Below are 57,671 nucleotides of genomic sequence, written 5' to 3'. Positions count from 1 at the left end.
GGAACAGGAAGCCATCACGGGCGAAGGGTTTGGCCTGTTCAATGACGGCCAGCGCCTCGCGCGAGAGGGGCACCCGGAAATCTGGCGTGGCGTCCCTGCGTCCCTTCATGGCCTCGCCCGGTATCGTCCAGACGTCGCCGTCGATCTGGTCAAGGCGCAGGTGGCGCAGCGGGTGCGACCGCACCGCTGTCAGGATAAGCAGGCGCAGCGCCAGTTCTGTTCCCGTGCCGCCATTCAGCGATTGGTAGAACGCCGGAACCTCGCGCCAGTTCATCGCCGGAATGTTGGTCGGCTTGTGCCGGGTTTTGCCCAGCAGTGCCTTAGCCTTGTCCGTCGCTTGCAAATCGACGTCCAGCCCGAGTGCTGCCGCGTGCCTTAGGCAGATGCCGAGTCGGTTTATTGCCTTGCGGGCGGTGTCGGCTTTCGTGTGCCAGATGGGGGCGAGGGTGTCGCGGATATCGCGTTGGTCAATATCGGCCACCGGAACCTTGCCCAGCTTGGGCAGGATGTGGAGTTCCAGCGGTGAGAACCACCGGCCCGCCGTGCCGTCACCCTTTAGTTCGGCCTTGCGACTCTCGAAGGCGTCCAGCGCGATATCCTTCAATAGGTGGATATTGCGCTCTGCCTCGCGGCGCTGGCGCTCGCGTTCCTTGATGGGGTCCAAGCCTTGCCTGACCATGCCGCGCCACTTGTCCGCCGCTTCGCGCGCCTCCCTTAAAGAAACGGTCGGATAACCCCCCAAGCCCATTTCACGCCGCCGCCCGTGAACCACGACGCGCAGCACCCATTGGGAACCGCCATCGTCGCGCTTGTGCAGCCAAAGCCCGCCGCCATCGGAAATCTTGCCGGGTGCGGCAGCTTTCGCGGCCTGGGCGGTCAGCTTGTTCAGCGCACGGGTCATTTCCTGTCCCCCTTCGTATCCACCCCCAGCATATAGTATGCCGTGGGGCAGAATGGAACAGGTTGAAACAGGAAGACCGTTGTTTTACGGGCGATGGGTCGAGGGGCGGTGTTCCGGGGAACCCCAAGATATAGGGATTGGATGCCTCTCCTGGGCACCATAAAACCAGAAAATTCCCCTATAATTCAGCGGTATGACGGAGTGGGCTCTGGTCTTCGTCCCACCTCTGGTGTTGTTGGCCGCATGACGTCCGCACCGACAACTTTCGCTCTGCAACCCGAGAATCATCGCGAATTTTGGGCAGGCAGATTCAGGCCTCGGTGCAACCGGCCCCTTCAGCTGCCCCAAACCAAATCGGGACGCGTGCGGATACCTTCGCTATCGCAGGGATACAGCCTGCGAACCGGCGTCTCCAGCGCGGGCGCCCCGCCGGGCGCGAGCGCGCTGGGCGGGGAAGCCTCCATATATCAGCGGAGACGGGCCAGCGCGGTGATTTCGATGCGCATGTCGTCATGCGCCATCCGCACCTCACCGCAGCAGCGGGTCGGCGGATTCGCCGGATCAATCCAGGCGTCATAAACCGCGTTCATCGCGTCGAAGTCGCCCATATCGCGCAGCCAGATCGTAACCGACACGAGGTGCGACCGGTCGCTGCAGCATTCTGCCAGCAGGGCGTCCAGCTTGGCCAGCGTCTCGCCGGTCTGGGCCGCAATGTCGCCTGCGTAATTGTCGGCGAACTGGCCGCCGACATGCACCATGTTGCCCACCACGACAGCGCGGCTTCGACGGTGATTGGGCTGAATTCGGGTGATGGTCTCCGGCACCGGCCTATTCCTCATGCCCAAATCTGAGCGGGTCGACCGGATGCGCGGCCATGGGGTGAACCGTCAGTTGCATGTAAGGCCAGAAGGGCAGACCGGTGATGATCTGATGCAGGTGGGTGGCGTCGCGGGCGCGCCACAGGCCCCAGTTCTCGCGCCGGGCCGGCACCCGCCACATCCGCACCAGATAGCCTTCCTTGGCCAGTTCGGCCGCATGGGCGCGCTCCTTGGCGACAAGGGCATCGACATCGGCCTTGTCCCAGCCGACCGGACCGACAAACGAAATGTTGACGAGGAATTCTACGAGTTTTTCCGATGACATTGCTTGTTCCATGTTCAGAAGGTCGTGGCGACCCGGCCCTCGGCCAGATCGTGAAGCACGGCCTGCGCCGTGTTGTGCCCGGGTATCCCCGAGAAATAGCCGCCCGGCCACGTGCCCACCCCCGACAGGTAAAGCCCCCTGGTGGGCGTACGATAGCGGTGCAGCCCCGGAACCGGCCGCATCCAGAACTGGTTGATCGGCATCATGTCGAGATGCGCGATATTGGCGCCGAACAACCCGTGGTCGGCTTCGAATTCGCTGGCTCCGATCACCGCCTGATGTTCAACGATGTCCGGCAGGTTCGGAATCCATTCCGACAGGATGGCCACCACCCGGCGCACAACGGCCTCGCGGTCCACGTCCACCGGCGCGCGGCCGCCCCGATGCGGAGCGCCGCCCAGGTTGATCGACAGCACGTGCTTGCCCTCCGGCGCCATCTGCGGCGAGGTCATCGAATGGCACAGGCCCCAGATCAGCGGGCTCTCGGGCATCCGGCCCCGGGCCAGATCGGCGTGGCAGTCCTCAAGGTAGTCCAGCGTCGGCGCGATGCGCAGCTGGGCCGAGGCAAGCGCCTGCGCTTCGGCGGCATCCTTTGCCGCGGCATAGCGGGGCATGTCGCCCAGACCGAGGACGATCTTGAAGGCGCTGCCAGCCGGCGGAACCCGCCCGGCCTTGTCGATCAGCGGCGCCCAGTCGGAATTGGCGGAACGCACCTTGCTCAGGGTCAGATGCGGGTGCATCGCGCTGACCACGATGGGGGCCTGAAAACTGCGTCCGTCCGTCAGGGTTGCGACCGGGCCGCCGGCTTCGTCGGCGATGGTCTCCACCTCGGCGTCGCGCAGGATGGTCACGCCCAGCGCCTCCACCGACCGTGTCATGGCCTCGACGATCGCGCCCATTCCCCCGACCGCAAGTCCGGTCGATCCACGCAGCGGCATCCGGCGCGGGTCGTCCTCGCTGTCGGATTTCTGCGAGGCCAGCGACAGCGGCCGCATCATGAGGTTGAAGGGCGTGCCCGGTGTAGATGGCCCGGCCAGCCCGCTGACCACGGACAGCGGGCCCATGACCGCCTGCGTCTCGGGCGCCAGATCGAAGTATTCGAACAGCTGCCGCACACTGCCGAACATGATGCGCGAGAACATCTCCTGGTCCTCGGTCGTGGTCAGATTGGCGACGAGCTCCTGCAGCGACGGGGGCTCGCGGTAGATCGAGATCCCCAACCGTTCGGCAAAGCGGTTGAGATAGGCGAAGACCTCCTTGAACCGCTCGGCCTCGCCCGGCCGCCAGGCGTTCATCTGGGCGTCGTTCCGCGCCGGATCCCGCCAGCCGATGTAAAGCCGACCGTCGGTCAGGGGATGTACCAGAGTGGGATCGGGCCGGCGGAACACGAGTCCATGACGCTCGAGCGCGAAATCCGCCACGACCCGCGGTTCAAGCGAGCCCGGAGAGTTGGAGATCGCCGAGAAGTATCCGGGAAAGAACTCCCGCGTCGCTGCCGGACCGCCTATCAGGGCGGTCCGTTCGAGCAGCGTTACCTTCAATCCGGCCTTGGCGAGATAGCCGGCGCACAGCAGGCCATTATGACCTCCGCCGATGACGATTGCATCCGTCTTGCCCAAGGCTCTGTCCTTTCGCTGGGTCGCGCTGGCGTCAGTTCGGCAGCAGCGCATTGGTGTAATAGGTGTCGGGCGCGCCAGGGGACTGGATCTCGCCCACCTCGGCCAGGGTGCTGATCAGCGCGGCCCATTCCTCATCGGAACGCGCGCCCCAGCTTGGCGAGGAAGGATCGTCAGAGATCGCCATCAACCCCTTGAGATAGTCGACACAGGCCGCCTGCTTGTGGGTCAGTTCAAGCTTGGCGCGACCCTGCTCGCAGGTGCCTTCGGGGTCGGCGAATGCGTCCTGCCACGACCGTTTGACGGCACGCAGAAAGGCGGTGATCACCTCGGGGTTGGACTCGAGGAACTCGGTATTCGCGGAATAGCCGAAACCCATCAGGGGCACGCCGGCATCCGCCAGCGAGAATACTTCGGCTTCCTGTCCCGTCCCGCGGATGATGGCGCCATAGGCGAAACCGTCGCCGCTGATTACCTCGACATTGCCCGACATCAGGCCCGCCTGCTTGGCGTTGGCATCCAGCGACACCACGTCCAGGTCCATTTCGCCCAGATCGTTGACCGCGCGGAAGATGCGCAGGCTCAGCTGGTCCGAACCGCCGGGGGTGCTGCCGATGCGATAGCCCTTGATGGCCTCGACGCTGTCGAGTGTCACCTTGCCCTTGATGCCGATGAAGGATGCGGCCGTGCGGGTCTGATAGACCGCCACGGTCTTGATCGGCACGCCTTTGGAGATTGCGACAGCGGCGTTCGAGGTGTTGATATGGGCGATATCGTAGTTGTCCTCGCCCAACATGATCGCGGTGCTGGCCGAACCGCGGCCAGGCTCCATGAACAGGTCGATCCCCTCGTCCTTGAAATACCCCTTTTCGATCCCGAGCGCGATTGGCGCGTGATAGGGCAGATAGCCCCAGTCCAGCCCGAGCCGCACTTTCGTTTCCGCGTGGGCAGGCATGGCAAGCAGGGTGACTGCGGCGGCAAGTAGTGGATAACGCATGGCAATTCCTCTGTTGGCGGCGCCGCGCTGCGGCCCCGTGTGGATGGTTGGAGTTGGCGGTTGGTCCCGCCCTTCGTTGCAGCCATAGGCGGCTGGTTTTGGCCTGCGCCTCTGGGCAGGAGGCGCAGGAATGGTTTCAGTGCTGACCGCGCTGGCTCGCGTGCCAGGGCAGGATGCGCTTTTCGATGAGTTCGGCCAGATACCAGACGATGACGCCAAAGCCCGAGACGAGGAACACCGCCGCGAAGGCCAGGTCGATCGACATGCTCCCGACCGCCTGGATCAGCACATAGCCAAGCCCGCGGTTCGAGGCGACGAACTCGCCGATCACCGCGCCGACAGGGGCGAGCGTCGCGGCGATCTTGATCCCGGTAAAGATGTTGGGCAGGGCATTGGGCAGTTTGATCTTCCACAGCACCTTCATCGGGCTGGCACCCATCGACCGCACCATGTGCAGCAGGTCGGGATCCGCGGATTTCAGCCCCATGACCGTGTTCACCACAATCGTGAAGAAGGTGAAGAACACGACGAAGATCACCCCGCTCTTGACCCCGAAACCGATCCAGACCAACAGAAGCGGCGCCACCACGACCTTGGGGACGGCATGCGAGATCACCAGCCAGGGGTAGACGACCCGGTCGACGATCGGCGACGAGGCGATGGCGATTCCCAGCCCCACACCCAACAGGACCGCCAGCGCAAATCCCAGCAGCGCCGAGAACATCGTGTAGCCGAGGTTGGTCATCAGATAGCCAAATCGATTGAACAGCACCTCGACCACTTCGGTGGGCGCGGGCAGCAGATAGGCCGGAATGTCGAAGGCACGGACCACGACCTCCCAGACGATCAGTCCGACGATGGCGCTCAGTACCGGCAGGGCAGCGTTGCGCAGAATCCGGCGACGCCGGCGCTGGATCACTTTGGAGGACGGCCCGGACGTGGTGGCAGTGACGGTGTTGGACGCGGCACTCATGCGGCAAGAACCCCTTCTTTTTCGAACAGCAGGCGAATGCGGCGGGCAATGGCGGCAAAGGCTGGCTCTTCGCGGATCGACAACGGTCGCGGCGTGGGAAGGTCGATGTCGATCACGTCCAGCACCCGGCCCGGTCGCGCCGACATCACCACCACCCGGTCCGACAGGAACACGGCTTCGGCGATGGAATGCGTGATCAGCAGGGTGGTCACGCGCTCATGCTGCTGCAACCGCTGCAGGATCACGTTCATCTGGTCCCGCGTCATGGCATCCAGCGCGCTGAAGGGTTCGTCCAGCAACAGCAGCGAGGGACGCATCAGCAGGGCGCGGGCAATCGCCGCGCGCTGCCGCATCCCGCCCGACAGCTCGAAGGGAAGACGGTTCAGGAAATCCCCGACCCCCAGTTCGCTCAGCAATGCGACGGCGCGGCTGCGGGTCTCGTCCATATTGGCGCGGGCCAGCTCGGCCGGCAGCATCACGTTGTCCAGCACGTTGCGCCAGTCCAGCAGCAGATCGCGCTGGAACACGATGCCCATGTTCGGCACCGGGCCAGAGATCTCCTGTCCGTCGATCACCACCTGACCTCCCGTTGCAGGGTCGATCCCGGCCAGAATGCGCAGCAGCGTGGACTTCCCGCAGCCCGAAGGCCCCACCACGCTGACGATATGACCCCGATCTATGCCAAAGCTGACAGGGTCCAGCGCGCGGACATTGCCGGTTTCCGCTTCGTAGGTCTTGTGGACCCCCGAAAGCTTGACGAAAGGTGTCTCGTCCAGATGATCTGGTCTCATCTTCATTCCCTGTCGTTCGCGGCCCGATCTCTGCCAGGCCAGTGTCATCTCGCGGGTCAGGCGTAGCCAACCATCCCCTTGACCTCCAGGAACTCCTCAAAGCCAAAGAGCCCGTATTCGCGACCGTTTCCGGATTGTTTGAAGCCGCCAAAGGGCCCATTCGGGTCAACTGGCGCATAATTGAGCAGGACGCTGCCGGCGCGCAGACGGCGTGCCATGTCGCGGGCCCGTTCGACATTCGGGGACTGCACGTAGGCAGTCAACCCGAAGACGGTGCCGTTGGCGATGGCGACAGCCGCGTCGTCGCCGTCATAGCCGATCAGGCACAGCACCGGCCCGAAGATCTCTTCCTGCGCGATCCGCATGGCGGGGGTGACGTCGGCAAAGACGGTCGGGTTCAGGAAATGACCGTCGGCCAGCCCCTCGGGCCGCTCGCTGCCCCCGGCCACCAGCCGGGCGCCCTCAGCGATGCCACTGTCGATATAGGCTTGCACCCGTTCCAGCTGGCGCGCACTGATGAGCGGCCCCATGTCGACACCCTCGGCATCCGGCGGACCCACCCGCAGCCCCCTGGCGACGCGCGCCGCGATGTCGGCGGCCTCCGCCATCATCGCGTGCGGCACCAGCATCCGGGTCGGGGCCGAGCAGGATTGCCCGGCGTTTCGCATGCAGTTCTGCACTCCGCGCGTCACCGCCGGTTCCAGATCGACATCGTCCAGCAGGATGTTGGCGGCCTTGCCTCCCAGTTCCAGGCTGACGCGCTTCACCGTGGGCGCAGCCGCAATCGTCACGGCCGCGCCGGCGCGGGCGGACCCCGTCAGCGATATCATGTCGACGTCGGGATGACGGGCCAAAGCTTCCCCGACTTCGGGGCCTTCGCCCTGCACCAGGTTGAAGACGCCCGGCGCAACCCCGGCCTCGTGGAACAGTTCGGTCAGGGCAATCGCCGACAGGGGCGAAAGCTCCGAGGGTTTCAGCACCATCGAACATCCGGCCGCCAGCGCCGGGAAGACCTTGCAGGCGACCTGGTTGATCGGCCAGTTCCAGGGCGTAATCAACCCGGCGACGCCAATCGGTTCACGCCGCACCATCGTGGTGCCGCGCAGCTCTTCGAAGTCATAGCTCTCCAGCACCTCGATTGCCTTGCGCAGATGGTTCAGCGCGGAGCCGGCCTGCACGTTTCGGGCAAAGGCTCGTGGCGCGCCAATCTCTTCCGCGATCAGATCGCCGATACGCTGCTGATGGTCGCCATAGGCCTCGAGAATGCGCCGAAGAACCTGCAACCGGAACTCCCGGTCACCGCAGGCCCCGCTGTCGAACGCCTGTCGCGCCGCCGCCACCGCCGCGTCGACATCCGCCGCCGTACCGCGCGCGATATGGGCGATCACGTCGCCCGTTGCCGGGTTCTCCACCGCGATCTTGTCTGCTCCGGCGGCCGCAACCCAGGCGCCACCTATGTAGAATTGATCGAGATGGTCCATGGCTTCGGTCCTTTCGGGCAGTGTCGTCGGGCACCCGGCGCGGCAAGGGCACCCAAGGGGGCCGGGCGTCCGCATCGGATGTTCGGATCCGGGCGTCGGTGGCCCGTCGTTGAACCAAGGTTTACAAACCGGAACTGTCCAGTCAAATTCATTAACCTGAAGCTTTGTTCAAGAAAATTGAACTGCCGTGGAGTCGTGGAATGCTGACATTGATGAACTTTCGCGTGCTTGTCGCCGTTGCCGAAACGGGCAGCATCAAGGTCGCGGCGCAAAAGCTCGGGCGCACCCCGTCGGCCGTCTCGATGTCGCTCAAGCAACTGGAAGAGGCCATCGGCGCGCCTCTTTTCGATGGCGAGCGCAAGGCGCATCCCAACCGCTTCGGCTGGACCTGTGTCGGAACCGCCCGCGATCTGCTGGCGCATTACGACACCGCCTGCGCCAGCATCACCGCCAACGCACTGACCGAAAGCAGCCATTGCACCGTGGCGGCGGTGGTCTCCTTCGCCGCAGAAATCCTGCCGGCGGCGGTGCGCAGGGCGCGGCAGAAGTTGCCTGAATTCCGCATCAGCTTGCGGGAATCGCTGTCGATCCGGCTCGGAGATCTGGTGGCCGACGGTCTGGTGGATGTCGCCTTCGGGCGCGGCCCATCGCTGCGCGACGACGTCCACTACGAACCGCTCTTCGTGGACCACTACAGTTTGGTGTGCGAGGACAGCCATCCCTTGGCCATCGCAGGGGCACCGGTCGGCTGGGACACGGTGCTCGCGCAACCCCTGGTCGCCTTCGAGAACTACGAAGGCTATCTGCGCGAAATCCTGGAAACCAACCCGGTCACCCTGCGCGTGTCCAGCGCAAGTTCCGCATTCGCCATGGTTCGGGCGGGGATGGGCAGCTGCGTCATGCCCAACCTGTCGCGCTCGCTGTCGCCGACGGGAGTACGCTTTCTGCCGATCCTCGACCCATCGGCGCACCGCACCATCGGTATCCTCAAACGGCGCGGTCGCCGGTTGTCACCGGCCACCGTTTTGCTGATCGACCGCGTGCGCCGGACCGTGGCCGACCAGGCGGAACGATTGGGACTGGAACCCGTGACCGCTCAGCCGAAGACTTCCTCGTAAAGGCGCAACCAGTTGCCCCCCATGATCTTTGCGATTTCTGGTTCCGAAAAGCCGACTTCGCCCAGGGCCGGCACCAGGTCACTCAGACGGTCGGCCGAGGGCAGCCAGTCCGGCTTGCTGACCGCACCCGGCGCGGATGCCGACCCCGCGCCGTAATTCAGCTGGCGCGACCAGCGGCCCATCCTCATCCAGGCCCGGAATGCGTCGTCGCCCTTATAGCTGAAATCGGTGCCGACACCGACATGGTCGACCCCGGCTATGTCGACCGTTCGGGCAATCAGGTCGGCAAACCCGCGCGCGGTGGCGCAGGCCCAGTCCGGAGTGATGTTCCGATAGGCCGCGCAGCCGATCACGCCGCCTCGCTCGGCCAGCGCCTTGATCACCCGATCGGACCGATTCCGCGCGTGCGGAAAGATCGACGCCGGATTGGCATGGGTGATCGCAATCGGCCCCGGGCTATGCTCGATCGTATCCAGCGCCGTGCGATCCCCGGTGTGCGAGCAATCGGCCAGGATCCCGCAACGCGCCATCTCCTCGACCACTTCACGGCCGAACCGGGTCAGGCCGCTGTCTTCCTTCTCGTAACACGAGCCACCAAGTTCGTTCTGGTTGTTGTACGTCAGTTGCAGCACCCGCACGCCCAGGTCAGCAAACAACTCAACATAGCGGATGCGGTCCTCAAGCAGGTTGGTGTTCTGATAGCCCAGAAGGATGCCAAGCTTGCCGTCCGCGATGCAGGCCCGGATGTCATCGGCGCGCCGCACGATGCGGATCAATTCGGCGTTCTCGCGCTCCATGTCCCGCCAGCGCGCCAGGGAATCGAGCGATTCCAGCGTGCCTTCCCAGAACCCGAGCGTCGGCGTCACGCAACGATATCCCCCGTCCCGAAGCATCTTGAGGACCTCGCGGTCAAAGGTGCCGCATTGAAGGGCGTCGATAATGGCCGGAAGCGTCATGGCAAATCCTCTTGTGCGCGTCAGGGCGGGATGGAACCGGCGGCACGGCAAAGAAGCATGCCACCCGACCCAATCATCGGATACCGCGTGCATCAGTCAAATTCATTGGTCTTAATTGAAGATCAAAATCTTTGAACTGCGGTCCGCGGCCTCGCACCGGAAATGCACAGGCGGTCATCGCAGATTGCGGGCACTTCAGCGCGTTGTGGCGCCTCATCGCGTCGTTGCAGGTCGGCCGGTTCCTCGTCCTTCAGTCGCCTTCGGCCTTGTGGGCCTGACCGCGAGGCTCTTGCCCGGGGTCGTTCGAGAACCAGGCGATCCCCGGCATCGAGTCGCAGAGCTGCCGGGTATAGGCGTGGCGCGGCGTGGCAAGCACTTCGCCGGCCTCTCCCAGCTCCACGATCTCGCCGCGCCGCATCACCGCGATTCGGTCGCAGACCTGCGCGGCTACGCGCAGATCGTGGGTGATGAAAAGCATCGACAGGTTCAGCCGGTTGCGGATATCGGCCAGCAGCGCCAGCACCTGCGTCTGGATCGACACGTCCAGCGCCGAGACGGCCTCGTCGGCGACGATCAGGTCCGGCTGCATCACCAGCGCACGAGCGATGCCGATCCGCTGCCGCTGTCCGCCCGAGAACTCGTGCGGAAACCGATCGAGCGCGCTCCGGTCCAGCCCGACAAGGTCCAGCATCTGTTCGGCGCGTTCCAGCGCCTCGGCGCGCGTGGCGCCGTGTATCATCTGCGTTTCCGTGAGGGCCCTGCGGATCTTGTGACGCGGGTTGAGCGAGGCATAGGGATCCTGAAAGACGATCTGGATCTTGGGCCGGATCCGGGCGCGCTCCTGCCGCGACATCGCCTGAAACGGCTTGTCGTGAAACCGGATCTCGCCGCTGTCGAGCTCCAGCAGTTGCACCACCGCCTGCCCGAGCGTCGACTTCCCCGACCCGGATTCCCCGACCAGCCCCAGCGTCTCGCCCCGGCCGATATCGACCGATATGTCCTTCAGCGCCTCGACCCGCCGCCGCTTGGTCGAAAAGAACCCGCTGCCACCCGTGGTAAAGGTCTTGGTGGCATTGCGGATCGACAGGATCGGTTCGCCTCCGGCATGACCTTCCGCCGTCGTCGTGTCGGACAGGCCCCGCACCGCGGCGACCAGTTTGCGCGTATAGGGATGCTTGGGTGTGTTCAGCACGTCTTCGGCCGGGCCTTCCTCGACCAGCTCGCCGAACTGCATGACCGCGACCCGGTCGGCGATCTCGGCCACAACGCCGAAATCGTGGGTGATGAACAGCACGGCGATGTGAAGCCGCTGCTGGATCTCGCGCAGCAATTCGAGGATCTGCTTCTGCGTGGTCACGTCCAGCGCCGTGGTCGGCTCGTCCGCAATCACGACATCGGGTTCCAGCGCCAGCGCCATGGCGATCATCACCCGCTGCCGCTGCCCGCCGGACAGACGGAAGGGATAGGAATGCTGCAGCGTCTCCGGCTCCGGCAGCCCGGTGGCGTTCAGCAGCTCCAGGATACGCTTCTGACGGTCGCCAGCACGGCTCACGCCATGGGCGACCAGCACCTCGTCCAGCTGTTCGCGCACCGTCAGCACCGGGTTCAGGGCCGTCATCGGTTCTTGAAACACCATCGAAATCCGCGCGCCGCGAAGCTTGCGATATTGCGCGTCAGAGAGCGAGGCCAGCGGGGTGCCGTCAAAGTCGATCTCTCCCCCTGCGATCCGCACGCCGGGCGGCAGCAGCCCCATGATCGCGGTGGCGAGAAGCGATTTGCCCGAGCCGGACTCGCCGACGACGCAAAGGATCTCGTTGCGTCGCAGGTCGAGGGTCAAATCCTTGACGGCAAAGGGCCGGTCCGCACCCGGGGGCAGCGAAATGTCGAGCGAGCGGATACCGAGGATAGGTTCGTTCGTCATGTTCTGTTGCTCCTCGACAGGCGCGGGTTGAGGACATCGCTCAGCCCCTGGCCGAACAGGTTCAGCGCCAGAACGGTGACGAAGATGGCAAGCCCGGGGATCGCGCTCAGCCACCAGGCATGGCGGATCATCGTGCGGCCGGCGCCGATCATGAAACCCCAGGTGATGTAGTTGCGGTCGCCGAGGCCAAGGAAGGACAGGCCGCTTTCGATCAGGATCGCCGAGGCGACCATCAGCGAGGCCATGACAATAACCGGCGAGAGGGCGTTCGGCAGGATCTGGTGCAGGATGATGTTGCTCTGCGAATGCCCGCCGACCTGCGCCGCCTTGACGAAGTCGCGCTGGCGCAGGGTGAGGAACTCGGCCCGCACCAGACGCGCGATCGGCGGCCAGCTCACCACCGCGATGGCGGCCACGATCGAGCCGAGCGTCGGCGAAAAGATCGCCACCAGCACGATGGCCAGCATGAACGACGGGATGGTCTGGAAGAACTCGGTCAGGCGCATCAGCAGATCGTCGACGATGCCGCTGAAATACCCGGCCACCGCGCCCACCAGAACGCCCACGCCGATGGCGACGACCGACGAGGCAAAGCCGATCATCAGCGACATCCGCGCGCCGTGCATGATGCCCGCGGCGACGTCCCGGCCAAGCTGGTCGGTGCCGAAAAGGAAACCCTTGCTGAACGGCGGCAGATTCGGCCGTCCGGCCATCCGCCAGGGGTCGCCGGGGAAAAGCAGGTCGGCGAATATCGCCATCAGCACCAGCGTCAGCAGAAGGATCAGGCCGATCATGCCAGAGCGGCTGCGAAGGAAACGTCGGGCGAAATCGGTCATGCGGCGACCTCGATCCTTGGGTCGGCGAGGCTGTAGACCAGATCGGCGACAAGATTGAAGAAAACGACGAAGGCCGAGGCGATGATGAAGATCGCCAGAAGCAGGTTATAGTCGCGCTGCAGCAGCGCGTCGAAGGCCAGTCGGCCGATGCCGGGCCAGGCAAAGACCGTCTCGGTCAGCACCGCGCCCCCGACAAGGTGGCCGGCCTGAAGGCTGGCCAGCGTGATGATCGGCAGCAGTGCGTTCTTCAGGATATGCCGCCGCCAGATCCGTTTCTCCTCCAGACCCTTGGCGCGGGCGGTGCGCACGAAATCGAGGTCCATGACCTCCAGCACCGAGGCGCGGGTCATGCGGGTGTAGGTGGCGAGATAGAGCAGCCCCAGCGTCGCAGCGGGCAGCACCAGGTGCCGGGCCACGTCCAGCGCCCGTCCGATCGGCGACATCTCGACGCCGATGGTATTCATGCCGAAGGCCGGCAGCCAGCCGAGCTGGACCGAGAACAGCAGGATTGCCATCAGCCCGACCCAGAACAGCGGCAGGGCAAAGAACAGCAGCGCCGCGATGGTGATAACCCCGTCAGGCCATTTTCCGACGTGTTTCGCGGCGGTGACGCCCATGACAAGGCCGCCGGCCAGGGCCAGCAGGAAGGCGGTCAGCGTCAGCAGCAATGTGGCGGGAAGGCGTTCGCCGATCAGCTCGATGACCGGACGGTTGTGCTGATAGGAATCGCCGAAATCCAGCCGCGCGACACCGGCGACATATTTGAACAGCTGTTCGTGGATCGGCCGGTCCAGACCGTATCTCGCCCTGACCTGTTCGATGAACTCGGGATCGACCGACCCCTGTTCGCCGGCCAGGACGGTGGCCGGATCGCCGGGCGCCGCGCGGATCAGGCCAAAGCTCAGGACGGTGACGGCCAGCAGGACCATGATCGCCTTCACAAGGCGGCCGAACAAGTAACGCAGCTGCGCCATGTCTATTTCTTCCTGTCGGGGGTGGTTGGACGCGGCACCCCTGGCGCCGCGTCTCTTTTGACTGGTCTGTCGGTGTTACTTGGCGATCCAGACATCCGCGAAGGTCTCGTTAAGCCCCGGTGCCGTGGTGATCAGGTTCTTGATCTTGCCGCGATAGACCGTCGGATAGGACATCTCGTGCGACCAGATCACCGGCGCGTCACGCGACAGGATTTCCTGCGCCTGGGAGTACAGCGCCTGGCGCTTGGCCGGATCCAGCGTCTTGCCGGCTTCCGCGAAGATGCGGTCGATCTCGGGGTTCTCGTATCCGTCCACGTTGGCCGCAGTCCCGCGACCCAGCTGGTTGTCCGACTGATAGGTCTGGGCCACGCCCATGGCCGGATCGCCCAGCAGGTAGATGAAGTTTGTGGTGATATCGAACTTGCCCGAGGTGGTCCGTTCGACCCAGCCCGGAACGTCGACCGAAACCACATTGGTCTCGATGCCGATTTCCTTCAGTTGCTGGCGGATGTATTCCGCCTGCCGCTGCCAGGTCTCGCCATAGGGCAGGGGCATCAGGTCGAGCGTGGCATAGACACCGTCCTGCCCGGCGACGCCGGAGTCGGCCATCAGCGCTTTGGCCTTGTCCAGATCAAAGCTGTAGTCGGTCAGCACCGAGGCGTCATAGTAGGGGGTCCGCTCGGTCATCGGGCCGTAGGCCGGCTTGCCGAACCCGCCAAAGACCGCGTCGATCATGAACTGCCGGTCCAGCGCATAGGAAATGGCCTGCCGCACCTTCACGTTGTCCAGCGGCGCATTGCGCGTGTTGATGTTGATGATCGCCAGCGGGTCGTAGAATTCCCAGCCCTTTTCCGTCACCTCGACACCATCCGCCGCGCTCAGCCGCTCGACTTCGAAGTTCTCGACATCGCCGCCGCGCAGCAGGTCGACCTGCCCCTGCTCGAAGGCGATGGCACGGCTGTTGGCGTCAGGGATGATGCGGAAGTAGAGATCGTCCAGATAGGGCTTGCCGTCCTGCCAGTAGTCGTCGTTGCGGACCAGGTGGATATGGCTGCCCTTGCTCCATTCATCGAACTTGAACGGCCCGGTGCCGATCGGATGCTCGTTGGCCGGGTTCTTGAAGATGTCGGTGCCCTCGTAGATGTGCTTGGGCACCATCGTCCCGCCGGTCACCTCGAAGATGATCAGGAAGGCCGCATAGGGTTCCTTCAGCTTGAACACGACCGTGTAGTCGTCCGGAGCCGTCATCTCTTCGACAAAGGACATCACGCGCTTGGTGCGCGAAAAGGCCTGGGGCAGGAAATCCGAGAAGGAATAGATCACGTCGGCGCTGGTGAAGGGTTCGCCGTCATGCCACTTGACGCCCTCGCGCAGGTGGAAGGTATAGGTCAGCCCGTCTTCCGAGATCTCCCAGGACTTCGCCAGCAGCGGCTGCGGCGTCATGTCGGGCGCGAAGGTGATCAGGCCCTCATACATCTTGCTGCCGACAAACGACACCGGCCCCAGCCGGTTCAGCCCCAGCATCACGGTCGGCGGTTCGGGCTGCACCACCATGTTCAGCGTACCGCCCTTCTGCGGCTCGTCCGCATGAGCGGCAAAGGCCGTCGTCAGCGCCAGCAGCGCCGCGGTTGCCAGATGTTTCATCGGTAAATCTCTCCTGTTGTCATTTGTGCAGTTTTTGTCATCCCCGGCCGGTCTGGAAACCGTCGAGGAATGCGGTGAGGTTCTTGCCCAGATCGTCGACGCAATAGCCGCCCTCCTGGATGATCGCCGTCGGCAGACCCAGGGCGGCAATCCGGCGCGCCGCCTCGCGGAAGCCCTCGGTGCTGACGGCCATCTCCTGCTGCGGGTCGTTCTCGTAGGCATCAAAGCCCAGCGACAACACCAGCGAGGGCGCGCCAAAGGCCGTGATCCGGTCCAACGCGGTATCCAGCGCGTCCAGAAAGACCTTGTCCTTCGACCGCCGCGGCAGCGGCAGGTTGAGATTGGTGCCCTTGCCCTCGCCCTCGCCGGTCTCGTCGGCATAACCGACGTAGAATGGGAAAACCTCGTTGGTGTCGGCATGGATCGAGGCGAACAGCACGTTGCCGTCGCGATAGAAGATGTCCTGCGTGCCGTTGCCGTGGTGGACGTCGATGTCGAGCACGGCGGTGCGGCCCTGACGGTCGGCCAGCAGCCGGGCGGCGATGGCCGCGTTATTCAGATAGCAGAACCCGCCGGCAAGGTCGGCATAGGCATGATGCCCCGGCGGGCGGCAGATCGCATAGCCTTCGCGCAGCCCCTCCGAAACCCGGTCCGCTACATCCAGCGCGCACATGGCGGCGTCGCGGGCGGCCGCCCAGGTGCCGGCATCGATGGGGGCGGACCCGCCGGACAGATAATAGCCCACCTGCGCCTGAATCGAAGACGGAACCCGCGCCGGATAACGGGTCGGCGAGGCATGGGCGCAGGCATAGGGGCCGGCGCGGTCCTCGCCGAAAGCCTTCTTCCAGCGGTCATAGGCGGTCTTGAGGAACTCAAGATAGGGCGCCGTATGCACGGCAAGGATCGCCTCCTCGCCGAAGTCGCGCGGCGCCTGCATGTCGCAGCCCGCGGCGCGCGCGGCGGTGGCCAGATTGAGCGCGCGCGACGGCAGTTCCAGGTTGCCGACGATCATGCCACGGATCGCGATCGTTTGGGGGGCATGACCTTCGTGCAGGTCGGAATAGACGGTCAACATCGTGCGGGCCTTCTCCGTGATTTCCGCTCGCGGATCCCCTCGAGCGCATTCCAAATAATGGTATTGTGTATCGAGATTTATGATACTCGTGCCCGAATCATTAATTTGTCAAGCGCGAAGACCGAAAAGACCCGGCTTGACAGGTCACAAGATTCGGCTTCAACTGATATCAAATAAAAGTATTGCATTCTAATATGTGGAATACTGTGTGCCGCATCCTGAGCGCGGAATGCAGCCGGACCAAGGAAAGGAAAGTCAGATGAACACGCTGCGGAACTCAAATGCGGAACGGGACGCCAGAACGCTGGTTCACCCCTATTCAAACCTGTCCTACGACACCGAGAGCCGCCTGCTGACCATTGTCAAAGGCGATGGCTGCTACGTGGAGGACGACCAGGGCAACCGCTATCTCGAAGGCATGGCCGGCCTCTGGTCCACCTCGCTCGGCTTCAGCGAAGAACGCCTGGCCGACGCGGCCAACGCGCAGATCCGCAAGCTTCCCTACTACCACCTGTTCAATCACCGCTCGACCGAACCCTCGATCGACCTTGCTGAAAAATTGCTCTCGATCGCGCCCGAGGGCCTCGAAAAGGTGCTCTTCGCGAATTCCGGGTCCGAGGCCAACGACCAGGCGGTGAAACTGGTCTGGTACTACAACAACCAGAAGGGCCGCCCCGAGAAGAAAAAGATCATCTCGCGCTGGCGCGGCTATCATGGCGTGACCGTCGCCTCGGGCAGCCTCACCGGTCTGCCGGGGAACCATGCCGACTTCGACCTGCCGATCCGCAATATCATCCACGCCGATTGCCCCAGCCACTATCACCACGCCAACCCCGGCGAGACCGAAGAGGCCTTCGCCGAGCGCCTGGCCGAAAGCCTCGAGGCGCAGATCATCGCCGAGGGGCCGGAAACCGTCGCCGCGCTGATCGCCGAACCGGTCAGCGGCTCGGGCGGGGTGATCGTCCCGCCGAAGGGCTATTACGAGCGGGTCCAGAAGATCCTCAAGAAATACGACATCCTGCTGATCGCCGACGAGGTCATCACCGGCTTTGGCCGCACCGGCAAGATGTTCGGCTGCGAGACCTTCGGGATGAAGCCCGACATCATGACGGTCGCCAAGGCCCTGTCCTCGTCCTACCTGCCGATTTCGGCCACGCTGATCAGCGGCGAAATCTACAACGCGATGGTCGAGGAAAGCCGCAAGCACGGCGTCTTCGCCCATGGCGTGACCTATGCCGGGCACCCGGTCTGCGCGGCCGTCGCGCTCGAGACGCTGAAGATCTACGAGGAACGCGATATCGTGGGCCATGTCGCCGAGGTCGCGCCGCATTTCCAGGCGCGCCTCGCCGCGCTGGCCGACCGGCCGAACGTGGGCCACGCCCGCGGCATCGGTCTGATCGGCGCAATCGAACTGGTGGCCGACAAGACCAGCCGCGCGCCCTTCGCGCCGGCCCGGGGTGTCGGCCCGGCGTTCCAGCTGCATCTGCAGCGCAACGGCGTCATCGTGCGCGCCCTGCGCGACGCAGTGGCCTTCTGCCCGCCGCTGATCATCACCAAGGATCAGATCGACGTCCTGTTCGATGCCGTGGAGGACGGCCTCGACTTCGTCGCGCGCGAGTTCTCGGCCGAGACGGTCTGAAAACGGGTCTGTCCGCCGGGGCCGGCTTTGCCCAGGCGGGCCGACCCATGGGAGGGGGTGCCGGGACCTGTTCCGGCACAGAATACAAGAGGAGGATTACGTGAAACATTACCGATTCAAGGGGCTCGTGCTTGCCGCCGCCCTGGCGCTCGCCGCGCCCTTCGCACAGGCAGAGACGCCGCCGGATACGCTGATGGTGGCGCAGGCAATCGACGGGGTGATTTCCTTCGACCCCGCCGAGGTCTTTGAATTCGTCAGCGGCGAGGTCAGCAACAACGTCTACCTGCGGCTTGTCGCCCGTGACGAGGACGACCAGACCAAGCTGGTCGGCGGCGCGGCCGAAAGCTGGGAGGTCTCCGAGGACGGCATGACGCTGACCTTCAAGATGCGTCCCGATCTGGCCTTCGCCTCGGGCAATCCCGTCACCGCCGACGACGCCGCCTTTTCGCTGCAGCGCGTGGTCACGCTGAACAAAAGCCCGGCCTTCATCCTGACCCAGTTCGGCTGGACTCCGGAGAATGTGGCCGAGATGGTCACGGCGCCGGACCCTTCGACCCTGATTATCAAGATCGCCGAACCGATGGCGCCGACGCTGGTGCTGAACGCGCTCTCGGCCGGCGTCGGCTCGGTGGTCGACAAGACCGAGGTCATGGCGCACGAGAAGGACGGCGACCTGGGCCACGACTGGCTGCGCACGAATTCCGCCGGCGCCGGCGCCTTCGTGCTGCGTGACTGGAAGGCCAACGAAGTGATCGTGCTGGAAAGCAACGCGTCCTACTTCCAGGGTGCCCCCGACATGAAGCGGATCATCATCCGTCACGTGCCCGAAGGCACCACGCAGCGCCTGATGCTCGAAAAGGGCGACATCGACATCGCCCGCAACCTCGGCTCGGATCAGCTCGAAGCGCTCAGCGCCAACAACGACATCAAGATCGAACTCGATCCCAAGAGCACCGTGCTCTACCTCGGCATGAACACCACCAAGGAGATGTTCCAGAAACCCCAGGTGATCGAGGCGATGCGCTGGCTTGTCGATTACGAGGGGATCGCGGACAAACTGCTGCAGCGGCAGTACAAGGCGCACCAGTCGGTGCTCTCCAGCGGCAGCTTCGCCGCGCTCGACGACATGCCCTATTCCTTCGACCCCGAAAAGGCCAAGGCGCTCCTGGCCGAAGCAGGCTATGCGGATGGTCTGAAGATCTCGATCGACATCTTCGCCGCTTCGCCCTTCCGCGACATTGCCGAGGCGATGCAGGCCGATTTCGCCAAGGCGGGCGTCACGCTCGACATCATTGCCGGCGACCGCAAGCAGACGCTGACCAAATATCGCGCGCGCAATCACGAAATGGTGCTGATGGTCTGGTCGCCCGACTATGGCGATCCGCATTCGACCATCGACTTCTTCGTGAGCAATCCGGACAATTCGGCCGAAAGCAGCGTCAAGACCGCGGCCTGGCGCAACGGATGGCAGGATAAGGACGTGCAGGCGATGGCCGAGCAGGCCATGCGCGAGCGTGATACCGACAAGCGGATACCGCTCTACGCCGACATCCAGAACGCGCTGCGCCACAACAGCCCGATGGCGGTGATGTTCCAGCAGGTCGAGCCGGTGGCGATGCGCGCCAACGTCGAAGGCTGGATCTCGGGCCCCGCCTTCGACACCTACGTGTTCCGCAGGATCACCAAGTGACGACCGCTTCCGCGACCGGAGACACCGGAGGCGCCGTGCACGAGCTCGGCGCCATCCATCGTCGCGGACGGGCCATGGCGCGCTTTGTGATCAGCCTGGTGCTGACCCTGCTGGGCCTGACGCTTGTGACCTTCATGATCGCGCGGGTCATCCCGATCGACCCGGTTCTGGTAATGGTCGGCGACCGCGCCACGCCCGAGGCCTATCAGGCCGCGCGCGAGGCCCTCGGCATCGACAAGCCCCTGCTGGTGCAATACGTCGATTACCTCTCCAAGGTCGTGCTTGGTGACTTCGGCGTGTCCAACATGACCGGCCAGTCCGTGCTCGACGACACGCTGCGGGTCTTCCCCGCGACGATGGAGATGGCCATCGTGGCCACGCTGATCGGGACGCTGCTCGGACTGCCGCTGGGCGTCACCGCCGCCGTGCGCCAGGGCCGTCCGGCCGATCACCTGATCCGCATCGTCTCGCTGGTCGGCTATTCGGTGCCGGTCTTCTGGATCGGTCTCGTCGGCCTGCTGGTGTTCTACGCCAAGCTCGACCTCGTGGCCGGGCCGGGGCGGCTCGACATGGTCTATCAATACACCGTCCCCGTGCGCACGGGGTTCGTGCTGATCGATACCGTCCTCGCCGGGGAATGGAGCGCCTTCGGCAATGCGGTCTCGCATCTGATCCTGCCGGCGGGGATCCTGGGCTATTTCTCGATGGCCTATATCGCCCGCATGACGCGCTCGCTGATGATCGAGCAGCTGTCGCAGGAATATATCCTCGCCGCCCGCGCCAAGGGCGTCCCAGCGCGCCGGGTGATCTGGCGCCACGCCTTCGGCAACGTCGCGGTGCCGGTGCTGACGGTCGTCTCGCTCACCTTCATGTATCTGCTCGAAGGTGCGGTGCTGACCGAGACCGTCTTCGCCTGGCCGGGGCTCGGTCTCTACATCACCCAGGCGCTATTCTCGGCCGACCTGAACGCCGTGCTGGGCGGCACCCTGGTGATCGGCATCTGCTTCGTGATCGTGAACCGGGCCACCGACTTCTTCTATAGCATCCTGGACCCGAGGACGAAATGAGCGCAGCACATATCGGCCGTTCCCCCGCCTCCGGGTGGCGGGGCTGGCTCACCGCCGAACAGCCCGAAAGTGTGTTTCAGGGCCGCGCGGTGCAGCTCTATCTCTCCGCCCGCCGGTTCATGGCCAACCCGCTGGCCGTAAGCGGCTTCCTGATCGTGCTTCTGCTGCTGGTCACGGCGGCGGCGGCGCCCTGGATCGCCACCCACGACCCGCTGGCCACCGACCTCGAGATGCGCCTCTTGCCGCCCTCTGCCGCGCATTGGTTCGGCACCGACCACCTGGGGCGGGATATCTTCTCGCGCATCGTCTACGGCAGCCGCGTCACGCTCACCATCGTGTTCCTGGTGTCGATCCTGATCGGGCCGGTAGGCCTCGCCGCCGGTATCGTCGCGGGCTATTTCGGCGGCTGGGTCGACCGCACGCTGATGATGATCACCGATATCGTGATGGCCTTTCCCCGTCTGGTCCTCGCGCTCGCCTTCGTCGCCGTGCTCGGTCCGGGGATCGAGAACGCGGTGATCGCCGTGGCGCTGACCGGCTGGCCCCCCTACGCGCGCCTCGCACGGGCCGAGACGCTGTCCTTCCGCCGGCGCGAGTTCATCCAGGCGGCGCGCAGCCAGGGCGCCTCGTCCCTGCGGATCCTCGGCCTCTACATCCTGCCGCTCTGCATGCCCTCGGCCATCGTGCGCCTGACGCTCGACATGGCCGGCATCATCCTGATCGCGGCCGGCCTCGGGTTCCTCGGTCTCGGGATGCAGCCGCCGACCGCGGAATGGGGCTCGATGATCGCCACCGGGCGCGACTACCTGATCGATCAGTGGTGGGTCGCGACGCTGCCCGGTGCCGCGATCTTCGTGACCTGCCTCGGCTTCAACTTCCTGGGTGACGGGCTGGTCGATGTCTTCGACCCGCGCCAGTCGTGAGGAGGGCGCATGACCGCCATCACTGACAGGCCGCTGGTCGACCTGCGCAACCTGACCATCACGTTCGCCGGCCATCGCGGTCCGGTGACCGCGGTGCACGACCTGAACCTGACGATGGGCCGCGAACGCGTCGCCATCGTCGGCGAGAGCGGCTCGGGAAAATCGGTCAGCGCGCGGGCCCTGATCGGCCTGCTGCCCGCATCCGCCAGTGTTGCGGCGACCCGGATGGATTTCGACGGAATCGACCTCAGGGGCATGTCCGAACCGGGGTTCGAACGCCTGCGGGGCAGCCGGATCGCGATGATCCTCCAGGACCCGCGCCAGTCGCTCAACCCGCTGATGACGGCGGGCCAGCAGATCGTCGAAAGCTGCCGCCTGCATCACCGCGAGGGTCGCCGCGCCGCGCGCGAACGCGCCATGGACTTGCTCGAAGCGGTCAGCATCCGCGAGCCGCAGCGCGTCTTCGACCTCTACCCGCACGAGGTATCGGGCGGAATGGGCCAGCGCATCATGATCGCGATGATGCTGGCCGCGCAGCCCGACCTGCTGATCGCGGACGAGCCGACCTCGGCGCTGGACATGTCCGTGCGCACCGACGTGCTGGAAGAGATTCAGAAGCTGGTCGAAGACCGTGGCATGGGCCTGCTGCTCATCAGTCACGACCTCGACCTCGTCGCCTCCTACACCGACCGGGTCGTGGTGATGTATGCCGGGCGGGTGATGGAAACGTTGGAATCCCGCCATCTCCACGCGGCGCGCCATGCCTATACGCAGGGACTGATCGGCTGCCGCCCGGTGCTGGGCCATCCGGTCGACATGCTGCCGACCCTGGAGCGAGAGGAGGCGTGGAAGTCATGACCGCAGCAGCTGTCGACATAGAAAACCTCAGCGTCCGCTTCGGCGCGGCCACCGTCGTGCGCGGCGTCTCCTTCTCGGTGCACCCCGGCGAATGCGTCGGCCTGGTGGGCGAGTCCGGGTCGGGCAAAAGCACGATCCTGCGCGCGATCATGGGTCTCGAACCGGTTTCGGACGGGCGCGTCGTGATCCATGGAATGCCGCCAAGCCCCGACCGGCTGACCCGCGCGGGCGCCGTCCAGATGGTCTTCCAGGATCCCTATGCCTCGCTGCATCCGCGCCAGACCATCGGGCGCATCCTGGAAGAGCCGCTGCGCATCCACGGCATCGGCGGGCGCGAAGACAAGGTGCGCGCGGCGCTGGCGGCGGTCGGCCTTCCGCTCGCCTTCCGCTTCCGCTTTCCGCATCAGCTTTCGGGCGGACAGCGCCAGCGCGTCGCCATCGCCCGCGCCCTGATCCTCAAACCGCGCGTATTGCTGCTGGACGAGCCGACCTCGGCGCTGGACGTCTCGGTGCAGGCCGAGGTGCTGAACCTGCTCCGGCAGCTGCACGCCGAAAGCGGCTTCTCCATGCTCTTTGTCGGTCACGATCTCGGCGTGGTCGCCCATATGTGCAACCGCGTCATTGTGCTGGAAAACGGTCTCCTGAAAGAGGAACTCACCCAGCAGGCGCTTCACGCCGGCCAGGCCGGGGACCCCTACACGCGCAAGCTGCTGCAGGCCGCGCGGATGGAGGCCGCGGCGGCCCTGCACGACCGCTGACCGCTTCAGGACGCGAAAGGCCCGCGGTTGCCCAACCCGCGCGAGATGGTCCCGGCATAGCGCTTCACCGCTTCGCCCAGCTCTGCCGTGCGCTCCGGGTCGGAGAGGCGAAAGTCGGGGCCGGACACCCCGACGGCCGCGATCGGTTCATTGCGCGAGTCGCGGATCACCGCCGCCAGACCCCAGACGGACTCCCGCCATTCGCCCTTGTTGATCGAATACCCGCGCGTGCGGGTCTCCAGCAGATCGGCCCGCAGGACCTTGGGGTCGGTGATCGTCACGTTCGAATGCTTGACCAGCTTCTTCAGGATCGGCGTCAGCGCCTCGTCGGACAGTTCCGACAGCAGAGCCTTCCCGGTCGCCACGCAATAGGCCGGCGCCCGCCCGCCGGTGCGCGTATAGGCCCCGACCGGCTGCGGGCTGTCGATCTTGTCGATATAGATCACTTCGGTCCCGTCCAGCACCGAAAGGTGCACCGCCTCTCCGGTCTCATGCGCCAGATCGTGCAGCGGCACCGAAGCGCATTTGCGCAGGTCCAGCCGGTTCACGATCTGCGACCCCATCTCCCACAGCTTGAGACTGCTGGTGAACTCCTTGGTGTTCGGGTTCTGAACGATATAACCCGCGTGTTCGAGCGTCTTCAGCACCCGGTGCGCGTTGCTCTTCATCAGCCCGAGCTCATTCGCGATATGGGCGGATTTGACGGGGTCAGAGGCACTTACGACCTGTTCGAGGACCTGAAGGCCTTTCAGCAATGTCTTGTCCATTCCGTCTCTTCCCTGCCTGCGATTCGGGTTGGGGTGCACCTTTATGGTGTCACAATTTGGGATGCCATTCCATTTTTTAAGAATCACCTCCGCCACCGCTCCGCCGCCCCGACCGCGATTTCCGAAGTGTGGAACCCAGTCTACCCCAATGTTCACAAGCTCAGCAGGAGGCGAACCGATTTCTTGCTTGACCTTTAATCTCAATGGCTCACAGTATTCCATATAGAGGTATCATATCTCAATATTTAGAACTATCCCTTGGGGTATGAGGAGGATGATTTGAGCGCAACCGAACACAGCTTCGATGCCCCGCTCGCCGGCGTGACCGTGGTGGAGTTCTGCAGCGTGGCCGCCGGGCCCTTCTGTGGAATGCTGCTGGCCGACATGGGCGCCGAGGTGATCAAGGTCGAGCCGCCGGGCGGCGACACCCTGCGGCAATGGCCGCCGCTGAACGAAGGCTTCAGCGAGAACTTCGCCTCGCTGAACCGCAACAAGATGTCCATCGCGCTGGATCTGAAATCGCCCGAGGGCCATGCCATCGCCGACAGCCTGATCCGCCGCGCTCATGTGGTGATCGAGAACAACCGCCCCGGCGTCATGGATCGCCTGAACCTCGGCCCCGCCCGCTATCGCGACAGCCGCCCCGACCTCGTCTACTGCTCGCTTTCGGCATATGGCCAGACCGGCCCGCGCGCCCGCGACGGGGGCTTCGACGTCACGATCCAGGCCTTCTCGGGCATCATGAGCGTGACCGGCGAACAGGACGGCGGCCCGGTGAAATGCGGCGTGCCGATCTCCGATTTCTCCACCGGCCTCTACGCGGCCTTCGCCATCTCCTCGATGCTGACCCGCGTGCGCGAGACCGGCAAGGGCGGCCATGTCGACATCTCGATGCTGGGCGCCAGCCTGGGCATCGCCGCCCTGCAGACCAGCGAATACTTTGGCAGCGGCCGCGACCCCCAGAAGCTGGGCGCCGCCCATCCGCGCAACGCGCCCTACGAGGCGTTCCAGGCCAGCGACACCCACTTCGTGATCGCCGCCGGCAACGACAAGCTCTGGTGCTCGGTCTGCGACGTGGTCGACCGCTCGGACCTCGTCGAGGACCCGCGCTTCCTGACCACACGCGACCGGGCCGCCAACCAGAGGGCGCTCAAGCAGATCCTGAATGCGGTCTTCGCCACCCGTCCGGCGCGCGACTGGCTCGACAGCCTGGCCGCCCAGGGTGTGCCGTGTTCGCCGATCAACGCCTATTCCCAGGTGCTCTCGGACCCGCATGTCGCCGAACAGCAATGGGTGCAGCCGCTGCGGCTGCCCAACGGTCAGGAGACCCAGACCTTCGCCAGTCCACTGCGCATCGACGGGAGCGCCCCGACGATCCGGCGCGGGCCGCCCGACCTCGACGGCGACCGCGCGGCGGTGCTGGACCTGGTGCAAGAGATGGAAAAGGACCGCGCCGCAGCGGCGCGCTGAACGGAGGACATATCATGGCGGAACAACTGAACACCGGCCGGCTGCGGCATTTCCTGTCCGAGCTCAGCGCGCTGGTCTCGCGGGCCGATGGCGACGAGGCGCTGATCCTCAGTGACGGCGCCGACCTGCTGCGCGAGCTGGTCGCGGTCGACGACTGGCTGCCCGCCGCAAGCGCGCAGGGCCGCCCTCAGGGCTATCAGCAGCATCTGCTCTACTGCGACCCTCAGGAACGTTTCTCGGTTGTCAGCTTCGTCTGGGGGCCGGGGCAGGAAACCCCGGTGCATGACCACACCGTCTGGGGCCTGGTGGGCCAGTTGCGCGGTTCCGAACGCAGCATCGGCTACGAACTGCGCGACGGCCGCATGGCCCCGACCGACAACGAGGTGCTGAAGACCGGCGAGGTGGTCGCCGTCTCGCCGCGCGTCGGCGACATCCACAAGGTCAGCAACGCTGAAATCGACCGGGACTCGATCTCGATCCACGTCTACGGCGCAAATATCGGCGCGGTGCGCCGCCATGTCTTCGCCCCCGACGGCACGGAATCGACCTTCATTTCCGGCTATTCCAACGCCACGCTGCCCAATATCTGGGGCATGGCCGGATGACCGCACCGCTGCGCGTCTCGGACGGCAAGGGGCACCGGCTGCTGACGCTGGACCGTGCCGACAAGGGCAATGCCCTGTCCGAGGATCTGGCCGACGCCCTGGACGCGGCCTTTGCGCAGGCCGTGGACGACGATGTGCCCCTGCTGGTGCTCATCGGCGAGGGGCGGCACTTCTGCACCGGTTTCGACCTCGCCGACCTGGAAGAGCGCAGCGACGGCGACTTGCTCGCCCGATTCGTGCGCATCGAGATGATGCTCGACCGCCTGTGGCAGCTGCCCGTCCCGACTCTCGCCATTGCAAAAGGCCGCACGATGGGCGCCGGGGCCGACATTTTTGTCGCCTGCCAGCGCCGTGTGGCCATCGAGGGGACAAGCTTTGCCTTTCCGGGTGTGAATTTCGGACTGGTGCTTGGAACCCGCCGCCTGGGCGCGCGCGTCGGCGACGGTCCGGCGGCGGATATCCTGCTGGGCGGGCGTCAGGTCACCGCCGAAGAAGCGCTGGCGTTCGGCCTCGTCCAGCAGGTGATCGCACCGGGCGCAGAGACGGCGGCCATCGCCGCCGAGGCCCAACGCGCCGCCCGCCTGCCGGCGATCACCGGTCGCGCGCTGCGCGCCGCGCTGTCCGGCCCGGCGGATGCCGACGGCGACCTGGCGCGGCTCGTGCGCTCGGCCGCGCCGCGCGGACTGCGCGACCGGATCATGGCCTATCGGGCCGGATTGAAGACAAGGACCAGCGCCGCTCCGGCGCAGAGTTGAGGGAAGAGGAATGAACGACATGACCCGTCCGGCGCGCATCGCCGAGATGCTCGAGCCCAAGTCCGTCGCGGTGATCGGCGCTTCGGAAGATCTGACCAAATTCGGCGGCCGGCTGTTCAAGCTGCTGGTGCACCACGGCTTCGAAGGCGCGATCTACCCAATCAACCGCAAGCGCGAGACGCTGCTGGATATCCCCTGCTACACCGATATCGGCGCCACGCCGACGCCGCCCGATATGGCCGTGATGGCGGTGCCGCGCGACCATGTGAAGGCCGCCGTGCGCGAATGCGCCGAGGCCGGCACCAAGGCCGCGATCATCATCACCGCCAAGTTCTCGGACGCCGGCGAGGAGGGCGCCGCGCTCGAGGCCGAGATCGTGGAAGAGGCCCGCAAGTTCGGGATGCGGCTGATCGGTCCCAACTGCCTCGGCCTCATCAGCCCGGTGAACAAGCTGGTGCTCTGCGCATCGCCCGCGCTTTTCGTCGACAAGCTGCTGGTCGGCCGGATCGGCATGGTCAGCCAGTCGGGCGCGCTGATGGCGACGATCTTCGACCGGGCGCAGACCCGCGGTGTCGGCTTCTCGCATTGCTTCTCTATCGGCAACCAGGCCGATCTCGACCTGTGCGACTTCCTCGATTTCCTGGTCGACGACCCCGCCACCGACGTGATCTGCACCTATATCGAGGGCGTCAAGGACGGCCGGCGCTTCCTGGACGTGGCCGAACGCGCCCGCGCGGCCGGCAAACCCGTGCTGGCGGTCAAGGCCGGCCGCACCGACTTCGGCGCGGCGGCGGCCTTCTCGCATACGGCCAGCCTCGCCGGCAGCTACGAGGCCTTCGCGGCCGCCTGCCGCGAGACCGGCGTGGTGCTGATGGACGACCCCGACGCGATGATCATGCTGGCGGCGGCGCTGACCCGTTTCGATCAGCCCGAACGCCTGGAAACCGCGATTCTGACCACTTCGGGCGGCGGCGGCGCGATCACCGCCGACCGGCTGACCGACTGGAACCTGCCGCTGGCCAGCTACGCCCCGGAAACCGTGACGGCGCTGGAACAGTATTACTACCCCGACAACGCCAAGGCGAACCCGGTCGACATGGGCGCGGCCATCACCGGTGGCTCGATGCTGGTGGGCGAGGGCTCGGCCACGGCGCTGCTGAAGGACACCGGCTCGGGCATCGTGCTCTGCCCGCTGACCACGGCGCCCGACATGCGCCTGCTTTGCGAATGCATCGCCAAGGGCCTGGCGGGCGCCGAGGCGGGCGGCGCGCGCAAGCCCTGCCTCGTGGTGCTCCAGCCGGGGCAGGCGGCCAACAAGGCCCGCGCCGAACTGCTCAAGCACGGGCTGTTCTACTTCGACTCGCTTGATGAGGCGATCCGCGTGATCGACGGCTATCGCACCATGCAGGCCATGGCCGGTTCCCGCGCCGACAAGGGCACCTCGCCGGGCAGCATATCCGCTCAAGGGCTGAGCGGCGCGCTCGACGAGGCCAAGGCAAAGGCGGTGCTCGCCGACTACGGCGTGCCGGTCAACCGGGGCGCGGTCGCGCCCGACGCGGCGGCCGCCGGCAGGGCTGCGGCGCGGCTTAAGGCGCCCTTTGTGGTCAAGGTCGTTTCGCCCGATATCGTGCACAAGTCCGATGCCGGCGGCGTCGCGCTGAACCTCGGTGACGCGCAGGCGGTCGAGGCGGCCGTCGCCGAGATGGCCTCCCGTCTGGCTGCAAGCCACCCCAAGGCGGCCATCGAGGGCTACCTCGTGCAGGAAATGGTGTCGGGCGAGCTCGAGATGTTCGTCGGTGCACGGCGCGATCCGCTCTTCGGGCCGGTGGTCATGGTGGGCGCCGGCGGCGTGCTGGTCGAACTGCTCAAGGACGTGGCCGTGCGGCTCGCGCCGGTCTCGCCGGCCGAGGCCCGCGAGATGCTGCTGGGTCTGCGCGTCGCGCCGCTGCTCAAGGGCTTCCGCGGCAGCGCCCCGCTGGATCTCGATGCGCTGGCAGATTCCGTCAGCCGGGTCAGCTGGCTTGCCCACGACCTCGGCGACCGCTTCGGCGAACTCGACGTGAACCCGGTGCTGGTCGGCAAGGCCGGTCAGGGCTGCACCGGCGTCGATGCCCGGCTTCTGATGAACGACGACTGAAAGGGAAGAGGAAAGAATGAGCGATATTGATGTCCGGCAGGAAGGCCGGGTCACGGTCTTTACCATCAACCGCCCGGAAAAGCTGAACGCGATCAGCAGCGGCGTTGCGGTGGACCTGCAAAACGCCTTCGGGGAATTCGACGCTTCGGACCAGCGCGTCGCGGTGCTCTGCGGCGCCGGCGAAAAGGCCTTCACCTCGGGCGCCGACGTGACCGACCTGCCCGAGCTCTGGCGCTGCGTGCCGACCGTCGGCATCCGGACCAACAAGCCGATCATCTGCGCGGTGGACGGCTGGTGCGTCGGCGGCGGGCTGGTGATGGCCGCAACGTCGGATCTCTGCGTGGCGACGGAACGGGCCAAGTTCTCCTATCCCGAGGCGAAACTGGGCCTGACCGGCGGCATCATCGCCGCGCTGGCCGCCCGCATCCCCCACAAGATGGCGATGGAAGTCATGCTGCTCGGCCGCCCGGTCTCGGGCCGCCGCGCCTACGAGATGGGCCTGGTCAACGAGGTCGCGCCCGAGGGCAAGCACGTCGAGGTCGCGCTGGGCATGGCCCAGGAACTGGCCGGCATGGCGCCGCTGGTGCTCGGTACACTCAAGGCGATGGTCAACGACCACATGCTGACCAAGTCGCCTTCCGAACAGATGGCGCTGACCCAGGCGGCGCTAGCGACCGTTCGGAACAGTGCCGACCTGCAGGAAGGACTCGCGGCCTACCGCGAGAAGCGGAGCCCCAACTTCACGGGGAAATAAGGGAACCGACATGACGCTTTTCACCTCGGCTCATTGGGGCATCCGGACCGCCGAAACCGGGACAGACGGACAGATCAGGCTGACGCCCTGGCCCGGCGATCCCGATCCAAACGTGATCGGACTGGACCAGCTCGAGGCCGGGGTGCAAGCGATCAGGGTCCGCCGGCCGTCCGTGCGCAAAAGCTGGCTGGACGGCGGACCCGGCAGCCGCCCCGACCTGCGCGGGCGCGATCCCTTTGTCGAGATTGGCTGGGACGAGGCGCTCGATCTCGCCGCGGCCGAGATCGACCGGGTCCGCAAGACCCACGGCAACGGCTCGATCTTCGGCGGATCCTACGGCTGGTCCAGCGCGGGCCGCTTCCATCACGCGCAAAGCCAGGTCCACCGCTTCCTGAACGCGGCGGGCGGCTACGTGCGACACGAGAACTCCTATTCGCTGGGTGCGGCGCGGGTGATCCTGCCGCATGTCATCGCGCCGATGCCCTATGTCATGGCCAACCACACCTCGTGGGACGTGTTGCGCGATCATACCCAATTGCTGCTCTGCTTCGGCGGGGTGCCCTGGAAGAACGCCCAGATCTCGGCCGGCGGCGTCCTGCGCCACCATGTCCGCCCCGGCATCGACGCCATGCGCGCGGCCGGCATCCGCATGGTGAACGTCGGCCCAGTGGGCGACAATCTCGACAATTCGGCCGCGGAATGGGTGCCCTGCCGGCCGAATACCGATACCGCCGTCCTGCTGGGCATGGCGCATGTGCTGCAGGACGAAGGGCTGGCCGACCGCGCCTTCCTCGACCGCTACTGCACCGGCTACGACCGCTTCCTGGCCTATCTGACCGGTGCCGCCGACGGCACCGCGCGCACCCCGGAATGGGCCGAACACATCTCGGGCGTGCCGGCCGACACCATCCGCCAGCTGGCGCGAAACGCAGCCGCGAACCGCACCATGCTGAACATGTCCTGGTCGCTGCAACGCGCCTCGCACGGGGAACAGCCGGTCTGGGCGCTGGTCGCCGTCGCCGCGATGCTGGGCCAGATCGGCCTGCCGGGCGGCGGCTTCGGCTTCGGCTATGGCGCGGCCAACACGCTGGGCAGCAACGAGGGTCTGCTGGCCGGGCCGACCCTGCCACAGGGCCGCAACGCGGTCGCCGACTTCATCCCGGTGGCCCGGATCGCCGACATGCTGCTCTCGCCGGGAGAGACCTATCTCTATGACGGGCAGACCCGGACCTATGCCGACATCCGGCTGATCTACTGGGCCGGCGGCAACCCCTGGCACCACCATCAGGATCTGAACCGCCTCGAACGCGCCTGGCACAAGCCCGAGACGGTGATCGTGAACGAACAATACTGGACCGCCACCGCCAAACACGCCGATATCGTGCTGCCCGCCACCATTCCGGCCGAGCGCGACGACATCGGTTATTCCACGCGCGAGGGCCATATGGTCGCGATGCGGCAGCTGCTGCCGCCGCTGGGCGACGCGCGCGACGACTACGACATCTTCACCGACCTGTCGCGCCGTCTCGATTGCGAAGAGACCTTCACCGAGGGCCGCGACAGCGCCGCCTGGCTGCGCAAGCTCTACGAACAGAACCGCGGTGTCCTGGCCCGGCAGGGGATCGACATCCCCGACTACGACCAGTTCCGCGAGATCGGCCTAATCGACTTTGCCGACCAGCAGGGGCCGGTGGTGATGTTCGACGCGTTCCGCGCCGATCCCGAGGCCAACCGTCTGTCCACGCCTTCGGGACGGATCGAGATCTTCAGCGAGACAATCGACAGCTTCGGCCTTGCCGATTGCCCCGGCCACCCGTCCTGGCTGGAACCCGACGAATGGCTCGGCGGCCTGCCCCAGGGCGACGACCGGCTGCATTTGCTCTCGGACCAGCCGGAACGCAAGCTGCACAGCCAGCTCGACGCCAGCGCGCACAGCCGCGACAACAAGGTCGACGGGCGCGAACAGGTGCACCTCAACCCCGCCGACGCCGCCGCGCGCGGCATCGCCGATGGCGATGTCGTGGAACTGTCCAACGACCGGGGCGCCTGCCTTGCGGCCGCGCGGCTCAACGACCGGATCATGCCCGGCGTGGCGCGGCTGTCGACCGGCGCCTGGCATGACCCGGACGAGAGCGGGCGCGACCGCCACGGCAACCCCAACGTGCTGACGCTCGACAAGGGAACGTCGGGCCTCGCCCAGGGCAGCGTCGCGCAGACCTGCCTCGTGCGCATCACTGGGCCGGTCAATGCGCCGCCCTGCACGACGGCATTCGACCTGCCGCGTTTCGTGTCTCGCGAGGAGAGCTGAAGCGCCGCCGGGAACACAAGTTAGTAACCAAGGGAGGAGACTGAAATGACAAGGATTTTCAACGCCGGCTGGACCCGCCGGAGCATATTGGCCGGGGCCGCCGCGATTGCCGCGGCGCTGACGATGCCGGGACAGGCCAGGGCCGACTGGCCCGAGGGCAACCTGCGGATGATCGTCCCCTATGCGCCCGGCGGCACCTCCGACAACATCACCCGCGCCGTGACCCCGGCCATCGAGGCCATCCTCGGTCGTTCGATCACCATCGAGAACATCGGCGGCGGCGGTGGCGTGATCGGCGTCACCCAGCTTGCCAAGGCCGAACCCGACGGGCTCACCTTCGGTTTCGTGCCAACTGCGACGCTGGTGATCGCCCCGCTGATGCGCAAGCTGAACTACGATCCGCTGACCGACATCCAGCCCGTGGCCAAGGTGGCCGAAAGCTACGGCGCCGTGGCCATGCGCAAGGACTTTCCGGCAGACACGCTGGACGAACTCGTCGCTTATGCCAAGGAACACCCGGGCGAGGTGACCTTCGGCTCGGCCGGAATCGGTTCGATCACCCATCTCTACGTCGAAATCTTCGCCGCTTCGGCCGGGGTCGAGGTCAATCACGTACCCTTCAAGGGCTCCAGCGAGGCGATGAACAACGTGCTCGGCGGCCATATCGACGGCCAGTTCGACGCCGTGGTGCTGCGCCAGGCGCAGGCCGGCGCGGTCAAGCCCATCGTCATCCTCAACGACGAACGCTGGGACGGCCTGCCGGACGTTCCCACGCTGAACGAACTGGGCTTCAAGGGCTTCGAGGACATCGCCTCGTGGTTCGGCTTCATCGCGCCGGCGGGTGTCCCGGACGAGGCGGTGCAGCAGTTCAGCGCCGCCGTAGACCAGGCGCTGAAGGACCCGCAGGTGATCGAACGGCTCGCGGCGCTGGGCGTGATGCCCAAATACCTGCCCGCCGACAAGTTCAGCACGCTGGTCCAGTCGAACTACCAGCAGTACGGCGACATCCTGAAGCCGCTCGGCCTGACCCAATGATGGCCCGCCGCGCGGCGCCCGCAGCGATGCGGGGCCGCGCGGCACATCCAGGAGGTTTCACATGATCCTGCGATTGATCCCCGGTCTGGTGACCGTTCTGATCGGCATCCTGCTGGTAACGGTCGTGGTTCCCGCCGGCATCGATGACCCGGGCTTCACCCAGCCCCATTCTCTCGCCCCCGGCGACTTTCCGACCTACCTCGCCTGGCTGGTTCTGGTGACGGGCCTGGTGCTGTTGGCCTTCGGCGCTTTGGGCGCCCCGACCGAGGCAGTCTCGCCCGGCGAGATCCAAGCCGCACGGGCGCTGCCCTTCGCGGCGGCACTGCTCGGCTTCGTCCTGCTGATTCCAGTGTTCGGCATCGAGGCCGGCGCCTTTGCCTTCACCCTGGGCATGTTTGTCTTCGCGGCTGACATAGGCTGGGGCAGGGGGATCGCCGTCGCCGCGGGCTTTGCCATCGCCATCCACATTATTTTCATCGAGCTTGCGGGCGTCCCCATGCCCAGCACGCTGCGACTGCTGTTCTAAGGAGCGCGCATGGAACACTGGGCCAGCGTCTTCTCCATGATCCTCGACTGGAAGGTTCTGATCTTCCTGCCGCTCGGGGTGATCATGGGGGCCATCATCGGCGCAATTCCGGGGCTGACGATCACAATGTCGATCTCGGTCCTGCTGCCGTTCACCCTGTTTCTCGACCCGCTGCCGGGTCTCGTGCTGATCTTCGGCATCTCCAAGGGCGGGCTGTTCGGCGGTTCGATCTCGGCGATCCTGCTCAACGTGCCGGGCACGCCGGCGGCCGCCTGCACGATGCTCGACGGCTATCCCCTGGCCCGCAAGGGTCGCGCCGGAGAGGCGCTCGACACCGCACTCTGGGCCTCGTTCCTTGGCGACCTGATTTCGGTTCTCGCTCTGATCCTGCTGGCCGGCTCGCTGGCGCAGCTGGGCCTGCAGTTCGGCCCGGTCGAGCTCTTCGCACTGATCGTCTTCTCGCTGACGGTGATCGCCGCGATCTCCACCTCGGGGCTGTTGCGCGGCATCGTCGGCGGGTTGCTGGGCCTGCTTGCCGGCACGGTCGGGCTGGACCTCGTCTATGGCTCCGAACGCTTCACCTTCGGCTCTGCGCATCTCTATGACGGCATCGCCTTCATGCCGCTTCTGGTCGGTCTCTTCGCGCTTCCCGATATCCTGATGTTCTACTTCGGACGCCGGCAGGCGCGGACGGGTGCAGGCAAGCTGGCCGCGGGCGCCTCGCGACGGCTGTCGATGGCCAACTTCCGGATGGTCCTGCCGACGATTCTCAAGGGCGGCGGCATCGGCGTCATTCTCGGCGCGATCCCCGGCATCGGCGCGACGGCTTCCACTTTCGTGGCCTATGCCGAGGCGCGCCGTTCCGCGCCCGACCGTGAGGAATTCGGCAAGGGCGCCCTCTCAGGCGTCGCCGCCGCCGAAAGCGCCAACAGCGGCACCGGCGCCTCGACCCTGATCCCGCTGCTGGCGCTGGGGATCCCCGGCGATATCGTCGGCGCGATGCTGCTTGGGGCCTTCTATTTCCACGGTCTGGCGCCCGGGCCGCTGCTCTTCGCCAACAACATGGACTTCATCCACGCGCTCTACATCACGCTGATCGTCTCCTCGGCCATCGTGCTGATCGTCGGCCGCTACGGCACCCGCTACATCCAGCGCATCGTCGAGGTGCCGCGCGACGTGCTCTTCCCCGTCGTCCTGGTGCTGACGGTGATCGGCGCCTTTGCCATCTCGAACTCGATCTTCGATGTCTGGGTGATGCTGGTCGCCGGGATGATCGGCATCGGCTTCCGCGCCCTGCGCATCCCCGAGGCCGCCTTCCTGATCGGCTTCGTGCTCTCGCCGCTGCTCGAGAACAACATGCAGCGCGTGCTGATCATCGCAAAGGGCGACTACACCGCCTTCTTCGACAGCTACCTGGCGCTGTTCTTCTACGCCGCGACCCTGGTGGCGGTTGTCGGGCGCTTCGCCATGCCGGCCCTGAAAGAGTGCCGCCTACGGTAAGGGGCGGGCTGACGCACCGCGCTCACGGCAGTTTCCCGGACGGGGCGGTGCGCCGCCCCGTCCGTGTTGGAAGGTCACCAGTCTATCGCGGCGACCAGGTTCCGCAACGCCGAGCAGGTCTGTGTGTCGCCGACCCGCAAAGCATGATCGCTGACCTCAAAGCACGATGACGGCCCCGGCTTTGAAATTGCAGCCATGCAAGCCTTGCGAAACGGCGTGCCAAAGCCCGCAGATGCCCGGATCCACCCCCTGCGCGCGCATTGATCGCCGTTGATGCAACGGCGCGTCAGGCGTGCTAGACTGGGGCGTCCGGTTTGTGAGGAGCGCCAATGCCGACACCCGCTGACAGGCCAGGTCAGCCGCCGCCCCCGCGGCACGGCCTGTTCGCATGACCGGTCAGATGGCCCAGCCGATCACCGGCGACATCGGCACCGGCGCCTCGCCGGCACTGGCGCTGTTCCGCGCCGCGAATCTCGCGATGATTCTGGTCGACCAACGCCTGACGATCCGCTTCAGCACCCCCGATGCCGAGCGTCTGCTGGGCCTGTCCCCCTCTGCCGCGGCGCTGCCGCTCCGCGATGCGCTGCCCGGACACGCGCGCGCCGATCTGCTCGACGATCTCACCGCGGTGATGGCTGATGGCGCCCCGCGGATCCGCGAACTCGCGCTGAACGGTGGCCGCCTCTACGAGGCGCGGCTCAGCGCGAGCCCCGCGGCCGAGGGGCTTCCCGCGGGCTGCATCCTGGTTTTCGTCGACATCACCCGCATGGCCGAGATGCACCGCAACATGGAACGCGCCCATGCCCGCCTTGCCGAAAGCGAGGCGCGATTCCGCGAATTGCTGACCAAGGCGCCCTTCGCCATCGCCATTCACACGGGCCCCGACCACGTCTGCGTCTTTGCCAACGAGGAATTCCAAAGCTGGCACCCGCTGTCCGATCCGGTCGGCACCACCTTCCTCGACCGCTGTTTCGGCCATCCCAATCCGATCACCCAGAGCATCCTCGACACCGCGTTTCGGACCGGCGAGGCCCAGGTGGCGCGGAAAATCCCCTTCCAGAACGCGCGCCCCGACGGCACCAGCCAGATGCGCTATTTCACCGGCGTGGCTCAGCCCTATGCCCGCCCCGACGGCGAAATCGCGGGCGTCATGACGATGACCTACGAGGTGACCGAGGAAATCCATTGGCGCGAGCAGCAGGAGCTTCTGGTCTCCGAACTGCGCCACCGGGTCAAGAACCTGCTCGCCATCGTGCAGGCGGTGGCCTCCTTCTCCGCGATCAACGCGACCGACAAGGACGATCTGCTGGCCCGCCTCCAGGACCGGCTCGAGGCCATCGGGCGCTCCAATTCCAATCTCATCACCGATGAGGCGGAACCGCGCGGCCTGCATGACCTCGTCGCCCAGGAACTTGCGCAGCTTGGCCCCGAGATGGCCGCGCGGGTGACGCTGACCGGTGCGGATCCGCTGCTGCCGGCGCAGCTCGCCTCGGTCATCGTGCTGGCCCTGCACGAGCTCACCAACAACGCGGTCAAGCACGGCGCCTTCTCGGTACCTGACGGCCGCCTGACGCTCTCCTGCACCCACAGCCCCGCCGCGGGCCGCTACCGCCTGCTCTGGGAGGAACACGCGCCCTCGCTCTCCCTGCCGGCCGACGCCTGCGACGTAACCGGCTTCGGCCTGCTCCTGCTGACCGAGCTCATCACCCATGAAATCGGCGCCGCCGCGCGGTTCGACCTGACCCCGCAGGGCATCCGCTACGAGCTGAGCTTTCCCGATCCCTCGGCCGCGATATGAGCGCGCCCGCCGCGCTTCTCGTCGTCGAGGACGAATATCTGGTGGCGGCCTTCCTCGACCGCGCGCTGCGCCTGCACGGCTACACGGTGACCGGCCCCTGCCATACCGTCGCGGAGGCGATGCAGGCCATCGCCGAACCCGCCGCGCGGATCGACGGCGCGGTGCTCGACGTCGCCCTGCGCGGGGGCGAGACCAGCCTCCCCGTGGCGCAGGAACTGCATCAGCGCGGCATCCCCTTCCTCTTCCTCACCGGCGACGACAGGATCGTCCGCTCGGGCCAGGCCGGTGCCGCCGCCGTGCTGATCAAACCGGTCTCGCTGCCCCGCCTGATCGAGGCGGTGGGCGCGATGCTTTCCGCGCCCTAGCCGCGCACCCGCTCCATCTTGGGGTCGTAAAGCGGCGCCAGCGTCACCTCGCAGGGCACCCGCTCGGTCGCCACCTCCAGCTCGTAGCGCCCCGACAGCACATGCTCCCGGTCGATCGGCGTCGCGCTGCGCACATAGCCCATGCCGATGCTCTTGCCCAGGGTGTGGCCATAGCCCGCCGAGGACAGCCAGCCGCAGCGCTTGCCGTCGCGATAGATCGTCTCGCGTCCCGACAGGATCACGTCGCCATCGCAGGTGAAGGTGGCCATGATCTTCTTCACCCCGCCCTCGCGCTGGGCCTGCACCGCCTCGCGCCCGCGGAAGGGGATGTTCGATTTCATCTTCACGGCCCAGCCCAGCCCCGCCTCGTCCGGCGTGTGGTCGGGGCCGATGTCGCTGGCCCAGGCGCGATAGCCCTTTTCCAGCCGCAGCGTCTCGATCGCGCGGTACCCCGCGTCGCGCAGCCCCAGCGGATCGCCCGCCGCATGCAGCGCCTCGAAGACGGTGATCGCGTAATCCACCGGCAGATGCAGCTCCCAGCCCAGCTCGCCCACATAGGTGATGCGCAGCGCCAGCACCGGACAGCCGGCAATTCCGATGGTGCGCGCCTGTCCGAAGGGGAAACCCTCTTTGCTCACGTCGTCCCGGGTGACGGCGGCCAGGATCTCGCGCGCCTTCGGGCCGAACAGCGACAGCACGGCATTGGCCGAGGTCACGTCGACCAGTTGCGCGTTCATCCCCGCGGGGATGTTCCTGGCGATCCAGTCGAAGTCATGGGTGGCAAAGCCGGTGCCGGTGACGATGTAATATTCGTCCTCGGCCACCCGCACACAGGTCAGGTCGCATTCGATCCCGCCCTTGTCATTCAGCATCTGGGTATAGATGATCGACCCCACCGGCTTGTCCACCCGGTTCGCCGCGATCCAGCCCAGCGCCGCCTCGGCATCCGGCCCCTTCAGCACGAACTTGGCGAAAGAGCTCTGGTCGAACAGCACCGCCGCCTCGCGCGCGGCCTTGTGCTCGCGCGCCACCGCCGAGTGCCAGTTGGGCCGCTCGAAGGTATAGATGTCGCGCGCCGCCTCGCCGGCCTCGGCAAACCAGTTCGGCCGTTCCCAACCCAGCTTCTCGCCGAAGACCGCGCCGCCGGCTTTCAGCCGATCATACAGCGGCGAGCGGCGGCAGGGCCGCCCGCTGGTATGTTCCTCGGACGGCCAGGCCATCGTGTAATGCTTGCCATAGGCCTCCAGCGTCCGCGTCCGCACCCAGTCCTCGTCGCGATGCGGGCGGCCAAAGCGGCGGATGTCGACCGGCCACAGATCGTAGGGCGGCGTGCCCTTCGCGACCCATTCCGCCAGGGCCATCCCCGCACCTCCGCCCGAGGCGATGCCGAAGGCGTTGAACCCCGCGCCGATGAACACGTTCTTCATCTCGGGCGCCTCGCCCAGGATGAAGTTGCCGTCCGGCGTGAAACTCTCCGGCCCGTTGATCAGCTGCTTGACCCCCGCCGTCGCCAGCTTGGGTACCCGGGGCAGGGCCAGCTCGACCAGCTGCTCGAAATGGTCGAAGTTCGACTCGAGCAGTTGGAACTCGAAGTTCTCGGGGATGCCGTTCTGCGCCCAGGGAATGCCGTTCGGCTCATAGCCGCCCATCACCAGCCCGCCGACCTCTTCCTTGTAATAGGTCAGCCGGTCCGGATCGCGCAGCGTCGGCAGGTTGGACGGCACGCCAAAGGGCTCGGTCACCATATACTGGTGCTCCACCGACACCAGCGGCACGCTCACGCCGATGGTCTTCGCCAGCGTCCGTGTCCACTGCCCGCAGCACAGCACCAGTTTCTCGCAGGCCACGTCCCCCGCCGAGGTGCGCACCCCGGTGATCCGGCCCTTGTCGGTCAGGATCTCGGTCACCGGCATCCGTTCGACCAGCTTCGCCCCCTTGGCGCGCGCGCCCTTGGCCAGCGCCTGCGCGATATCGGCCGGGTTCGCCTGACCGTCGGTCGGCAGGAAGGCCGCGCCCACCACGTCGCCGATGTCCATCAGCGGCCAGAGATCCTGCGCCTCCTGCGGCGTCAGCAGCTGCATGTCCAGACCGAAGCTGTGCGCCGTCGTCGCCTGCCGCCGCACCTCGGTCCAGCGCTCCTGATTGCAGGCCAGCCGCAGCCCGCCGTTCATCTTCCACCCCGTGGCCTGCCCGGTCTCGGCCTCCAGCTTGTTGTACAGCTCGATGGAATAGCCCAGCAACTGAGTGATGTTCGCGCTCGACCGCAGCTGCCCGACCAGCCCGGCGGCGTGCCAGGTCGACCCCGAGGTCAGCTGCGCCTTTTCCAGCAGCAGCACCTCCAGCCCCATCTGCGCAAGGTGATAGGCGGTCGAGCATCCGATGATGCCCCCGCCGACGATGATGATTTTCGAGGAAGAGGGAAGCGTCATTTTGGCCCCTGAAGTCTGGAGAAATCGTCAAGCGCGGCGTGCAGCCGGCCCAGGTTTTCGGCGGTATAGCCGGCATAGTCGAAGTCGAGGTCGGAATGGATTTCCGAGGCCATCGACCACAGGGTCTCGCGCATCAGCGAGGCGCATTTCATCCCCTGATAGGCCCGCCAGTCGCGCTCGGGATCGGTGCCCGGATAGGCCTCCAGCAGCCCGCGCTCCTGCGCCTCGGTCAGGGCGTTGTTCGACGCCAGCCCGGCAAGATCGAACAGCGGCGAATTGTACCCGCCGTATTCCCAGTCGATCAGCCACAGCCGCTCGCCGTCGTCCAGCAGGTTCGCCGCCAGCAGGTCGTTGTGCCCGACCACCATCCGCACCGGCCCCGCCGCGGCCTCCAGAGCGTCGCACTGGCGCAGCATCCCCGGCAGCAGCGCCTGATGCGCCGAGCCATCCGCCGTCAGCCGCGCCACATAGCTGCGGTTCACCTGGAACGGCCAGAAGGCCAGCACCGGCGCGGTCAGCGTCGGCCCCATCGCCCGATGCGCCCGCGCGATCAGCTCGGTGATGCGCGCCAGGTTCGCAGGGTCGCGCACATCCTCGGGCGCAAAGGTCTTCGCCTCGATGAAGTCCAGCACCAGCACGCCCGGCTCGTGATGTACCACACCCGGAGACAGCCCCGCCTCGGCCGCCGCGCGCGACAGCGCCAGCTCGTTCCAGCGCATGACCCCGTGTTCGGGAATGTCGTCGCCCAGCCGCACGACATAGCGCCGCCCGCCGTCGCTCACCCGCAGGTTCACATTGGTGATGCCGCCGCCCAGCACTTCGATCTCGTCCGGCGCGCGGAAACAGGACAGCCGCGCCGCGCGCTCCTTGGGATCGCTCACAGTCCCAGCCTCCTGCGCTGGCCCTCGGCGAGGGCGTTGAAGATGCGGTCGGCGACGATGGCGAGGAAGGCCACCGACAGGCCCGCCACGATGCCCGGCCCGGCCTGCGCCTTGGCCAGCGCGATATAGACCTCCTGGCCCAGGTCGCGGGTGCCGACCAGCGCGGTGATGACCAGCATCGACAGCGCCAGCATGATCGTCTGGTTCAGCCCCAGCAGCAGCTGCGGCGCCGCCATCGGCAGCTTGATCCGCCACAGCAGTTGACGCCGCGTGCAGCCCGCCATCGCGCCCGCCTCCAGCAGCGCCTCGGGAACCGAGCGCAGCCCATGCGCCGCATAGCGCACCGCCGGCGCCAGCGCATAAAGGACCACCGCGATCATCGCGCTGAAATCGCCGACGCGGAACAGCATGACCACCGGGATCAGGTAGACGAAGCTCGGCAGCGTCTGCAGCGTGTCCATCAGCCCCAGGATGACGCGCCCCGCCGCCGGCTTCTCGGCCGCCCAGATGCCCAGCGGAATGCCGATCAGCGTCGCGATCAGCACCGAGACGCCGCACAGATAGACCGTCACCATCGCCTTCGGCCAAAGCCCGGTCGCGGCGATGAATCCCATCAGCAGCGCGGCCAGCAGCCCCAGCGTCCAGCCGCCGACGCGCCAGCCGATCAGCCCCATCACGACAATGCCCCAGGCCCAGGGAATGCCGCCAAAGAACTTCTTCACCGGCAGCAGCAGCGCATTCAGGATCACCACCTTGATCGCCTCGAAGGTGTCGAAGAAGTTGACGTTGATCCACTTCATCGCCTCGCCCCAGAACGGCCCGGTGGTGACGGTCAGTGCCTCGGGATAGCGCTGCACACCCGGCACGAACTGGCCCAGGATCAGGGTCGCGATGATGATCACGAAGACCGTCCCGGTCCAGGGATGGCGCTGCACCAGATTCCCGGCCATCCGCCCCCGCTGGCTGCGCTCGGCGAAGGCCTGGCTCGCCCGGTCCAGCGCGATGGCCATGACGACGATGGCCAGCCCCGCCTCGATCCCGCCGCCGATATCCAGCCGGCGCAGCGCGGCCAGCACGTCAAACCCCAGCCCCCCGGCCCCGATCATCGAAGCGATGATCACCATGTTCAGCGTCAGCATGATCACCTGATTGACCCCGACCATCAGCGTCGGCGCGGCCGAGGGCACCAGGACCTTCCACATCAGCTGCCGCCGGGTGCCGCCGGCCATGCGGCCCGCCTCCATCACCTCGTCCGGCACGCCGCGCAGCGCCACGACGGTGATCCGCACCATCGGCGGCATCGCATAGATCACCGTGGCGACCAGCGCCGCGACGGGGCCAAAGCCGAACAGGATCAGGATCGGCACCAGATAGGCGAACACCGGCACGGTCTGCATCAGGTCCAGCACCGGGCGCAGCGCCCGCTCGACCCACGGCAGGCGATAGGCGGCGATGCCCAGCAACAGCCCGCCGCCCGCGCCGATCGGCACCGCGACCAGCACCGAGGCCAGCGTGATCATCGCGCTTTCCCACTGTCCGAAGACGGCGAGATACAGGAAACAGCCCCCCACCAGCGCGCCCAGCTTCCAGTCGCGGGCATAGTGGCCGATGGCCGTGGCGCAGGCGATCACCGCGATCCAGCTGAGCGAGGGCGAGAGCTGCACCGCGCTGTCCCCGATCCCGCTGTGAAACCCTTCGATTAGCAGATCCCGCAGCACCCGATAGGGCAGCTCGACCACCGCCGCGATGGCCCGCGTCAGGTCGCGGAAGGTGAACAGCCCGAAATTCGCATCCTCCACCAGCCAGTCCAGGAACGACTTGATCGCCCCCTCCAGCGGCAGCTCCCAGGGCTTGGGATATTTCAGCAGCCAGCGCGCGTCCCAGGCCTTGCTCAGCTGGAAGGAATAGGCCGACAGCAGCCAGGTCAGCCCGAACAGCCCCGCCCAGAACGCCAGGGACCAGCGCCCGCGCATCTCAGCGCCGCCCGACCAGCACGTCGATCACCGCCTGCCGGGTGATCTGCCCGACGGGCTCGCCCTCGCGCATCACGCGATGGGGCAGGGCGGAAGCCTCGACCCGGTCGGCGATATCCTCGATCCGCGCGTCATGCGGCACCTCTCCGGCAAAGCTGTCGCCCCCCAGCGGATCCATAACCGAGGCGGCGCGGATCACCTTCGACCGGCTGACATTGCGGGTGAATTCGGCCACGTAGTCCGTCGCCGGATGCAGCACCAGCTCTTCCGGCGTCGCCACCTGTTCGATCGCCCCGTCCTTCATCACCGCGATACGGTCGGCCAGGCGGATCGCCTCGTCGAAATCATGGGTGATGAAGACGATGGTCTTGTGCAGCATGTTCTGCAGGCGGATGAACTCGTCCTGCATCTCGCGCCGGATCAGCGGGTCCAGAGCCGAGAAGGGCTCGTCCAGAAACCACAGGTCCGGCTCCACCGCCAGCGAACGCGCGATGCCGACCCGCTGCTGCTGCCCGCCCGACAGCTCGCGCGGGTAGTAATCCTCGCGCCCCTTCAGCCCGACCAGCTCCACCACCTTGCGCGCCCGCGCCATCCGCTCGGCCCGCGGCACGCCCTGCACGTCCAGCGGAAAGGCGGCATTCTCCAGCACCGTCAGATGCGGCAGCAGCGCGAACTGCTGGAACACCATGCCCATCTTGGTCCGCCGGATCCGGATCAGCTCGGCCTCGGACATCTCCAGCAGGTTCTTCCCCTCAAAGAAGATCTCCCCCGCCGTCGGCTCGATCAGCCGCGACAGACACCGCACCAGGGTCGACTTGCCCGACCCCGACAGCCCCATGATGACGAAGATCTCGCCCTTGTAGATCTGCACATCCGCCGCCCGCACCGCGCCGATCAGCCCGGCGGCGCGCAGCGCGCCCTTCTCGGGCGCGGGCGTATGCGTCAGAAAGCTGTCGGCCTGCGCGCCATACAGCTTCCACACCTTCCGGCATTCAAGGATGACGGGTTTGTCCATGCCGGCCCCTGGCAGTAATCTTTATCGTGACCCGGCGCGGCACGCCGGGCAATCGGAAGTTCAAACGGAAAGATGGGGCGCGCTGCCCGCAGGACAGGCGCGCCCCAGGTCAGGGAGAGACCTATTTGACGATCCAGGCCGACCAGACGTCCTTGTTCGCATCCATCCAGGCGGCGACCGTCTCGTCGACCGACTTGCCGTCCAGATCGACCTCGGCCACCATCTTGCCCATCTCCTCGTTGGTGATGTGGAAGTTCTCGATGGTCTTGGCCGCGTTCGGCCATTTCTCGGCGACGCCCTTCCAGCCCACCTTCCAGATCGGCCCGCGCGGCTTGCCGCAGTCATAGGCCATGTCCGGGTTCACACCGACCGATGGATCGGAATAGCACTCGGGCGAATAGGGCGGGAACTCGACATAATGCCCCTCGTATTTCGTCGGCGCCCAATGCGGCGAATAGACCCACAGCATGATCGGATCCTGCCGCTGATAGGCCGCCTCCAGCTCGGCGAACAGCGCCGCGTCGGTGCCCGCGTGGACCACTTCAAAGTCCAGCTCCAGCGCCTCGACCCGCTCCTCGTCGAAGCCGCCCCAGGTCACCGGACCGCCCAGATAGCGGCCCATCGGCGCGGTCTCCGGGGTCGCGAAGGCATCGGCGCAGTCCTTCAGCGCCTCCCAGTTCGGCAGGCCCGGGCAGCGCTCGGCCATATAGGCCGGATACCACCACTCCTCGATGGCCTGCATCCCGGTCTCGCCCATGTTGACCACATTGCCGGTGGCAAAGGCCTCGTCCATCGCCTCGCGGCCCGTCGTCTCCCAGATCTCCATCGCGACATGCAGGTCGCCCGTCTTCAGCCCGGCGAATTGCGCGATATAGTCGGCCTGCACGTATTCGACGTTGTTGCCCGCCTGCTTCAGCACTTCGCCCATAAGCGTCGTGGTGATCAGCTGGCCCGACCAGTCGTGCAGCGTCAGCTTGATCGGATCGCTGGAATCCTGCGCCCAGGCCGGAAAGGCGGTCATCAGCGCGGCCGCCGCAACGGAGATGTATTTCATGAAGCTACTCCCAGGTTGGGGCTGACGCGCGGTTCTGGAAACGGGTCTGGAGCCCTCGAAACGCCAGCGGTATCCTGAGCATTCAACCGGATTCGGCAGTCAAATCAACAAAAATCAACAAATTCCATATCAACTTGTAGCTTTCAGTTGCCCGCGGCTGAAAAAACGGGACAGTCCTGTGGCAGTTGAATCCCCGGAGCGCGCCATGAAAGACCTGACAGACCGGCTGGCCGAGGCCGTCCAGATCACCGAAACCGCCGCGCGCGTGGCGCTCGGCCACTTCCGCGGCGCGCCCGACGTCGAAACCAAGGCCGACCTCAGCCCGGTCACCATCGCCGACCGCGAGACCGAACAGGCGATCCGCGCCGGCCTTGCCCGCGCCTTCCCGGGCGAGCCGATCTTCGGCGAGGAATTCGGCCAGACGGGCGAGGGGGCCGAGATGTGGATCATCGACCCCATCGACGGCACGCGGTCCTTCATCGCGGGCCTGCCGCTCTTCGGGATGCTGCTCGGCCATATCACCGCCCAGGGCCCGCAACTCGGCGTGATCCGGATGCCCGCGCTGGGCGAGGTCTACGCCGGCGCCCGCGGCCTCGGCGCCACCTGCAACGGCGCCCCGATCCGGGTCAGCACCTGCACGTCGCTGGCCGAGGCCCGACTGTTCCTGAACGAAGGCGACAAGCTGGCCGCCCAGGCACCCGATGCCTTCGCCCGCATGATCCGCGCCGGCAGCCTGCGCCGCATGGGGGCCGACTGCTATCCTCACGCCCTGGTCGCGCGCGGCCTCGTCGACGCCGTGATCGACTTCGACCTGCAGCCCTACGACTACCTCCCCGTCAGCGCCGTGGTCACGGCTGCCGGCGGGCTGATGACCGACTGGCAGGGCCGCCCGCTGTCAATGGAGTCGGACGGCCGCACGCTGACGGCGGCGACGCCCGAACTGCTGGCGGAACTGGTCGAACTGGTGAACTGACGGCGCTCCCCCTCACCCTGACCCTCTCCCCGGAGGGGAGAGGGAATCCGCCCAACCCAAAGCGCAACCTGTCCCCTGTCACCTGGGGCAGAGGCGCAGGGTGAGGGGGCACCGCCCCTCCAAATCGAACAAGTCCAGAGCAACGCGCCATCCCCTCTCCCCTCGGGGGAGAGGGTCAGGGTGAGGGGGGCACCGCCCCTCCAACCTGAACAAGGCCGAAGCAAAGCGCCATCCCCTCTCCCCTCGGGGGAGAGGGTTAGGGCGAGGGGGGCGCCACCCCTCCAACCTGAACAAGTCCAGAGCAAAGCGCCATCCCCTCTCCCCCTCGGGGAGAGGGTCAGGGTGAGGGGGCACCGCCCCTCCAACCTGAACAAGTCCAGAGCAACACGCCATCCCCTCTCCCCTCGGGGGAGATGGTCAGGGTGAGGGGGCACCGCCCCTCCAAACTGAACAAGGCCGAAGCAAAGCGCCATCCCCTCTCCCCCTCGGGGGTGAGGGGGCACCGCCCTATCCCACCAAAACCACCGTCAGACCAAAAGGCCCCTCCCGGCAGGGGCAAGGTTCACAGACCTCACCCCCGCGCGACCGCCGCCACATGTCCGGCAAATCCCGGGTCCTGCATCAGCGCCTTGCAGCGCTCGAAGCGTGCCGTCGCATAGGCCCAGAAATCGTCCGCCGGGTTGCCGTCCGAATGCTGGATCAGGCCCCAGAGCGTCCACAGCAGGTCGCACATCGCCTTGTAGATCACCATCCGCCCGGTCTCGCCCGCCGTCGGCGCGCGGCCGAAATAGGCCGCCATCAGCGCGGCATCCTGCGCCGCCTCCAGACCCGCCTCGACCGACAGGTCGCCCACATCCCAAAGCGGATCGTTCATGCCGGAATATTCCCAGTCGACGATCCACATGACCTCGCCGTCATCCAGGAAATTCTCGCACAGCGGATCGCAATGGCAGGGCGCCAGCGGCGGGTCGGCCTGCGCCAGCGCCGCCTTCACCGGTTCGGCCGCCGCAACCACGTCGTGATAGCCCTCGGGCAGGTCGACGTCGCGGGTGGAGAGCACGCGCAGATACTCCTCGATCATCGCGAACAGCTCGAAGCGGAACTCAAAGGTCTCCCCCGACCCGTGCAGCCGCGCCAGCGCACGGCCTGCCCGCGCCACCGCGCCCTCGCGCGAGGCAAACAGCGCCGGCGTCATCGTCTCGATCCCTGGCACCGCGCGCGTGATCATCACGCCGCTCTCCGGTTCGGCCAGCAGCACCTCGGGCGCGACCCCTGCCCGCGCCGCCGCCCGCGCGTTATGCGCCTCGACCGCCCGGTCGATATAGGCCTCGGTCCCGTCCCCCGGGATCCGCACGATGACCGAGGCGCCCGCCACATCGACCCGATGCACCAGGTTGGTCAGCCCGCCCAGCCGGGTCAGGCTGTCCACCGCCGTCACCCCCTCGAACCCCGGCGCGCGGGTCAGCGCCTCCAGCACCCTGTCGGCAATCTCCGTCATCCTGACCTATCCTTTCAATGCGCGGTTCTCGGGATCATAGACCGGCCCCTCGACCCGGTCGATCGGATGGCGCTCGCCAAAAACCTCGATCTCGAACCCCTCGGCCTCCCAGTGTTCGCGTGCCAGATAACCGCGCAGGATGGTCTGGCCCACCGTGTGCCCGAAGCCCACCGAGGTCGCCAGCGACACGACCCGCCCGTCGAGCAAAATCGTCTCGCCCCCGGTCAGCGGCAGGTTCATCGGCGTGACAAAGGTGCAAAGCTGCCGTGTCACGCCCTCGGCCTTCTGCCGCTCCAGCACCGCGCGGCCCAGGAAGTCGCCCTTCGATTTCAGATGCACGCGGAATCCCACGCCCGCCTCGATCGGCGAATAATCCGGCGTCACGTCGCCCGACCAGTAGATATAGCCCTTTTCCATCCGCAGGCTGTCGATCGCGCGATAGCCCACATTGGCGATGCCCTGCACCTGCCCGGCGGCCCAGAGCGTATCGTAGACATGCAGCGCGAATTCGGTCGGGATGTGCAGCTCGTATCCCAGCTCGCCGACATAACCGATCCGCGCGGCCCGCACCGGGGCCGCACCGACCACGATCTCGCGCGCTGTCGAAAACGGGATCGCCGCATCCGACACATCGCTTTCGGACACCGCCGCCAGCACCTCGCGCGACTTTGGCCCGACGATGTTGATCACCGCCACGCCGCTTGTCACCTCGATCAGATGCACCGAGCCATCCTCGGGCAGGTGCCGCCGGATCCAGTCGGTATCGTGCACCCCGAACCCCGACCCCGTGACCATGTAGAACCGGTCGTGCCCCAGCCGGATAAAGGTCACATCCGCCTCGGTCCCGCCGCGTTCGTTGCACATCTGGGTGTAGATGACGCTGCCCACCGGCTTGTCCATGTTCGACACGCAAAGCTTTTGCAGCAACTCCGTCACGCCCGAACCGATCAGCTCGAACTTGGCGAAGGACGTCTGATCGATCAGCGCCACCCGCTCGCGCACGGCGCGGTGTTCCTCGGCCGCATATTTCTTCCAGCCGGGGTTCAGGAAATCGAGCTGGTCCACCGGCTCCACCCCCTCGGGCGCGAACCACAGCGGCCGCTCCCAGCCGTTCTTCGACCCATAGACCGCGCCCATGTCCTTCAGCCGCTGATAGAGCGGCGACAGCCGCAGCTGGCGCGCGGTCTCGTGTTCCTGCCCGGGATAGCGCTTCTTGTAGTGATGCGCGTAATGCTCCACCGCGCGGGGATACATGAAGGCCCGCGTGCCGTGGTGCGGCCCGAACCGGCGCACGTCCAGCGGCCAGAGGTCGAGCGAGGGCTGCCCGTCCACCACCCATTCGGCGATCATCTCGCCCGCGCCGCCCCCGGCGGCGATGCCATAGAGGAACCCGGTCGCCAGCATCAGGTTCTTCACCCCTGGCTGCCAGCCCATGACGAAATCGCCATCCGCCGAATAGGGAATCGGCCCGTTGATGACCTGCCGTATGCCCACCTCGTTGACCACCGGTGTGACCTTGCCCGCCAGCTCGGCCAGCGGCAGGAAGCGGTCCAGGTTCTCGGGCAGCAGCTGGCGCACGAAGGCGCCCGGAATGCCCTTGTCGCCAAAGGGCAGGGTGTCGTCCTCATAGCCGCCGATCACCAGCCGCCCGCCGACGTCCGGCTTGTAATAGACCAGCCGCTCGGGGTCGCGCAGGGTCGGGAAATGCCCGACCTCCTGGCCGGTCGATTCCGTGACGATATACTGATGCTCCACCGCGCAGGCCGGGATCCGCAGCTCCAGCTTGGCGCCCACCTCGCGGCTCCACATGCCGGTGGCCAGGATGACCGTATCGGCCTCCCAGGTGCCCTCGGTCGTTTCCACCCCGGTGATGCGCCCGTTGCTGACGGTAAAGTCCAGCACCTCGACCTTCTGGCGGATATCCGCGCCCTGCCGGCGCGCTGCCCCCGCCACCGCCTGACACAGCGAGGCCGGATCGACATAGCCGTCCGAGGGGATATAGGCCGCGCCATGCAGCCCCTTCGCCTCGATCAGCGGGAACAGCTCCTTCGCCTCCTCGGGCGAGATGATGTGCATTTCCAGATCAAAGCTGCGCGCCATCGTCGCCAGCCGTTTCGCCTCCAGCATCCGCTCGGCCGTCGCGGCCAGACGCAGCGACCCGGTCTTCTTCCAGTCGAACTGCATCCCCTCTTCGTTCTGCAGACGGTCATACATCTCGACCGACTTCTTCAGCATCCGCGTGGTGTTGCGCGAGGACCGCAATTGTCCGACCAGCCCGGCCGCGTGCCAGGTCGCGCCCTCGGTCAGGCCGGCGCGCTCCAGCAGGACCACGTCCTTTTCGCCCCGCCGGGTCAGGTGATAGGCGATCGAACAGCCAAGGATGCCCCCGCCGATGATCAGATGTTTTGCCGCGTGACGTGCCATGATGCCTTCCATTGGGGGGTCGATCCGGCCTTCACCTTAGCCAAGATCAACAAGGCGGCAACGAAAATGTTGATTTCTGTTGATTTGAGTGGAACTGTTCCGCGCATGGGCGCTTGTCCGTCGATATGGATGGTGTAGGACAGGGCATATGTCGAAATACAAGGCACGTATCCTGCAGGCAGTGGACATGCGAGGCACCGTCTCGGTGATCGAGCTGTCGCGCATGTTCGGCGTCTCCGACCAGACCATCCGCCGAGTCGCCCAGCCGCTGGTCGAAAGCGGCGACATCAGCAAGGTGCACGGCGCGCTGGTCTCCAACCGGATGCCCACCGATCCGCCGTTTCTCGATCGGATGAACCTGAACCGCGACGCCAAGGTCGCCATCGCCCGCGCCGCCGCCGCGCTGATCGGCGACAACACCAGCGTCGCCATCGACACCGGCTCCACCTCGGGCTTCGTCGCCCAGGCCCTGCGCGCCTGCAAGGGACTGACCGTGGTGACGAATTCCGCCTTCGTCGCCTCGACGCTCGCGATCATCCCGGGCAACAAGGTCTCGATGGCCGGCACCCAGCTGCGCGATCACGACGGCGCCGCCTTCGACCGCTCGGCCTTCGAGGTGATCGAGCGGATGCGCGTCGACTACGTGATCCTCTCCGCCTCCATGGTCGACCCCGAGGCAGGCTTCCTCGTCCACGAACAATGCGAGGTCGATATCGCCCACGCGATGATGAAGAACGCCAAACGCGCGATCATGGCGGTGGACCACTCCAAATTCGAACCGCAAGAGCGTCGCCCGGCCCTGCGCCAGCCCGAACTGAAACCCGGCGATATCGTCATCACCGACAAGGCCCCGCCGCCCGACTTCGCCGGCCTGCTCGATGGCCTCGACCTGCGCACCGCGCGCTAGGTCGCCCCGCGCAGCCGCTCCAGCACCACCGCGCAGGCGCCGTCCCAGGCCTCCAGCGCGCCGGCGTCGCGCAGATGCTCCAGCCCCGCCTCGGTGATCCCGCCCGGCGTCACCAGCTCGGCCAGCAGCTGGCGCATCGGCGCTGCGCTCTCGGCCTGCATCCGCGCCGCGCCCGCGAAGGTCTGCGCCACCAGCTGCCGCGCGGTGGCCTCGGGCAGCCCCTGCGCCGCGCTCCACTCGACCGCCCGCGCGATCAGCTCCTGCGCCCAGCCATAGACCGCCGCGCTCACCGTCGCCGTCTCGAAATCCGCCTCGCTGGCCAGCGGAATCGCCGTGCCGATGGCACTCAGGAACGGCCGCGCCGCCGGTTCGTCGGGCCACACCACTGTCGGACTCGCCCCGAACTCGGCCGCCGTCATCGGCATGATCCGCACCACCCGCGCCGGTGCCACCGCCCCGGCCAGCGCCCCCGACGGCACCCCGGCGCAGGCCGAGATCAGCACCTGCCCGCTGCGCCAGCCCAGCCCCGCCACCGCCTCCATCGCATGGGCCGGGCGCACCGCCAGCAGCACCGTGTCGCAGACCGCCACAACCTCGGCATTGTCCCGCGCCAGCGCATGGCCGAACCGCCCGGCCAGCTCCGGCCCATGCCCGCGCGGCGCCAGCAGCACCTCGTCCGGCGCCCAACCCGCGCGCCGCACTCCGGCCAGCAGCGACCCGGCCAGATGGCCCACACCGATGATTCCCAACCGCATCGCCGTCTCCTTCGTCCGATGTGCCAAGCTTGTCGCATCGCCGGGATATGATAAACCCGTCTTGACCCTGCCGAGGTGCCCCGCATGACCTCTCTCACCGCCCCCAACATGACCCCCGGCCGCGACCTGCTCGACGCGGGACGCAAGCTCGCCGGCACCTGGACGCTCGGCCGCTCCGCCTTCCTCGACGCCGAGGGCGTGACGTCTGAGGCCGACTACAAACGCCGCATGGCCGCCGAAGGCCGCATGATGCAGCATGCCCATATCGGCTTTCGCAGCATCGACCGCACGGTCAGCGCGATCCGCGAAATCCACGACACCGCCGCCTCCGAGGGCGTGAAGGTCGACCGCTTCGGCATCACCCTCGACTGGACCATGGGCTATCCCCCCGACCGGCGCGACGCCGCCCAGACCGGCACGGGAATCGTCCTGCAGGGCCCCGAGGACTTTGCCCGCATCACGAATGCCGCGCCCGCGGCTTCGCATTTCGGCGATTTCATGCTCGGACTGCCCGGCGCGCTGCACAATGTTCAGGCAGCCCTCGCCGCCGGGGCCACCGCCATCGGCAACCTCGGGCAATATTTCACCTTCCGCCTGCCCTACTGGGACGACGACGTCGCCACGACCGAGGCGACCGTCACAGCCATCGGCCTGATCGCCGCCCAGCCGGCCGAGGTGCTGATCCACTCCAATCTCGACGACGGTTTCGTCGGCCTCTACCGCGACATGACCTCCTCGCTCGGCACCGTGCTGATCGAAAAGCATATCGTCGAGGATCTGATCGGCGCGCGGCTGTCCTATTGCTGGGGCCACCATTTCTCGAACCCCGCCAGCCGCGCCGCCTTTCACGCCGCCATGGCCCGCGTGACCGACACGCCCGGCACCATGCTCTACGGCAATACCGTCGCCTACCGCCGGTCTCCGGCGGCGAATTACGCCAGCCTGGCGAGCTACCTGCTCGCCGATATCACCTCGCTCGGCCGCGCCCACACCGGCCACGCGATCAACCCGGTCCCGGTGACGGAAAACCAGCGCATCCCGGATGTCGAGGAAATCCTCGACGCCCAGCGCTTCGCCGCGCGGCTGGTCGAACACGCCCCCGAACACGGCGCGCTGATCGACACGGCAAAGATCGACGCCCTGACCGACCGGCTGATGGAGGGCGGCCTGGCCTTCAAACAGCGTGCCATGCAGGGCCTCGCCGACCGCGGCGTCGACGTGACCGACCCCGCCGCGCTGATGCTGGCGATCAAGCGGCTGGGCGCCCACGGCATGGAAACGCTCTTCGGCAACCGCGCGACCAAACCGCTGGTCCCGGTGGACTGGGCGCTGGAACTCGACCGCGACGCCGCCGCCTGGTGCGCGCGCCAGACCGCGCCCGCCGGCCTCTCCACGCTCAAGGTCGCGCTGGGCACCTCGGACGTGCACGAACACGGCGCCTACCTCGTGCGCGCGGCGCTCTCGGGCCTCGGGGCCGAGGCGGTCGAGGTCGGCACCTCGCTCGATGCCGAGGTGCTGGTCGACCGCGCGCTCGACGCCGGGGCCGAGGTGATCGCCGTCTCCACCTACAACGGGCTCGGCCTGCGCTATGCCCGCGCGGTGCTGGCGGCGCTGGAACGGCGCGGGGCCAGCCTGCCGCTGCTGATCGGCGGCAAGCTGAACGAAATCCCCGCCGCCTCGAACACCGACCTGCCGGTCGATGTCACCGAAGAAATCCGCGCCACCGGCGCCTATCCCTGCGCCGATCTCGACGAGATGCTGGAGGCCCTGCGCGGCATCATCGACCGCCGACCCGCCAAGGCCGGCTAGCGGGCAGGCAGACCCGCCACCAGCAGATCGGCCCCCGACGGCCCCAGCGCGATCGGCGTGTCATGCAGCGCCGCCAGCCGGGTCAGCGCCTGCAGATCGGCCTCGCCGCTGTGGGGCAGGGTGGGGTCGATGAAGAACACAACCGCATCCAGCTGCCCCGTCGCGATCATCGCCCCCAGCTGCTGGTCGCCGCCGCGCCCGCCCCGGTGCAGTCGATGCACCCTCAGCGCCGGGGCCGCCTCGGCCACCATCCGCCCGGTGCCGCCGGTACAGACCAGCCGGTGCCCCGCCAGCGCCCGCGCGTGCCGCAGCACCCAGGCCCGCAGCTGTGCCTTGCGCGTGTCATGCGCCGCCAGCGCGATCCGGCGCGGCGCGGTCGATTGCCGCCGCGCCTGTTCGGTGATTGCCAGGATCGCCCGCACCTGCGCGGCAAAGCCCTCACCCTCGGCCGGAAAGGTGCCTGCCAGCGCGGCGGTGCCCACGGTGAACCCGGTCGCCCCGGCCCGCGCCGCGGCCTCGACCCGCCCGGCGCTGTCGATGCTGCCGGCCATGATCACCGGCTTGGCCACCGCGCCGCAGACCGCCGCCATCAGCCCCTCGACATCGCCGTCGAACCGATAGGCCAGCAGATCCAGCCCGTGCACATGCTCCAGATCCGCCAGCCGCTGGGCCGACTCGACAATCGCCCCGGCCGGCCCTTCCAGCACGCTCGGGTGCCCGGTGATCTGCCCTGGAAACGGATAATACCGCAGCGGATGGTCCCGCGTCAGCGCCGTCACCTCGCCCGCGCGGATGCCGCCCAGCAGACAGTCCACGTCCAGATCGATGGCCGCCCGCGCCGAGGCCAATTCGCTCTCGCCGTCCAGGCTCACCACCTCCAGATAGGACCGCCCGCCTGCCGCGCGGATCGCATCGGCGAGGCCCTTCAGGTCCGAGAACGGCAGCCCCACGTCCTTGAACCCGATATGGCGCACGCCGCCTTCCAGCGCCTCGTCCAGTCGGGCGCGCGCATCCGGGATGGTCCGGTCGTTCGAGGTCAGCATCAGGATGAAATCGAAGGCCATTCACGTCTCCTCTGGCTGGGGCGGGGCAGTCGTCCATGTTGCGGCGGCCTCGGCGATCCGCAGATGCGGGTGCCCGAGGCTCGCGCCGATCAGCGCATCCAGATGGCCAAGTGCCGCACCCGGGCCCAGCCCGCCCGCCACCAGCGCGGCAAAGACATCGCCCACCCCATGCGGCACGCCCTCCCGGCGCGGCGCGGCCCAGAGCCCGCCGTCTCCGCCAAAGCGCCGGACCCCGATCCGCCCATCCTTGGCCGGAACCGAGGTTACCAGCACCTCGCACCCCTCTGCCAGCCTGCGCCCGGCCGTCTCGACCGGCCCCTCGGGCATCCCCGAAAGCCACCCCAGCTCGAACAGGTTCGGCGTCAGCACATCGGCCAGCGGCACCAGCCCGTCGCGCAGCGCCTCCGCCACGGCCTCGGGCAGATAGAGCCCCTTCGGCGCGTCGCCCAGCACCGGATCCACCACGATCCTCGCCCGTCCGCGCAGCCGCTCGGCCAGCCCGACAGCCAGCGCCACATGATCGGGACTCGGCAGATAGCCGGTCAGCAGCGCATCGATCTCGGCCAGCCAGCCGTTGCCCTCCAGCGCCGCAATCATCGCGTCAAGCTGATCCACCGCCACCGGCTGCCCCGCCACATGGGAGAACCCCGGATGGTTCGACAGGATCACCGTCGGCAGCTGCGTCACCTCATGGCCCAGCAGCTGCAACACCGGCGCGCCTGCCGACAGTCCGACATGTCCGCGCGCCACCCAGCTTGACAGGATCAGCACGCGCATCTCCGGCCTCAGACCTTCCGCGCCACCAGCGCCAGGTTGTTGGCCGGCATCTCGACCACCTGCGCCATCTCCAGCCCGGCGCCCTGCAACAGGTCCATCGTGTCGAAATCGTCCTTGTAGCCGATGGCCGGATCGCTCTCGACCAGGCTCGCATGAAAGGCCTCGTCTCCTGGGCTGGTCAGGTTTCCGCCCCGCTTGAACGGCCCGTAGATCACGAAGACCCCGCCGGGGGCCAGCGCCTGCGCCGCCTCACCGAGCACCACCGCCGCTTCGGGCTCCGACATCAGGTGCAACAGGTTCACCAGCACAACCAGATCCTGCCCGCCCCAGTGCGCACCCCAGCCGGGCGCGCAGGCGTCGAGCGCCACCGCAGGCGCGACATTGGCCAGGCCCCCGGCATAGGCGTCGATGCTCGCCCGCCGCTCGGGCGCGATCTCGGTCGGCTGCCAGCGCAGCCCCGGAAACCGTTCTGCAAAGACCGCCACATGCTGGCCCGTCCCGCTGGCCAGTTCCAGCGCGCGCCCCGTCGCGGGCGCCACCTCGGCCAGCAGATCCGCGATGGCCTGCGCATTCCGCTCGGCCGCCGGGGCGAACAGCCGCCCGTCGCCCGCAGGCTCGGCCACGCTGGCCGTCGGCGGCAGCCGGCGCGTCATCGCAGCCGGTCCGGCACCAGCGCCCGCACCACCGCCGCGTCCAGTTCGGGCGGCCGCCCGCCCACCAGATCGGCCAGCAGCCGCGACGCGGCGGGCGAGGTCTGGAAGCCATAGCCGCCTTGCCCCGCGCACCACACGAACCCCGGGGCGGACGGGTCCGGCCCCAGCACCAGAGTGCGGTCCGGGGCAAAGCTGCGCAGCCCGGCCCAGGACGTTTCCAGCCGCGTCACCGGCTCGGTCACCATCGCCTCGTAGCGCGCCAGCCCCTCGGCCAGCACCATGTCGTCGGCCCAGGCGTCATGCGGCTCCACCGCGTCCTCCTCGGCGGGCGAGACCAGCAGCTTGCCCGCGTCCGGCTTGGCGTACCAGGCCTCGTGCAGCCCCAGGATCATCGGCCAGCCGCGCAGGTCATGCCCGCCCGGCGCCGGGATCCGCGCCATCGAGCGGCGGTGCGGCACGATCCCCAGCGGCGCCACCCCCGCCATCTCCGCGATGCGGTCGGCCCAGGCCCCGCCGGCGTTCACCAGCACCCGGCCCTCGAAGGCGGCGCCCCCGGCCTCGACCGCCCAGCCATCGCCGCTGCGCCGGATCGCGCTCACGCCGTGGTTGGTCAGAACCTCGCCGCCCGCCGCGCGGATCGCGCGGGCATGGTCCTGCAGGATGCGGTCGGTATCCAGATCCCAGGCGTCCGCGTCATAGGCGGCATGGCCCACCGCGTCCGGGTTCAGGATCGGCACCATCGCCACCGCCTCGGGCACCGTGATCGCGCCCATCTTCATCGAATCGGCCTCGGCCCGGAATGCCTCGCCCTCCTCGGCGCGCGCGATCAGCATCAGCCCGCGCGGGCTCAGATACCCACCCGCCCGATGCGCCTCGGCGCTGGCGAGGTTCAGCGCGATGGTCGCCGGCAGCCCGTATTGCGCCTCGAACATCGCCGCCGACCGGCCCGAGGCGTGATACCCCAGCGCGCTCTCGCCTTCGAGCACGACAACCCGCCCCAGATCCGACAGCTTCGCCCCCGCGCTCAGCCCAGCGACCCCGCCGCCGATGACGATGAAGTCGCTGCTCACGCCACTTCCTCCGTCCGGTCGGTGGCCGGCGGCGGCGTCGGGCTCAGCGCGGCGACACGGGCGTAGACCTCGTCGCTCATCTCAAAGCGGATCGCCGCCAGCGACGGCGCCAACTGTTCGGTGCTGCGGGCCGAGATGATCGGCACCGGATGCGTCGGATGCGCCGCCACCCAGGCCACCGCCAGCGTCGCCGGATCGGTGCCTAGCTCTCTGGCCAGATCGGCCAGCGCCGCCGCGGTGCCGCCCATCCAGTCCTGTCCGTAACGCTTTTTATACCGCGCGTCGTCCGCCAGCCGCCCGCCTTCGCCACGCGCGTATTTCCCGGTCAGCAGCCCGCCGCCCAGCGGCGAATAGGTCGCCGCGACAATCCCCTGATCGGCGCACATCGGCAGGATCTCCACCTCGGCCTGCCGCTTCACAAGGTTGTACATCGGCTGCAGCAGGTCGATGGTGATGCCCATCTGCCCGGCATAGAACACCGCCTTCATCACCTGCCAGGCGGCCATGTTCGACAGGCCGACATAGCGGATCTTCCCCGCCTCCTTCAGCCGCGCCAGCCCCTCGATGGTGTCGCGCAGATCGCCGGCCGGGTCGTAATGATGCAGATACAGCACGTCGACCACATCCAGCCCCAGCCGCTGGCGCGAGGTATCGAACTGCTCGGCCATGTTGGCCGCGCTGTTGCCGCCGATATAGCCCGCCTTGGTCGCGATCAGCAGCCGCTCCCGCTCGGCCCCGATCATCCCGCCCAGCAGGGTCTCGGACCTGCCGTCGGTATAGACATAGGCGGTGTCGAAATGGTTGATCCCGGCGCCCCGGCAGGCGTCGAATAGGGCGCGGCTGGCGGTTTCATCCGCCTTGCCGCCGAATTGCATGGTGCCAAAGGCAAAGGCGCTGGCGCGGGTCCCGTCGAGGGTAAGAAGCTCTGTCATGGGCCAGACAGTGACATGCCGCGCCGGGCGGCGAAAGGGGCCTTTGCGCGGCTTGCGCACAAGCCCGCCACCGGAA

The 57,671-nt window shown here is 67.0% G+C and carries 49 protein-coding genes (1 of these 49 cut by a window edge); 21 read left to right on the top strand and 28 right to left on the bottom strand.

Going from position 1 to position 57,671, the window contains the following annotated elements; translation table 11 throughout:
- The 8 genes from ACFO5X_RS04330 to ACFO5X_RS04295 all read right to left on the bottom strand — a co-directional run.
- Positions 1-901: the 5' portion of a tyrosine-type recombinase/integrase gene (locus ACFO5X_RS04330; protein ID WP_380716005.1), read on the bottom strand. 302 nt of this gene lie to the left of the window's left edge; only the first 901 of its 1,203 coding nucleotides appear in the window; its start codon is at positions 899-901; its stop codon lies off the left edge, out of view.
- Between the two features lie 467 nt (positions 902-1,368).
- On the bottom strand, positions 1,369-1,725 hold the full coding sequence (locus ACFO5X_RS04325; RefSeq protein WP_380716004.1) for a RidA family protein: 357 nt from the start codon (positions 1,723-1,725) through the stop codon (positions 1,369-1,371).
- Between the two features lie 4 nt (positions 1,726-1,729).
- A complete protein-coding gene (locus tag ACFO5X_RS04320; RefSeq protein ID WP_380716003.1) occupies positions 1,730-2,044 on the bottom strand; it encodes a muconolactone Delta-isomerase in 315 nt (104 codons plus the stop codon).
- 14 nt (positions 2,045-2,058) lie between these two features.
- A complete protein-coding gene (locus ACFO5X_RS04315; protein WP_380716002.1) occupies positions 2,059-3,663 on the bottom strand; it encodes a phytoene desaturase family protein in 1,605 nt (534 codons plus the stop codon).
- Positions 3,664-3,694: 31 nt separating this feature from the next.
- Entirely contained in the window at positions 3,695-4,657 is a 963-nt protein-coding gene (locus ACFO5X_RS04310) for an ABC transporter substrate-binding protein (RefSeq protein WP_380716001.1), read from the bottom strand.
- A 136-nt stretch (positions 4,658-4,793) separates the two neighbouring features.
- A complete protein-coding gene (locus ACFO5X_RS04305; RefSeq protein ID WP_380716000.1) occupies positions 4,794-5,630 on the bottom strand; it encodes an ABC transporter permease in 837 nt (278 codons plus the stop codon).
- A complete protein-coding gene (locus ACFO5X_RS04300) occupies positions 5,627-6,421 on the bottom strand; it encodes an ABC transporter ATP-binding protein (RefSeq protein WP_380715999.1) in 795 nt (264 codons plus the stop codon). The genes ACFO5X_RS04305 and ACFO5X_RS04300 overlap by 4 nt, the downstream gene beginning before the upstream one ends.
- 56 nt (positions 6,422-6,477) lie before the next feature.
- Positions 6,478-7,902 (bottom strand): aldehyde dehydrogenase family protein, encoded by a 1,425-nt coding sequence (locus ACFO5X_RS04295; protein WP_380715998.1) that lies wholly within the window; start codon positions 7,900-7,902, stop codon positions 6,478-6,480.
- A gap of 200 nt (positions 7,903-8,102) precedes the next feature.
- Here ACFO5X_RS04295 and ACFO5X_RS04290 point away from each other — a divergent pair, with 200 nt between their 5' ends.
- The gene (locus ACFO5X_RS04290; RefSeq protein ID WP_380715997.1) at positions 8,103-9,020 is read left to right on the top strand and encodes a LysR family transcriptional regulator; all 918 of its coding nucleotides are present in this window, start codon (positions 8,103-8,105) and stop codon (positions 9,018-9,020) included.
- Here ACFO5X_RS04290 and ACFO5X_RS04285 read toward each other — a convergent pair.
- The 6 genes from ACFO5X_RS04285 to ACFO5X_RS04260 form a co-directional block, all read right to left on the bottom strand.
- Positions 8,999-9,976, bottom strand: a complete 978-nt coding sequence (locus ACFO5X_RS04285; protein WP_380715996.1) for a dipeptidase — start codon at positions 9,974-9,976, stop codon at positions 8,999-9,001. The genes ACFO5X_RS04290 and ACFO5X_RS04285 overlap by 22 nt on opposite strands.
- A 250-nt stretch (positions 9,977-10,226) precedes the next feature.
- Positions 10,227-11,897 (bottom strand): ABC transporter ATP-binding protein, encoded by a 1,671-nt coding sequence (locus ACFO5X_RS04280; protein ID WP_380715995.1) that lies wholly within the window; start codon positions 11,895-11,897, stop codon positions 10,227-10,229.
- Positions 11,894-12,733 carry an ABC transporter permease gene (locus ACFO5X_RS04275; RefSeq protein ID WP_380715993.1) on the bottom strand — a complete coding sequence of 280 codons (840 nt, stop codon included), beginning with the start codon at positions 12,731-12,733 and terminating at the stop codon, positions 11,894-11,896. Before ACFO5X_RS04275 ends, ACFO5X_RS04280 begins: the two co-directional genes overlap by 4 nt.
- Positions 12,730-13,707: an ABC transporter permease gene (locus tag ACFO5X_RS04270; protein ID WP_380715992.1), complete on the bottom strand. Its 978-nt coding sequence runs from the start codon at positions 13,705-13,707 to the stop codon at positions 12,730-12,732. Before ACFO5X_RS04270 ends, ACFO5X_RS04275 begins: the two co-directional genes overlap by 4 nt.
- A 75-nt stretch (positions 13,708-13,782) precedes the next feature.
- A complete protein-coding gene (locus tag ACFO5X_RS04265; RefSeq protein ID WP_380715991.1) occupies positions 13,783-15,351 on the bottom strand; it encodes an ABC transporter substrate-binding protein in 1,569 nt (522 codons plus the stop codon).
- A gap of 37 nt (positions 15,352-15,388) precedes the next feature.
- A complete protein-coding gene (locus ACFO5X_RS04260) occupies positions 15,389-16,426 on the bottom strand; it encodes a histone deacetylase family protein (RefSeq protein ID WP_380715990.1) in 1,038 nt (345 codons plus the stop codon).
- 259 nt (positions 16,427-16,685) lie between these two features.
- Between ACFO5X_RS04260 and ACFO5X_RS04255 the strand changes: the two genes are divergently transcribed.
- The 6 genes from ACFO5X_RS04255 (at position 16,686) to ACFO5X_RS04230 (ending at position 23,361) form a co-directional block, all read left to right on the top strand.
- Entirely contained in the window at positions 16,686-18,065 is a 1,380-nt protein-coding gene (locus tag ACFO5X_RS04255) for an aspartate aminotransferase family protein (RefSeq protein ID WP_380715989.1), read from the top strand.
- A 100-nt stretch (positions 18,066-18,165) separates the two neighbouring features.
- Positions 18,166-19,755 (top strand): ABC transporter substrate-binding protein, encoded by a 1,590-nt coding sequence (locus tag ACFO5X_RS04250; protein WP_380715988.1) that lies wholly within the window; start codon positions 18,166-18,168, stop codon positions 19,753-19,755.
- The gene (locus tag ACFO5X_RS04245) at positions 19,752-20,822 is read left to right on the top strand and encodes an ABC transporter permease (protein ID WP_380715987.1); all 1,071 of its coding nucleotides are present in this window, start codon (positions 19,752-19,754) and stop codon (positions 20,820-20,822) included. Before ACFO5X_RS04250 ends, ACFO5X_RS04245 begins: the two co-directional genes overlap by 4 nt.
- On the top strand, positions 20,819-21,745 hold the full coding sequence (locus ACFO5X_RS04240; RefSeq protein WP_380715986.1) for an ABC transporter permease: 927 nt from the start codon (positions 20,819-20,821) through the stop codon (positions 21,743-21,745). The genes ACFO5X_RS04245 and ACFO5X_RS04240 overlap by 4 nt, the downstream gene beginning before the upstream one ends.
- Before the next feature lie 9 nt (positions 21,746-21,754).
- Positions 21,755-22,603, top strand: a complete 849-nt coding sequence (locus ACFO5X_RS04235) for an ABC transporter ATP-binding protein (RefSeq protein WP_380715985.1) — start codon at positions 21,755-21,757, stop codon at positions 22,601-22,603.
- Complete coding sequence (locus tag ACFO5X_RS04230) at positions 22,600-23,361, top strand: ABC transporter ATP-binding protein (RefSeq protein WP_380715984.1); 762 nt, start codon at positions 22,600-22,602, stop codon at positions 23,359-23,361. The genes ACFO5X_RS04235 and ACFO5X_RS04230 overlap by 4 nt, the downstream gene beginning before the upstream one ends.
- A gap of 5 nt (positions 23,362-23,366) precedes the next feature.
- Here ACFO5X_RS04230 and ACFO5X_RS04225 read toward each other — a convergent pair whose 3' ends face one another.
- Positions 23,367-24,128, bottom strand: a complete 762-nt coding sequence (locus ACFO5X_RS04225; protein WP_380715983.1) for an IclR family transcriptional regulator — start codon at positions 24,126-24,128, stop codon at positions 23,367-23,369.
- Between the two features lie 279 nt (positions 24,129-24,407).
- Between ACFO5X_RS04225 and ACFO5X_RS04220 the strand changes: the two genes are divergently transcribed.
- The 11 genes from ACFO5X_RS04220 (at position 24,408) to ACFO5X_RS04170 (ending at position 37,381) form a co-directional block, all read left to right on the top strand.
- On the top strand, positions 24,408-25,598 hold the full coding sequence (locus ACFO5X_RS04220; protein ID WP_380715981.1) for a CaiB/BaiF CoA transferase family protein: 1,191 nt from the start codon (positions 24,408-24,410) through the stop codon (positions 25,596-25,598).
- Between the two features lie 14 nt (positions 25,599-25,612).
- On the top strand, positions 25,613-26,203 hold the full coding sequence (locus ACFO5X_RS04215) for a cysteine dioxygenase family protein (RefSeq protein WP_380715980.1): 591 nt from the start codon (positions 25,613-25,615) through the stop codon (positions 26,201-26,203).
- Positions 26,200-26,958 (top strand): enoyl-CoA hydratase/isomerase family protein, encoded by a 759-nt coding sequence (locus ACFO5X_RS04210; protein ID WP_380715979.1) that lies wholly within the window; start codon positions 26,200-26,202, stop codon positions 26,956-26,958. The genes ACFO5X_RS04215 and ACFO5X_RS04210 overlap by 4 nt, the downstream gene beginning before the upstream one ends.
- A 10-nt stretch (positions 26,959-26,968) precedes the next feature.
- Entirely contained in the window at positions 26,969-29,095 is a 2,127-nt protein-coding gene (locus ACFO5X_RS04205; protein ID WP_380715978.1) for an acetate--CoA ligase family protein, read from the top strand.
- A 16-nt stretch (positions 29,096-29,111) separates the two neighbouring features.
- A complete protein-coding gene (locus ACFO5X_RS04200; protein WP_380715977.1) occupies positions 29,112-29,849 on the top strand; it encodes an enoyl-CoA hydratase/isomerase family protein in 738 nt (245 codons plus the stop codon).
- A 10-nt stretch (positions 29,850-29,859) separates the two neighbouring features.
- Positions 29,860-32,157 (top strand): molybdopterin guanine dinucleotide-containing S/N-oxide reductase, encoded by a 2,298-nt coding sequence (locus tag ACFO5X_RS04195; RefSeq protein ID WP_380715976.1) that lies wholly within the window; start codon positions 29,860-29,862, stop codon positions 32,155-32,157.
- 45 nt (positions 32,158-32,202) lie between these two features.
- Complete coding sequence (locus ACFO5X_RS04190; RefSeq protein ID WP_380715975.1) at positions 32,203-33,192, top strand: Bug family tripartite tricarboxylate transporter substrate binding protein; 990 nt, start codon at positions 32,203-32,205, stop codon at positions 33,190-33,192.
- 61 nt (positions 33,193-33,253) lie between these two features.
- Positions 33,254-33,718 (top strand): tripartite tricarboxylate transporter TctB family protein, encoded by a 465-nt coding sequence (locus ACFO5X_RS04185; RefSeq protein WP_380715974.1) that lies wholly within the window; start codon positions 33,254-33,256, stop codon positions 33,716-33,718.
- A 9-nt stretch (positions 33,719-33,727) separates the two neighbouring features.
- Entirely contained in the window at positions 33,728-35,218 is a 1,491-nt protein-coding gene (locus ACFO5X_RS04180) for a tripartite tricarboxylate transporter permease (protein WP_380715973.1), read from the top strand.
- 388 nt (positions 35,219-35,606) lie between these two features.
- Positions 35,607-37,016: a sensor histidine kinase gene (locus tag ACFO5X_RS04175; RefSeq protein WP_380715972.1), complete on the top strand. Its 1,410-nt coding sequence runs from the start codon at positions 35,607-35,609 to the stop codon at positions 37,014-37,016.
- On the top strand, positions 37,013-37,381 hold the full coding sequence (locus ACFO5X_RS04170; protein ID WP_380715971.1) for a response regulator: 369 nt from the start codon (positions 37,013-37,015) through the stop codon (positions 37,379-37,381). Before ACFO5X_RS04175 ends, ACFO5X_RS04170 begins: the two co-directional genes overlap by 4 nt.
- Here ACFO5X_RS04170 and ACFO5X_RS04165 read toward each other — a convergent pair.
- From ACFO5X_RS04165 to ACFO5X_RS04145, 5 genes are all read right to left on the bottom strand, one after another.
- Positions 37,378-39,810, bottom strand: coding sequence for a GcvT family protein (locus tag ACFO5X_RS04165; protein WP_380715970.1), 2,433 nt, complete (start codon positions 39,808-39,810; stop codon positions 37,378-37,380). The two genes, ACFO5X_RS04170 and ACFO5X_RS04165, sit on opposite strands and share 4 nt — an antisense overlap.
- Positions 39,807-40,691 carry a choline/ethanolamine kinase family protein gene (locus tag ACFO5X_RS04160; RefSeq protein ID WP_380715968.1) on the bottom strand — a complete coding sequence of 295 codons (885 nt, stop codon included), beginning with the start codon at positions 40,689-40,691 and terminating at the stop codon, positions 39,807-39,809. Before ACFO5X_RS04160 ends, ACFO5X_RS04165 begins: the two co-directional genes overlap by 4 nt.
- On the bottom strand, positions 40,688-42,664 hold the full coding sequence (locus ACFO5X_RS04155; protein ID WP_380715967.1) for an ABC transporter permease: 1,977 nt from the start codon (positions 42,662-42,664) through the stop codon (positions 40,688-40,690). Before ACFO5X_RS04155 ends, ACFO5X_RS04160 begins: the two co-directional genes overlap by 4 nt.
- 1 nt (position 42,665) lies before the next feature.
- Positions 42,666-43,679, bottom strand: coding sequence for a quaternary amine ABC transporter ATP-binding protein (locus ACFO5X_RS04150; protein WP_380715966.1), 1,014 nt, complete (start codon positions 43,677-43,679; stop codon positions 42,666-42,668).
- 121 nt (positions 43,680-43,800) lie between these two features.
- Positions 43,801-44,733 (bottom strand): ABC transporter substrate-binding protein, encoded by a 933-nt coding sequence (locus tag ACFO5X_RS04145; protein ID WP_380715965.1) that lies wholly within the window; start codon positions 44,731-44,733, stop codon positions 43,801-43,803.
- A 205-nt stretch (positions 44,734-44,938) separates the two neighbouring features.
- Between ACFO5X_RS04145 and ACFO5X_RS04140 the strand changes: the two genes are divergently transcribed.
- Complete coding sequence (locus ACFO5X_RS04140) at positions 44,939-45,706, top strand: inositol monophosphatase family protein (protein ID WP_380715964.1); 768 nt, start codon at positions 44,939-44,941, stop codon at positions 45,704-45,706.
- A 571-nt stretch (positions 45,707-46,277) separates the two neighbouring features.
- Here the strand turns inward: ACFO5X_RS04140 and ACFO5X_RS04135 are convergent.
- Together ACFO5X_RS04135 and ACFO5X_RS04130 are read right to left on the bottom strand one after the other, a co-directional pair.
- Positions 46,278-47,204, bottom strand: a complete 927-nt coding sequence (locus ACFO5X_RS04135) for a phosphotransferase (RefSeq protein ID WP_380715963.1) — start codon at positions 47,202-47,204, stop codon at positions 46,278-46,280.
- 6 nt (positions 47,205-47,210) lie between these two features.
- Positions 47,211-49,628 carry a GcvT family protein gene (locus ACFO5X_RS04130; protein ID WP_380715962.1) on the bottom strand — a complete coding sequence of 806 codons (2,418 nt, stop codon included), beginning with the start codon at positions 49,626-49,628 and terminating at the stop codon, positions 47,211-47,213.
- A 148-nt stretch (positions 49,629-49,776) separates the two neighbouring features.
- Between ACFO5X_RS04130 and ACFO5X_RS04125 the strand changes: the two genes are divergently transcribed.
- The gene (locus ACFO5X_RS04125; protein WP_380715961.1) at positions 49,777-50,535 is read left to right on the top strand and encodes a DeoR/GlpR family DNA-binding transcription regulator; all 759 of its coding nucleotides are present in this window, start codon (positions 49,777-49,779) and stop codon (positions 50,533-50,535) included.
- Here the strand turns inward: ACFO5X_RS04125 and ACFO5X_RS04120 are convergent.
- The gene (locus tag ACFO5X_RS04120; RefSeq protein ID WP_380715960.1) at positions 50,532-51,290 is read right to left on the bottom strand and encodes a pyrroline-5-carboxylate reductase family protein; all 759 of its coding nucleotides are present in this window, start codon (positions 51,288-51,290) and stop codon (positions 50,532-50,534) included. The two genes, ACFO5X_RS04125 and ACFO5X_RS04120, sit on opposite strands and share 4 nt — an antisense overlap.
- Positions 51,291-51,374: 84 nt before the next feature.
- Here ACFO5X_RS04120 and ACFO5X_RS04115 point away from each other — a divergent pair, with 84 nt between their 5' ends.
- Positions 51,375-53,099, top strand: a complete 1,725-nt coding sequence (locus tag ACFO5X_RS04115; protein ID WP_380715959.1) for a hypothetical protein — start codon at positions 51,375-51,377, stop codon at positions 53,097-53,099.
- On the opposite strand, the gene ACFO5X_RS04110 is transcribed toward ACFO5X_RS04115, so the two are convergent.
- Genes ACFO5X_RS04110 through ACFO5X_RS04090 form a run of 5 tightly spaced genes read right to left on the bottom strand, consistent with a single transcriptional unit; the run spans position 53,096 to position 57,595 of the window.
- A complete protein-coding gene (locus tag ACFO5X_RS04110) occupies positions 53,096-54,163 on the bottom strand; it encodes a methylglyoxal synthase (protein ID WP_380715958.1) in 1,068 nt (355 codons plus the stop codon). The genes ACFO5X_RS04115 and ACFO5X_RS04110 overlap by 4 nt on opposite strands.
- Positions 54,164-54,934 carry a bifunctional hydroxymethylpyrimidine kinase/phosphomethylpyrimidine kinase gene (locus ACFO5X_RS04105; RefSeq protein WP_380715957.1) on the bottom strand — a complete coding sequence of 257 codons (771 nt, stop codon included), beginning with the start codon at positions 54,932-54,934 and terminating at the stop codon, positions 54,164-54,166.
- Positions 54,935-54,948: 14 nt separating this feature from the next.
- Complete coding sequence (locus ACFO5X_RS04100; RefSeq protein ID WP_380715956.1) at positions 54,949-55,593, bottom strand: DUF938 domain-containing protein; 645 nt, start codon at positions 55,591-55,593, stop codon at positions 54,949-54,951.
- Positions 55,590-56,663: an NAD(P)/FAD-dependent oxidoreductase gene (locus ACFO5X_RS04095; protein WP_380715955.1), complete on the bottom strand. Its 1,074-nt coding sequence runs from the start codon at positions 56,661-56,663 to the stop codon at positions 55,590-55,592. Before ACFO5X_RS04095 ends, ACFO5X_RS04100 begins: the two co-directional genes overlap by 4 nt.
- Positions 56,660-57,595, bottom strand: coding sequence for an aldo/keto reductase (locus ACFO5X_RS04090; RefSeq protein WP_380715954.1), 936 nt, complete (start codon positions 57,593-57,595; stop codon positions 56,660-56,662). The genes ACFO5X_RS04095 and ACFO5X_RS04090 overlap by 4 nt, the downstream gene beginning before the upstream one ends.
- Positions 57,596-57,671 lie beyond the last annotated feature (76 nt).

Origin of the sequence: Seohaeicola nanhaiensis (assembly GCF_042654245.1) — a bacterium.
GTDB classification, from domain to species: Bacteria; Pseudomonadota; Alphaproteobacteria; order Rhodobacterales; family Rhodobacteraceae; genus Seohaeicola_A; species Seohaeicola_A nanhaiensis.
This window is presented reverse-complemented; position numbering and strand designations above follow the sequence as displayed.

Coding starts and splice junctions, on each gene's coding strand:
- ACFO5X_RS04320 (WP_380716003.1), bottom strand. CDS start 2,044: ATGTCATCGGAAAAACTCGTAGAATTCCTCGTCAACATTTCGTTTGTC.
- ACFO5X_RS04310 (WP_380716001.1), bottom strand. CDS start 4,657: ATGCGTTATCCACTACTTGCCGCCGCAGTCACCCTGCTTGCCATGCCT.
- ACFO5X_RS04305 (WP_380716000.1), bottom strand. CDS start 5,630: ATGAGTGCCGCGTCCAACACCGTCACTGCCACCACGTCCGGGCCGTCC.
- ACFO5X_RS04300 (WP_380715999.1), bottom strand. CDS start 6,421: ATGAGACCAGATCATCTGGACGAGACACCTTTCGTCAAGCTTTCGGGG.
- ACFO5X_RS04295 (WP_380715998.1), bottom strand. CDS start 7,902: ATGGACCATCTCGATCAATTCTACATAGGTGGCGCCTGGGTTGCGGCC.
- ACFO5X_RS04290 (WP_380715997.1), top strand. CDS start 8,103: ATGCTGACATTGATGAACTTTCGCGTGCTTGTCGCCGTTGCCGAAACG.
- ACFO5X_RS04285 (WP_380715996.1), bottom strand. CDS start 9,976: ATGACGCTTCCGGCCATTATCGACGCCCTTCAATGCGGCACCTTTGAC.
- ACFO5X_RS04280 (WP_380715995.1), bottom strand. CDS start 11,897: ATGACGAACGAACCTATCCTCGGTATCCGCTCGCTCGACATTTCGCTG.
- ACFO5X_RS04275 (WP_380715993.1), bottom strand. CDS start 12,733: ATGACCGATTTCGCCCGACGTTTCCTTCGCAGCCGCTCTGGCATGATC.
- ACFO5X_RS04270 (WP_380715992.1), bottom strand. CDS start 13,707: ATGGCGCAGCTGCGTTACTTGTTCGGCCGCCTTGTGAAGGCGATCATG.
- ACFO5X_RS04265 (WP_380715991.1), bottom strand. CDS start 15,351: ATGAAACATCTGGCAACCGCGGCGCTGCTGGCGCTGACGACGGCCTTT.
- ACFO5X_RS04260 (WP_380715990.1), bottom strand. CDS start 16,426: ATGTTGACCGTCTATTCCGACCTGCACGAAGGTCATGCCCCCCAAACG.
- ACFO5X_RS04255 (WP_380715989.1), top strand. CDS start 16,686: ATGAACACGCTGCGGAACTCAAATGCGGAACGGGACGCCAGAACGCTG.
- ACFO5X_RS04240 (WP_380715986.1), top strand. CDS start 20,819: ATGAGCGCAGCACATATCGGCCGTTCCCCCGCCTCCGGGTGGCGGGGC.
- ACFO5X_RS04235 (WP_380715985.1), top strand. CDS start 21,755: ATGACCGCCATCACTGACAGGCCGCTGGTCGACCTGCGCAACCTGACC.
- ACFO5X_RS04230 (WP_380715984.1), top strand. CDS start 22,600: ATGACCGCAGCAGCTGTCGACATAGAAAACCTCAGCGTCCGCTTCGGC.
- ACFO5X_RS04225 (WP_380715983.1), bottom strand. CDS start 24,128: ATGGACAAGACATTGCTGAAAGGCCTTCAGGTCCTCGAACAGGTCGTA.
- ACFO5X_RS04215 (WP_380715980.1), top strand. CDS start 25,613: ATGGCGGAACAACTGAACACCGGCCGGCTGCGGCATTTCCTGTCCGAG.
- ACFO5X_RS04210 (WP_380715979.1), top strand. CDS start 26,200: ATGACCGCACCGCTGCGCGTCTCGGACGGCAAGGGGCACCGGCTGCTG.
- ACFO5X_RS04205 (WP_380715978.1), top strand. CDS start 26,969: ATGAACGACATGACCCGTCCGGCGCGCATCGCCGAGATGCTCGAGCCC.
- ACFO5X_RS04200 (WP_380715977.1), top strand. CDS start 29,112: ATGAGCGATATTGATGTCCGGCAGGAAGGCCGGGTCACGGTCTTTACC.
- ACFO5X_RS04195 (WP_380715976.1), top strand. CDS start 29,860: ATGACGCTTTTCACCTCGGCTCATTGGGGCATCCGGACCGCCGAAACC.
- ACFO5X_RS04190 (WP_380715975.1), top strand. CDS start 32,203: ATGACAAGGATTTTCAACGCCGGCTGGACCCGCCGGAGCATATTGGCC.
- ACFO5X_RS04185 (WP_380715974.1), top strand. CDS start 33,254: ATGATCCTGCGATTGATCCCCGGTCTGGTGACCGTTCTGATCGGCATC.
- ACFO5X_RS04180 (WP_380715973.1), top strand. CDS start 33,728: ATGGAACACTGGGCCAGCGTCTTCTCCATGATCCTCGACTGGAAGGTT.
- ACFO5X_RS04175 (WP_380715972.1), top strand. CDS start 35,607: ATGACCGGTCAGATGGCCCAGCCGATCACCGGCGACATCGGCACCGGC.
- ACFO5X_RS04170 (WP_380715971.1), top strand. CDS start 37,013: ATGAGCGCGCCCGCCGCGCTTCTCGTCGTCGAGGACGAATATCTGGTG.
- ACFO5X_RS04165 (WP_380715970.1), bottom strand. CDS start 39,810: ATGACGCTTCCCTCTTCCTCGAAAATCATCATCGTCGGCGGGGGCATC.
- ACFO5X_RS04155 (WP_380715967.1), bottom strand. CDS start 42,664: ATGCGCGGGCGCTGGTCCCTGGCGTTCTGGGCGGGGCTGTTCGGGCTG.
- ACFO5X_RS04150 (WP_380715966.1), bottom strand. CDS start 43,679: ATGGACAAACCCGTCATCCTTGAATGCCGGAAGGTGTGGAAGCTGTAT.
- ACFO5X_RS04145 (WP_380715965.1), bottom strand. CDS start 44,733: ATGAAATACATCTCCGTTGCGGCGGCCGCGCTGATGACCGCCTTTCCG.
- ACFO5X_RS04140 (WP_380715964.1), top strand. CDS start 44,939: ATGAAAGACCTGACAGACCGGCTGGCCGAGGCCGTCCAGATCACCGAA.
- ACFO5X_RS04135 (WP_380715963.1), bottom strand. CDS start 47,204: ATGACGGAGATTGCCGACAGGGTGCTGGAGGCGCTGACCCGCGCGCCG.
- ACFO5X_RS04130 (WP_380715962.1), bottom strand. CDS start 49,628: ATGGCACGTCACGCGGCAAAACATCTGATCATCGGCGGGGGCATCCTT.
- ACFO5X_RS04125 (WP_380715961.1), top strand. CDS start 49,777: ATGTCGAAATACAAGGCACGTATCCTGCAGGCAGTGGACATGCGAGGC.
- ACFO5X_RS04120 (WP_380715960.1), bottom strand. CDS start 51,290: ATGCGGTTGGGAATCATCGGTGTGGGCCATCTGGCCGGGTCGCTGCTG.
- ACFO5X_RS04115 (WP_380715959.1), top strand. CDS start 51,375: ATGACCTCTCTCACCGCCCCCAACATGACCCCCGGCCGCGACCTGCTC.
- ACFO5X_RS04110 (WP_380715958.1), bottom strand. CDS start 54,163: ATGGCCTTCGATTTCATCCTGATGCTGACCTCGAACGACCGGACCATC.
- ACFO5X_RS04100 (WP_380715956.1), bottom strand. CDS start 55,593: ATGACGCGCCGGCTGCCGCCGACGGCCAGCGTGGCCGAGCCTGCGGGC.
- ACFO5X_RS04090 (WP_380715954.1), bottom strand. CDS start 57,595: ATGACAGAGCTTCTTACCCTCGACGGGACCCGCGCCAGCGCCTTTGCC.